The sequence below is a fragment of the Benzoatithermus flavus genome, from assembly GCF_037908215.1.
Lineage (GTDB): Bacteria > Pseudomonadota > Alphaproteobacteria > Geminicoccales > Geminicoccaceae > Benzoatithermus > Benzoatithermus flavus.
This window is the reverse complement of sequence record NZ_JBBLZC010000011.1, coordinates 113,047-163,966: the sequence shown is the minus strand read 5'-3', so window position 1 is coordinate 163,966 and position 50,920 is coordinate 113,047. Positions and strand designations below refer to the sequence as shown.

Genomic DNA, 50,920 nt, shown 5'->3' with positions numbered 1-50,920 from the left:
CGGCCTGAAGCGCCGAGCCGTCATGCCAGGGGGACGGCGTGCGAAGCTGACCAGGCCCACGAGGCGCAGACCGCGGCCGGTGTGGGCGCTCACCGTGCGTTGGGCCTGAATGGTGCTGCCGAGGGTGCCAGGGTGCAGACATAGAAATCCATGTTGTCACAGTATCTGCCGAAGCATCTTGCCCTCACGGGATAATAGCCGGGCGGGAAGGCGAGCGTTCCACCGTTCTCTTCCGACACCTGGCCGGTCTGATAGCAGTTCCCGGATGGAACATATCCATTCAAGGACGAGCACTCCAAAGAAATATTGTCACAATAGCTGCCCTTGCAGGCCATGCCGGTCACGAAGCCGGCACCACAATTCCCCGTATGCGCGCCTTCTTCCGAGAAATAGTCCAGCCATGTCCGCTGCCTCACCGAGAAAGCACCGGAAGTACAATCCAGCCACATGTTGTCGCAGTAGCCGCCGCTGCAGAAAATCCGGCTCGGCAGCACCCCGAGCGGACAGGTCAGCGGCTTGTATTCCTCGGATACCGGGCCGTTCCAGGCAGTGTATCCAGCAGACGGCGACAATACGGCACCAACAATCGCCAGCGTCACCATAGCTTCTGAACGCATCGTGGACCTCCTCGACGATGAACACCGCGTGAGGGCCGTCCATGCTCTGCAGCCTCGTGCCGCTGCCGAGCGAGTCGACAGCACATCGGATCGACCCGATCATGAAATGCCGGGTGTCGAGCTGCCGTAGCAACAACATGGTACGCTATCATACACCGGCATCACTTCCAAATAATAATCCGCCGGTCAGAGCCGATTGCCCGTTGCCGCCGGATACAGCCGGAAAGGTGCTGCCAGGATGCGCCGGGTGGAGCTGCACGGGTCGATCCGTGCCCGACCGGCGCGCGCCGCCGCTGCCGCGGACGGATCGTCCGGTCGTGGATCGGCATGCCGCCTGCGACGATCGGGCTTGACAAACGGGCCGCTTGCGGAGACCGGAACGCACCCGACCCGATCGCCACCGCCGAACCAGGGAGACCAGGAAGCGTGCACGCCATCCGCCGGCTGCTCGTCGCCAACCGCTCCGAGATCGCGATCCGCGTGTTCCGTGCCGCCACCGAGCTCGGTATCCGCACCATCGCGATCTACGCCGAGGAGGACAAGCTCTCGCTGCACCGCTTCAAGGCCGACGAGGCCTACCAGGTCGGCAAAGGTCTGGGCCCGATCGAGGCCTATCTCTCGATCCCCGAGGTCTTGCGGGTCGCGAAGGAGGCAGGGGCGGATGCGATCCATCCGGGCTACGGCTTCCTCTCCGAGAGCCCCGAGTTCGCCGAGGCCTGTGCCGAAGCCGGCATCGTCTTCATCGGCCCGAAGCCGTCCACCATGAGGACGCTCGGCAACAAGGTGGCGGCGCGCAACCTCGCGATTGCGGTCGGCGTGCCGGTGATGCCGGCGACCGACCCGCTTCCCGACGATCCGGAAGCGATCCGGCGGCTCGCGGCCGGGATCGGCTATCCCGTCATGCTGAAGGCGTCCTGGGGCGGCGGCGGGCGCGGCATGCGGCCGATCGAGAGCGAGGCGGGGCTCTTGGATGCCGTCACGACCGCGAAGCGCGAGGCGCGCGCCGCCTTCGGCAAGGACGAGGTCTATCTCGAGAAGCTGGTCCGCCGTGCGCGCCACGTCGAGGTGCAGCTTCTGGGCGACACCCACGGCAACCTCGTCCACCTGTTCGAGCGCGACTGCACCATCCAGCGCCGGCACCAGAAGGTGATCGAGCGCGCCCCCGCCCCCTATCTCGACGATGCCACGCGCCGGGCCTTGTGCGAGGCGGCGCTGAAGATCGGCCGCGCCACCGACTATGTCGGGGCCGGCACGGTCGAGTTCCTGATGGATGCCGACACGGGCGCCTTCTACTTCATCGAGGTCAATCCCCGCATCCAGGTCGAGCACACGGTCACCGAGGTCGTGACCGGCCTCGACATCGTGAAGGCGCAGATCCGGATCGCCGAGGGCAGGCGGATCGGCGAGGTCGCGGCGACCGGCATCCCGGAGCAGGCACAGATCCGTCTCTCCGGCCACGCGCTCCAGTGCCGGATCACCACCGAGAACCCCGAGAACCGCTTCATCCCCGACTACGGCCGGATCACCGCCTATCGCGGGGCGATGGGCTTCGGCATCCGCATCGACGGCGGCACCGCCTATTCCGGCGCCGTGGTGACGCGCTACTACGACCCCTTGCTCGAGAAGGTCACGGCCTGGGCGCCGACGGCCGAGGAGGCGATCGCCCGGATGGAGCGGGCCTTGCGCGAGTACCGCATCCGCGGTGTCGCCACCAACCTCGCCTTCCTCGAGGCGGTGCTGGGACACCCGAAGTTCCGCTCGCTCGACTACACCACCCGCTTCATCGACGAGACGCCCGAGCTGTTCCAGCTTACCCGCCGCCGCGACCGCGCCACGCGGCTCCTCACCTGGATCGCCGACGTCACCGTCAACGGCCATCCCGAGACCAGGAACCGCCCGCGCCCGCCGGCCCATGCGCGCGAGCCCGAGCCGCCGGTCTTTCCGGGCGCGCCCGCCCCCGGCACGCGCCAGCTCCTCGCGGCGCTGGGCCCCGAGCGCTTCGCCGCCTGGATGAAGGCCGAACGCCGGGTGCTCGTCACCGACACCACCATGCGCGACGCGCACCAGTCGCTCCTTGCGACCCGGATGCGCACCTTCGACCTCGCCGCCATCGGCCCGGCCTATGCCACCGGCCTGCCGCAGCTCCTCTCGCTCGAATGCTGGGGCGGGGCCACGTTCGACGTCGCCATGCGCTTTCTCGCCGAGGACCCGTGGGAGCGCCTGGCCCGCATCCGCGAGGCGGTGCCGAACCTTTTGCTCCAGATGCTGCTGCGCGGGGCGAACGGCGTCGGCTACACCAACTACCCCGACAACGTGGTCCGCTTCTTCGTCCGCGAGGCCAAGGCGGCCGGGATGGATCTGTTCCGCATCTTCGACTGCCTGAACTGGGTCGAGAACATGCGGGTCGCGATCGATGCCGTGGGCGAGGCCGGCGGGCTGATCGAGGGCGCCTTCTGCTACACGGGCGACATCCTCGATCCTGCCCGCGCCAAGTACCCGCTCGCCTACTATGTCGACGTGGCGAAGCAGCTCGAGCGCGCGGGCTGCCACATCCTGGGCATCAAGGACATGGCGGGGCTCCTGAAGCCCGCGGCCGCGCGTGTCCTCGTCAAGGCCCTCAAGGAGGCGGTGGGCCTTCCCATCCACTTCCACACCCACGACACCTCGGGCATCGCCGGTGCTTCCGTGCTGGCCGCGGTCGAGGCCGGGGTGGACGCGATCGACGCCGCGATGGACGCCATGTCGGGCACCACCTCCCAGCCCTGCCTGGGCTCGATCGTGGAAGCCCTCGCCCAGACCGAGCGCGCCACCGGCCTCGACCCGGATGCGATCCGGAGGATCTCGTTCTACTGGGAGGCCGTGCGCGCCCGCTACGCCGCGTTCGAGAGCGACCTTCGCAGCGGTGCGTCGGAGGTCTATCTCCACGAGATGCCGGGCGGGCAGTTCACGAACCTGAAGGAGCAGGCGCGCGCACTCGGGCTCGAGACCCGCTGGCACGAGGTGGCGCGCGCCTACCGCACCGCCAACGACCTCTTCGGCGACATCGTCAAGGTTACCCCCTCCTCCAAGGTCGTGGGCGACATGGCGCTCATGATGGTGAGCCAGGGCCTCACCCCGGAGGACGTGCTCGATCCCGCGAAGGAGATCGCGTTCCCGGCCTCGGTGGTCGAGATGCTGCGGGGCGATCTCGGCCAGCCGCCGGGCGGCTGGCCCGAGGCCCTGCAGAGGAAGGTCCTGAAGGGCGAGCGGCCGATCACGGTGCGCCCCGGTGCCCTTCTGCCCGAGGCCGACCTCGAGGCCGAGCGCGCCGCGGGCGAGAAGGCCACCGGCCGCAAGCTCGACGACCGCGACCTCGCCTCCTGGCTCATGTACCCCAAGGTGTTCGCGGAATACGCTCACGTCCGGCGCAAATACGGCCCCGTCTCGGTGCTGCCGACCTCGGTGTTCTTCTACGGCATGCGGCCCGGCGAGGCGATCACGGTCGACCTCGAGCGCGGCAAGACGCTCGTGATCCAGCTCACGGCGGTGGGCGAGACGCGCGAGGACGGCTCGGTCGAGGTGTTCTTCGAGCTCAACGGCCAGCCGCGCGTGATCGCCGTGCCGAACCGGGCCGTGGCCGCGACCGTGCAGCAGCGCCGGAAGGCCGAGGAGGGCAACGACGCGCATCTCGCGGCGCCCATGCCGGGCTCGATCGCGACCGTGGCGGTGAAGCCCGGCCAGAAGGTGAAGGCCGGCGACCTCGTCATGACGCTCGAGGCCATGAAGATGGAGACCGCCCTGCACGCGCCCCGCGACGGCGTCGTCCTGGAGGTCCTGGTCCAGCCCGGCAGCCAGATCGACGCCAAGGACCTGCTGCTCGTGCTGGGGTGAGCGCTCGGGCGGCAGCAGCACGAGGCTCGCGCCTCCCCGGCCGGCGCCGCTCTCGACGGGTGCTCGGTCCTTCGGCCTTCGGGCGCGTGACGGTCTCGGGCGGGGCCGTCACGCGCCTGCCGTCTCCGTCAGCCGAGAAAGCCGAGGGAGATCCAGGGCACGGCAGCGACGACGACGAGGCCGACGATCAGGGCGAGGATGTAGCCCATGATGGGCCGCATGCCCTCGTCGGGATGGATCCGGCTGATGGCGCAGGCGGCGTAGTAGCCGACCCCGAACGGCGGCGCGAACAGCCCGACCCCCATGGCCAGGACCACCACCATCGCATAGTGCACCTCGTGGATGCCGACCTGCCGGGCGATCGGGAACAGCAGCGGCCCGAACAGCACGATCGCCGGAATGCCTTCGAGCACGCTGCCGAGGATGATGAAGGCGACGATCGAGATCGCCATGAACGCCGGCGCGCCGCCGGGCAGGTCCGCCATCGCCGATGCCAGGTCGGCCGAGAAGCCCGACTGGGTCAGCGCCCAAGCCATGCCGGTCGCGGCGCCGATGATCAGCAGGATGGCGCCCGAGAGAGCCGCGGTGTCGATCAGCATCGGCCCGAGACGGCGCCAGTCGAACCGGCGGTAGATCAGTAGCCCGGCCAGCACCGCGTAGACGATGCCGATGGTGGACACCTCGGTGGCGGTGGCCACGCCCTCGACAACGGCCGCCCGGATCAGGAAGGGAAGTGCGATCGCCGGAACGGAGATGACGAAGGCGCGGCCGATCTCGCCCCAGCTCGCGCGCCGCACATGGGACAGGTCCTCGCCCCGGTAGCGGTACCAGACGACGGCGCAGAGCGTGGCGCCGAGCACGACGCCCGGCAGCATCCCGCCGGTGAACAGCGCCGCGATGGACACACCGGTGACCGCGCCGATGGTGATGAGCACGAGGCTCGGCGGGATGGTCTCGGTCTGGGCGCCGGTGGCCGACAGCAGGGCGACGAGGTCGCCGGGCTTGGCGCCGCGGCTGCGCATCTCGGGGAAAAGCACCGGGGCCACCGCGGCCATGTCCGCGGCCTTCGACCCCGAGATGCCGGACACCAGGTACATGGCGCCGACGAGAACGTAGGAGAGCCCGCCCCGAACATGGCCCAAGAGGCTGGCAAGAAAGGCGACCATGGCCTTCGCCATCCCGGTCATCTCGATCAGCTGGCCCAAGAAGACGAACAGCGGCACCGACAGCAGGATGAGGTGCGACATGCCCTCGTCCATGCGGCCGACCACGACGAGCATCGGCGTGTCGGTGGTGAGCGCGATGTAGCCCACGGTAGCCAGCCCGAAGGCAAAGGCGATGGGCACGCCGGCGAACACGGCCGCTGCGACCACGCCCACGAAGAAGACCAGCAGATTCAGGTTGCCGAGATCCTGCAGCACGGGCTGGAGCAGGACCATGACCGCGACCAGGGCGGCAACCAGGCCCAGCGCACCCAGCACCAGGCGCCGGCTGCCGACCTCCGCCAGCCGCAGCAGCGCCGTCAGGATCATCAGGCCCATCCCGACCGGCAGCGCCGCGGCACGCCAGACGTTCGGGATCTCCAGCGCCGGCGTGGTGATGAAGCTCTCCTCCGAGGCGAACTCGAAGGCCGGCTCGACCACGACGAGCAGGAAGGCGAGGGCGGCGGCGATCGCGACGACGTCGAGAAAGGCGCGCGCAGGTGGCGGGACCATGCCGATGACGGCGGTCATGCGCATGTGCTCGCCACGCTGGAACGCCACCACGGCCCCCAGCATGGCGAGCCACAGGAACAGGATCGAGGCCAGCTCGTCGGACCAGACGAGAGGCTGGTGGAAGACGTAGCGTGCGACCACGCCGGCGAGCAGCACGCCGACCTCGACCAGGACGAGGAGTGCGGCCGGGATCTCGACCAGAGACCGGAGGGTGGCGTCCAGGGACGCCGCCCCGTTGCGCTTCTCGAAGACGAGGCTCTCGCTCGCCGTCACGGGGATGTTCTCGGGGTGGGTCACAGCGGTCACACCAGCTTGCCGACGACTTGCTCGAGCTTGCTCCAGGCCTCGTCGCCGTACTTCGACTTCCAATCCTGATAGAAGGACGTCTTGCGCAGCGCTGCGCGGAAAGGTTCCCGGTCCACGTCGTTGAACTGGAGCCCCTTCGCGGTCAGGTCCTGGCGCAGCGAGACGCTCAGCCGCGCGATGTCGGCCCGCTGGTCCGCCGCGGAGCGGTCGAATTCCCGCTCGGCGATCGCGCGGACGTCGTCGGGCAGCCGTCCCCAGGCGCGCCGGTTGGCCAGGATCCAGTAGCCGTCCCAGACGTGGCTGGTCATGCTGCAGTATTTCTGGACCTCGTAGAGCTTGGTCGTCGCGATGATCGGCAGCGGGTTCTCCTGCGCTTCCACCACCTTGGTCTGGAGCGCGGAGTAGAGTTCGTTGAAGTTGATGGGTGCCGGGCCGGCCTTGAGCGCCTTGAAGAGCGAGGTCAAGGTCGGCGCCTGCGGCACCCGGATCTTGAGGCCCTCGAGGTCCTCGGGCGTGTTGATCGGGCGGGTCGAGGTGGTGATCTGGCGGAAGCCGTTGTCCCAGATGCGGGACGCGGTCATCAGGCCGGCCTTCGCGATCTGCGCGCGGACGTAGGTGCCGAGATCGCCGTCCATGGCCTGCCACACCGCGTCGTAGCCGGGGAAGGCGAAGCCGGTGTTCACGATGCCGGCTGCGGGCACGAGCGTCGCGAGGACGGAGGACGAGAGGTTGAAGAGCTCGACTCCGCCGCTGCGCACCTGCGAGAGCAGGTCCGTGTCCGACCCCAGCTGGTTGGCCGGGAAGAGCCGGATCTCGAGCCTGCCGCCGGTCGCCTCGCGGATCCGGTCGATCGCCTCCTGTGCCCGCAGGTTCACCGGGTGGGTCGGGTCCTGCCCCGTCGCCAGCTTGAAGTTGAACTCGGCCGCCGAGGCCCGGCGGGCGATGCCGGCGCCCAGCGGCAGCGCGGCGCCGGCCGCCAGCACGGCCCGACGGGTGATGCGGCCATTCTCATGGGTCATGACGTTCAACGCTCCCTTCCTTGTTCCGCCGGTCGCGCATCACGCGCCGGAGGATGTTGACGGCTGTGACGACGAGGCCCCGCTCGGCTCGAGCGGCCCCGAGGCGGGCGTCACGGCTGCAGCGATGGCGCGAGCCGAAGCGCGGCCCGGCCGCCGTGGGCGCTCCCGCTCGTGCCGGGGGCGAGAATGCAGAAGATCCGGCGGGGATCTGGCCCGCCGCTGCTGTCGGCGCCCTTCCCCTCGACCGTGGCCGCAGCACCTGCCGGGGCGGCGGGGCGCCGGGCCGGAAGGCGGTGCCTAGAGCCAGCCCTTGATGCTGGCGGCCATGGCGTTGGCCGAGATGCCGTAGCGGTCGTGCAGCGTCGGCAGCGCCCCGGCATCGAGAAACGCGTCCGGCAGCGCTACCTGCCGGAACTTCGGTGCCACCCCGGCGCGGAGCAGCGTCGCGGCCACCGCCTCGCCCAGGCCGCCGATGACGGTGTGGTTCTCCGCCACGATCACCAGCCGCCCGTCGCGCCGGGCCTCGTGGAGAATCGTCGCCTCGTCCAGCGGCTTGACGGTCGGCACGTGCAGCACGGCGAGGCTCACACGGTCCGCCTCGAGCAGCTCGGCCGTCTCCAGCGCCCGCATGGTCATGAAGCCGGACGAGACGACGAGCGCATCGGTGCCGTCGCGGACCAGCTTCGCCTTGCCCAGCTCGAACCGGTAATCGTACTCGTCGAGCACCAGCGGCACGTTCCCGCGCAGGAGGCGCATGTAGACCGGTCCGTCATGCGCGGCGATGGCCCGGGTGGCCTGCTCGATGTCCAGCGCGTCGCAGGGATCCACGATCGTGAGATCCGGCATGCCGCGGAAGATCGCGATGTCCTCCGTCGCCTGGTGGCTCGGGCCATAGCCCGTGGTCAGGCCGGGGAGCGCGCAGCAGATCTTGACGTTCAGCCCCTCCTCGGCGATGCCCTGGCTGATGAAATCGTAGGTCCGGCGCGAGGCGAACACCGCATAGGTGGTGACGAAGGGCAGAAAGCCCTCGTGCGCCATGCCGGCGGCGGCGAGCATCAAGAGCTGCTCGGCCATGCCCATCTGGTAGAAGCGGTCCGGGTACGCCTTGGCGAAGACGTGCAGGTCCGTGTACTTGCCGAGATCGGCCGTCATGCCGACGATCTCGGGCCGGTCCTTCGCCAGCTCCACCAGCGCGTGGCCGAACGGGGCCGGCTTGGTCCGCTGCCCCTCGGCCGCGAGCGAAGCGATCATGGCCGAGGTGGTCAGCCGCTGCTTCGGGGTCTGCTCGGGGGGCTGCCCGCCCTCCGCCTGCCCGGCCGTCACCTGGATCCCTGCACCGCCCCGCCACGGCCCGCGTTTCGTCCGGCTCATGCCTGCCTCCCGGCGTCGAGCGCCGCCAGTGCCTTTGCCCATTCGTGCTGCTCCACCCGCAGGAAGTGCGACTTCTCGCGGGCCTCCAGGAAGGGGACGCCCTTCGCCATCTTGGTGTCGCAGATGATCACGCGCGGCTTGGGCTCATCCAGCGCGCGCGCCGTGTCGAACGCCCGCACCAGCGCGTCGATGTCGTTGCCGTCCACCCGCTGCGCGTGCCAGCCGAAGGCCTCCCACTTGGCCGGCAGCGGCTCGGCGTTCAGCACCTCGGGCGACGGCCCGTCGGCCTGCATCCGGTTCACGTCCACGAGGCAGATCAGGTTGCCGAGCTTCCAGTGGCCGGCCGACATGGCCGCCTCCCAGGTCGGGCCTTCGCCCAGCTCGCCGTCGGACATCAGGTTGTAGACGAAGCGGTCGGACCCCTTCCGCCTCAGCCCGAGACACATGCCGACGGCGATGCCGAGGCCGATGCCGAGCGAGCCGCCGCTGATCTCCATCCCCGGCGTGTAGCTCGCCATGCCCGACATCGGCAGGCGGCTGTCGTCGCCGCCGTAGGTCTCGAGCTCCTCCTCGGGGAGGATCCCCGCCTCGATCAGCGCCGCGTAAAGGGCGATGGCGTAATGCCCGATCGAGAGCAGGAAGCGGTCGCGCCCCTCCCAGTAGGGCTCCTCGGGGCGGTAGCGCAGGGCGTGGAAGTAGGCCACGGCCAGCACGTCGGCGACGCCGAGCGCCTGGGCGATGTAGCCCTGGCCCTGGACCTCGCCCATGCGCAAGGCGTTGCGGCGGATACGATGGGCCCGCTGGGCAAGGGATACGTTGGACAGGGGCCGTGCAGCCCCGCCGCTCGTCTCCATGATGCTCTCCCTCCATGTCCGACAAGGGTTCGGGCCGGCCCGCGCCGGGGCCGCGCCCGGGCTGTCCGCTCAGCCGTGGATCAGCATGCCGCCGTTGGCATCGATCACCGCACCGGTGACGTAGGCGGAGAGGTCGGAGGCGAGGAACAGGTAGATGCCGGCGATGTCGTCGGCCGTGCCGAGCCGGTTCAGGGGAATCCCCTTGAGGATCTCCTGCCGCATCGCGTCGGTGAGCTTGCCGCCGGTGATGTCGGTCTGGATCAGGCCGGGCGTCACGCAGTTCACCCGGATGCCATCCGGCCCGAGCTCGCGCGCCATCGCCTTCGCCAGCCCCAGCACGCCGGCCTTGGCGGCCGAATAGTGCGGCCCGCCGAAGATGCCGCCGCCGCGCTGGGCGGAAACCGAGGACATGCACGCGATCGAGCCCTGCCTGCGCTCGCGCATGTGCGGGATGAAGGCCTGGCTCAGGTAAAGGACGCCGCTCAGGTTCACCTCGAGGATGCGGTGCAAGTCGTCGGGCGTGATATCCATGAGCTTGACCGGCTGGGTGATGCCGGCGTTGTTGATCAGGACGTCGACCTGGCCGAACGCCGCGAGTGCGCGCCGGGCCGCCTCCTTGCAGGCGGCCGGATCGGTCACGTCGCAGGCGAAACCACGGTGCTCGGCGCCGAGCCCTGCCGCCGCGTCCCGTGCCGCCGTCTCGTCAAGATCCAGGATGGCGACCCTGGCGCCGTGCGTCGCGAACAGCCGCGCGGTTGCGAGCCCGATCCCGCGCGGATTGGCGGCACCGGAGATGACGGCCACCTTGCCGGCCAGAAGCATCCGTGTCTCCCGATCACGTGACCTCGGTTCGGCGGTGACTCTCCTTCATCTGCTTCGTCGGCACAAACGCGATCTTTACACCTTTCGATGAATATGATTCATCTGACCCATGCTGCATCAGGTGCCGCTGTCGATCCTGCGCGCGTTCGAGGCGGCCGGGCGCACCGGCTCGTTCCGCTTCGCCGCGGCGGAGCTCGGCCTGACACCGAGCGCCGTGAGCCACGCCGTCCGCAAGCTGGAGCAGACGCTGGGGGCGAGCCTGTTCACGCGCGACGGCCGAGCGGTTCGCCTGACCCCCGAGGGCGAGGCGCTGATGCGGCACGTCGGCGTCGCGTTCGAGGAGCTGCGTCGCGGCCTGGAGATGGTATCGACCCGCGGCCCCCAGCTCCTGCGCCTGCACAGCGCGCCCAGCTTCGCCACGCAATGGCTGATGCCGCGTCTGCCGAGATTCCTGCGCGATCACCCCGGCATCGAGGTCCGGCTGGCGGCGGGCACCGACTACACGCGGTTCCTCAACGACGAGTTCGACGCGGACATCGTTTATGGCCTGCCGCATCAGGAGGGGCTCGTCGTCATACCTTTGGGCGAGGAGACGGTTACCCCGCTCTGCACGCCGGAACTCGGGCGGACGATCAAGACGCCGATGGATCTGTTCGACCACATCCTGATCGAGAGCGAGACCAAGCAGGTCCGCTGGTCGGACTGGTTCGCACGCAACGGTCTCCCGGCTCCCCGGCCGCAAGGGGTTCGCTTCGACCGGAGCTTTCTTGCGATCGCCGCTGCTGCCGACGGGCTCGGGGTGACCCTGGAGTCGACCCGGCTCACCGAGCGCGAGCTCGCCAGCGGACGGCTGGTACGCCCTCTGGCTGGATGTGCCGAGGACATCCGCTATGTGGGCCACCATCTGGTCTTTCCGCGCAGCGCGCGCCAGCGCCACACCCTGCGCCTGTTCACGAAATGGCTGGGCGCGGAGCTGGGCCTGAAGGTCGAGCCGACATTCTGACCCGGCTGGCTCGGGACGGGCGCGGCACGGGCATCCTTCCGCCAGCGACGAGCCGTCCCGATCGAGGCAACGGAGCCCGGCCTTTCGGTCCGGCAGACGGGCCGGGACCGGAGAGGCTGGCATCGGACGAGGCGCGGCCGCAGGCGCAGAAGTCGCCGGAAGCGGCGGAGATCCGGCCGCCGCCCGAGGGTCACGGACGGCCCCTCGCGCTGGAAGCACGGCGCCGCGACGGCGATCTCGGGACCGTGACGGCCGACGCCGCGGCGCCGGAAGAATCCGTCTCGCCCCTGGCCAGCCACGGCCTCGTCCCCTAGTCTTTCCTCTTCGGTGCCGGCCCGGCGCGGGCCGCGCGTCGTCACCCCAGGGAACGGAGGTCAGGGATGCCCGTCGACGTCAAGTACACCACGTCCGCCACCGCCACCGGCGGCCGCGACGGCCGTGCCGCCACCAAGGACGGCTCGTTCCAGGTCAACCTCTCCACGCCCAGGGAGCTGGGCGGCGCCGGCGGCCCCGGCAACAATCCCGAGCAGTTGTTCGCGGCCGGCTACGCGGCCTGCTTCATCGGGGCGATGAAGTTCGTGGCCGCGCAGGAGCGCATCAAGGTGCCGGACGACACCAGCGTCACCGCCACGGTCGGCATCGGCCCGCGCTCGGAGGGCGGCTTCGGCCTCGACATCCAGCTCGACGTCTCGCTGCCCGGCATGGACCGCGCCCAGGCGCAGCAGCTCGTCGAGAAGGCGCATCAGGTCTGCCCCTACTCGAACGCGACTCGCAACAACGTGCCCGTCCGGCTCAACGTCGTCTGACGTCGACGTCCGGCCGTCGGCATCGGCGCGGCAAGCCGGCACGGAGCCGGGACGGGCTCCGTGCCGGCCACAGGGATCAGCGGATCCTGGTCCACACGCTGCCGCCGAACCCTCCGGTCCGCTGCAGCGCCACCAGCCGCGTGGGCGACTGGATCTGCAGCACGAGGGCGCCGTTGCTGGACGTGCGTCCCTTCGGGACGTCGGCCCAGAGCAGGAACACCTGGCCCTGCGAGACCTCGCCCTTGGCCACGTTGGAGAAGCCGGGAGCGAACAGCGCGTTCTCCCCGTACCACCAGACCACCTGGTTGATCTGCCGCACGTAGTAGGTACCGCCGTCGTTGCCCACCCAGACCCCGGTGAGGTTCTGGGCGAAGGCGCTTGCGGACGCGCCGACGGCGAGCAGCAGCCCCAGCAGAGCGGCGGCGAGATGCCTTCCGGGCATGATGAATACCCTCCCGATGTGCCCGATCCGGCGGTGCCCATCGCGAGGTATTGGCCTACCCTTCTTCGGCGCCGACGGAATGCGGACAGAAACGCTGTGAGGTCGACGGGAAGCAGAGGGCATGAAGTCGTAAAATAATACAGCAAGCCGCGCTATCGGTCAACGCGCCTCTCCATGACGACAGCGTGAAGATCCCGACACTTCGTTGTTCGGTCATGATTTTCTTTCCGCCTTTCGCGTGAGAAGGCGCTCCGGACCCGATCGTCCTCGTCTCGGGACGTTCCCTGGCGGCGAGGAGCAATGCTTGCTCTTGCCGAGGCAGTAGGGGAGAATGCCCGGTCCGATCGGGACTGGAGAAAGGATGCGATGGGACGGCAGAGCGGCTACCGTCGGCCTCTGAAACTCGCTGCCCGCTCCAGCGAGGGCGGCGAGGCGGAGCCGGGTGGCCGGAAGCCGTCGGCCGGGGCGATCGGCGCACGGTGATGCGGGCAGCTTCCCGACCAGGTGCCATGTGGCTGGTCGCGACGGCCGGCGTACTGGCCGCCGTCGGCCCGGCCGCGGCGCAAGCGCCGGGCTTCGAACGCCGCACGGCGCCGGGCGGCGGCGCGCCCGAGCTCCGGCTCCCGCCGCCACCCCCGCCTTCGCCGGGCTTCGTCCTGCCGCCGGTACCCGAGCTGCCGCCGACCCGACCCGGTCCGTCCGAGGGTGTCAGCGTCCTCGTGCGCGAGATCCGGCTCGAAGGCAACACGGTCGTGAGCACGGCCGAGCTCGAGCCCATCGTGCGCCGCTACGAGGGACGGGCGCTCACGATCGAGGAACTGCTGCGGCTCCGGGACGAGCTCACCCTCGCCTATGTCGAGCGCGGCTACGTCAATTCCGGGGCGCTCTTGCCCGATCAGGACGTGAGCCAGGGCATCGTCACCTTCCGCATCGTCGAGGGCAGGCTCGACGAGATCCGCCTCGAGGGCCTGCGCTCGCTCGATCCCGCCTTCCTCGAGGCCAGGATCCGGCGCGGCGCCGGCCCTCCCCTCAACGTCCGCGACCTGCAGGAGCAGCTCCAGCTCCTTCTGCTCGATCCCACGATCGAGCGGCTCGGCGCCCGGCTGGGGCCGGGTGCCCGGCCGGGCGCGAGCGTGCTCGAGGCCGACATCGTCGAGGGCCGGCGCCTACGGGTCGACGCGCGGCTCGCCAACGACTGGTCGCCCAGCGTGGGCGCCGAGCACGGCGAGATCGGCGCCACCTTCTTCAACCTGCTCGGCCGCGGCGACCCGCTGCGGCTCGAAGCGAGTGCCAGCGAGGGCTCGCGCCAGGGCTACCTCGCCTATTCCGTGCCGGTCACGGCGAGCGATCTGCGCCTTTACGGCTCGGGCGAGATCACGCGCTCCGACGTGGTCGAGCACCCCTTCAACCAGCTCGACATCCAGAGCCGCACCTGGAGCCTCGAGTTCGGCGCGTCGTACCCGGTCCTGCAGCGGGTCGCGGACGAGGTGCGGCTGGGGCTCGCCCTCTCGCGGCGGCACAGCGAGACCTCGCTGCTGAACGAGCCGTTCTCGTTCTCGCCCGGCGCCAAGAACGGCAAGAGCGACATCACGGCCCTGCGCTTCCGGCAGGACTGGGACCATCGCGGCCGCGACCTGGCGGTGGCCTTCCGCTCGACCTTCAGCCTCGGGCTCGACGCGTTCGGCGCCACCATCAACAAGGACGCGCCGGACAGCCGCTATCTGGCCTGGCTCGGGCAGTTCGAGCTGGCGCGGCGGCTGTTCGAGGGCGACCACCAGCTCGTGCTGCGCGGCAGCCTGCAGCTCGCCTCGGACCCGCTCCTGCCGCTCGAGCAGTTCGCGATCGGCGGCCTCGACACGGTGCGCGGCTACCGCGAGGACCTGCTCGTGCTCGACAACGGCTACACCGCCTCGATCGAATACCGCCTGCCGCTGTTCCGGCTGCCGATTCCGGGCTGGAGCGAGAGCCCGGAGGACGGCATTCTCTACCTCGCGCCGTTCGCGGACATCGGCGGCGGCTTCAACACCGACTCCCCCACCCCCGATCCGGACCACATCTACAGCATCGGCAGCGGCCTGCGCTGGAGCCCGGCCCCGGGCTTCAACCTCGCCCTCTACGCCGGCGTGGCCCTCAAGGAGGTGCCCAACCCGCAGGACCGGAACCTGCAGGACCAGGGCATCCATTTCGAGGTGCAGTTGCGGCTCTACTGAAGGCCGGCGAGGGTTCGATCCCAGGCGGCCGGCTCCTCCAGCCCTTCCTGCTCCAGGAGTTCGGCCCGCAGCTCGCGCCACGCGACGTCCTCGGGATGCGCCTGGATCAGGCGGCTGCTGAGGTCGACGGCATCGTACCAAAGCCCGTGCGCGGCGAGAGCGGCGAGCTCGTCGGCACCGGCCACGGCCCGCGGCAGCGCTGCCTGGGGCACGCGGCGGATCGTGCCGCTCGCGAAGCTGTCGGTCGAGGGGCGGTTCGGATCGACGGTCAGGGTCACCGACCATTCGTAATCGACGCCGGGCTCGAGGACCACCTTGTAGGCGCGCAGCGGGATCGCATGCACGCCCGCCTCGACACCGTGCTCCAGCCGCATCTCCAGGACCGGCTCGATGGCCCGCTCCTTCAGCAGGGTCACTTGGACCGGGCCCGCGAAGCGCTCCGAGACGTACCAGTAGAGGGTGGGGCTCGCCTCGCTCGTGTAGCCGGTACGCTCGGGTACCAGGAGGGTCAGATAGGGTCCGGGGTCTTCCAGGCCGCGCGTCGCCGCCGCCACCCGCGTCTTCGGTGCCTTCCAGTCGGGCGGCCGGTACTGCACCGTCTTCGCGGGCTCGTGCTCCGCCGCCTTCTTCGCCGGAGCCGGCGGCGGCTTGGCTTCCTCGGCCGAGACCGGCCCTGCCGGCACGCCCAGGAGCCACCCGCAGGCGGCGAGGCCGGCCAACAGCCGACACATGCTCCTTCCCATCCTGCTGCTGCTCATCGTCCCGCTCCTTCCAGCGTCCGCGCCCGATCGGGCGCGACCATGATGCGGTACACGGCGATCGGCCCGACCCTTCCCTTGAGGTCGAGCTTGCCAATGGAAACCGCGGTGCAAGCGCCTCCGAGGCAAGCATAGGTTGCTCCGGAGACGAGAATTCGGCAGTGAGATCCGTCACGTCCGTCGACGGCGAAGCTGCCCTTGTCGTAGCCCTCGAGCCGGGCGGCGATGTTGACCGTGTCGCCGACCACGGCGTACTTGCGGCGCCCCGCGCTGCCGAGGCTGCCGGCGACCACGGGGCCGGTGTGGATGCCGATGCGGATCGCCGCCTCGGGCAGGCCGCGCGCCCGGAAGGCGGCGTTGAGCTCGGGCAGCGCCTCGCTCATGGCAAGGGCGCAGCGGACGGCGTTGCGCGCGTCCCGGGCGATCGCCATCGGATCGGACCGGGATATCGGGACGCCGAACACGGCCAGTACGCCGTCGCCCGTGAGCTCGAGCACCACGCCGTCGTGCTCGGCGACGATGTCCGCCATGGTGGCGATGTAGTCGTTCAGCCAGTCCATCAGGATCGAGGGCGTCATGGCCTCCGAGATGGTGGTGTAGCCGCGCACGTCGGAGAACAGCACGGTCGCCTCGAGGGCCTGCGGGCGCAGGCCGCCGCGCTCCAGCACGTCGCCGCGCACCTGCCACAGCGCCTCGGCGATGCGGGGCGAGAGGTGGGTGGCGAAGAGCTGCATGAGCATCGCCCGCTCGGCGCGCTCGCGGTGGAAGAGATGGCCCGCCTGCAGCAGCATCGTGGCCACGGCGCCGAAGAGCGGCGGCAGGAGCGCTATCCAGTAGCCGAACGCGAGCAGGCCGAAGGCGACCGTGAACAGCGTGCCCGGGCCCGCGACGACGACGAGCGGCAGGATGTGCCACCGGCGCATCCCGAGCGCCGCGAGCCCCCCCAGAAGGCACCAGAGCCCGGTCCACGCCGCATCGACCGGCCAGGGCACCGGCCGCAGCGGCCGGGCCTCGCCGAGAGCCTGGCGGACGAGCTGGCTCGTGATCTGGGCGTGCAGCTCTGCACCCGGCATTCCGGCCTCGCCCGTGAGCGGCGTGAGGAAGGTGTCCTTCACGCTCTCCGCCATGGTGCCGACGATGACGACGCGGCCCGCAAGAGCGGCCGGATCGGAATCACCGGCGAGGACCTGCCCGAGCGAGAGGATCGTGAACCCGGCCCGGCCGGCAGGATAGGCGAGCAGGAACTGGTAGCCGCCGTCGTCGATGCCGGCATAGCCGCCGTCGTGCGCCTGCAACGGCAGGTAGGTCGTGGCGCCGAGCCGCAGCAGGCGCGGGTCCTCCTCGCCGCCCGTGGGCACGATGCCCGCAGGGGCGAGATAGGCGATGGCGAGCCGCAAGGCCAGGGACCAGTGCGCCTCGTCGCCGCCCCCGAGCAGCAGGAGGCCGCGGCGGACGATGCCGTCCGGATCGGTCACCATGTCGGCGAAGCCGATCCGCCCCGGATCGTCGATGGCGGGCGGCGGCGCCACCCCGTCTCCCGTCGCGTCGGGATAGGCCATGACCGCGAACACCCGCGGATCGTCGTGCAGCAGCCGCGCCAGCCGCTCGTGCCCCGGCGGCACCGGGCGGTCGCGGAACAGGTCGAGCCCGATCGCGCGTGGCTCGTGCGCCAGAATCCGCTCGAGCGCCTCGGCGAGGACGTCGTCGCTGAGCGGCCAGTCGTAGCGCGTCAGATCGGCCTCGCGCGCGAGGACCAGCGTGATGCGCGGATCGGACGGGGCGCCAAGCCGGACGAGGCGCAAGAGCGCGTCGTAGGCGCGCAGCTCGAGCGGCTGGAGGACGCCCGTCGAGCGCAGGCCGAGGACGCCGACCAGCACGCCGAGGCTCGAGAGCATGATCACGAGCGCCAGCGGCAGGGTCTGAAGCCATGGTCCGCTCGTGATCGGCCGCCTCGGCATGGCACCTAGAGCCAGTTGCCGATGATGAGGAACGCCGCCCAGTAGGCCGGATGGCGGTAGCGGGGCTCCGCCCTCAGGAGGTGCAGCTGCGCCTCCTGCAGCGCCCGGGCCTTGGTGGCGCCGGGCTCGGCCAGGGCGTCGTAGAAGGCGGTGACCAGCTCCGCCGCGGCCTCGTCGTTGATGAACCAGAGCGAGGCGAGCGCGCTGCGGGCACCGGCCTTGACCGCGATGCCGGCGAGGCCCAGCGCCGCCCGGTCGTCGCCGGCCGCCGTCGTGCAGGCGCTCAGCGTCAGAAGCTCGACCGGGCGGTCGCGAAAGCGGCTCGGCTCGATCAGCCGCTCGAGGCCGTCGACGTCGAGCCGGCCGTCGAAGGTGAGAAGAAAGCTGTTCTTGGGATCGCTCGTGAACTGGGCGTGCGAGGCGATGTGGACGACCGAGAACGGAGCGGCCTCGAGCGAGCGCTGCACCTGCGACGTCACGAAGGCCTCGTCGAGCAGCAGCACACCCGGATGCTGGCGCGCGAGCGCCTTCAGCTCGTCCTCGACGTGGGGCAGCGGCGTGAACCCCTGGACACCCTTGGTGAGGCCGGCGAGCAGGAGGCGCAGGCGGGTCCGCTCGATGGGGCGCGGGTCGAGGAGGTTGAGGCCGGGCTCGGTCGCGACCGCGAAGCGCTCGACGACGAAGCGCTGTCCGTCGTGGAGCGCTGCAAGGGGAACGGTGCGCAGAGCGCCGTCCGGAATGAAGACGAGCGTGTCGATGCGCTGCCGTGCCAGCGCATCCTCGAAGGGACGGAGCAGCCAGCCGTAGAGCTGCTGTGCCAGCGGCAGATAGCGGCGGTTCGCGCGCGTCTCGAGCCCCCGGCGCAGACTCGTGGCCTCTTCCGCGATCCTGCCCGCCCCGACCGGCGTGGTGGCGCGGGCGATGGTGCCGTCGGGCAGGCTCAAGAGAAGTTCGGTCCGGTCCGGCAGGACGATGGGGTAGAGGGCCGCCGTCCGCTCGCCGATCCGGTCGACGGGACGGATGCGGGCCTGGAGCTGGGCGACGCAGTCGTCCTGGAAATAGTCCTCGAGCTCGATCGCTTTGGTGGTCTCGACGGTGAGCCGCGCCTCCTTGAGATAGGTCTGGGCGCTGGCCGGATCGACGCGCGCCGCCTGCTTGAGCAGGAGATCGGTCAGCTCGAGGAAGATCGGCCCCACCACCTCGCGGAACAGCGAGCGGCCGGTCCTGGGGTCGAAGGTCGGCAGGTCGAGCCGGATGTCGTCGAGCGTGCGCACGGCGTCCTGGTAGGCCGCGATCGCCTCGCCCGTCCGGCCCTTCGCGGCGAGGAGCCGGCCGATCTGCCGCTGCCAGGCATAGAGCGGGTCGGGGGAGCGGGCCTGCTCGGCGAGCCAGGCGGCGCGGCGGGAGAGGGCGAGCGCCTCGTCGGCGCGCGCCTCGGCCTCGTAGAGCTGGGCCATGTAGCCCATGGCATAGGACAGAAGCCGCTGGTCGCCCGTCTCGTCGGCGAGCGCCGCGGCACGGCGCAGCGTCGCGTAGGCCTGCGCCCGCCGCTCCGGGGTCGGCGGCAGGTCGAGCAGGAGGCGGGCCACGGCGAGAAGATCGAAGGCCAGATCCGGCCGCGGCCCGTCCGCGGCGAGGTTCTGCGCCGCTTCCTCGAGGCGCCGCTCCGCCCCGGCCGGATCGTCCCGACGCAGCGCCGCCCTCGCCCCGTCGATCAGGGCATGGGCGAGGAGATCGCGCCGGCCGAGGCTTCGCGCCAGCGCCGTGGCCGTGTCGTAGGTATCGAGCGCCTCCTCGAGGCGCCCCTCGCTCACGAGCAGGTTGCCGAGGTCGGTGAGCACGGCGACACGGGTGCGCACGAGCCCGTTCCGCTGCGCGAGCCCGAGGCTCCGCTCGAGCGCCGGCCGCGCCCGGTCCGGCTGCCCGGCCTGCAGGTAGGCGCTGCCGAGGCCGCCCAGGACCATGGCGAGCGGCTCGGGCTCGCCGCGGCGCTCGGCCTCGGCGAGCGCCGTCGTCAACAGGTCGATGGCGCGCCGGTGCAGGCCCTGGTCCTGCGCCGCGCGCGCCTGGCGCAGCACCGCGTCGACCGGCTCCGCCGCACCGGCAGGGAGCGCCGCTAGGAGGACGACGAGCAGGACGGCTCCCAGGCGGGCGCGGCTCGTCCTTCGAAGGTGGCCGCTCATCGCAGGCATCCGCTCAAGAGCCGCATCGCCTCGATGTCGTTCAGGACGAGACGGCCCTGCTCCATGCCGATCAGCCCCTCGGCCTCCCAGGCCTTGAGGTGCTTGTTGACGCTCTCCCGGGTGGCGGCGATGAGGTTGCCGAGCTCCTGCTGCGAGAGCCTGAGCGCGATGCGGCGGCCCTCTCCGGTCGGCTCGCCGTGATCCAGGGCGAGCTGGAGCAGCAGGCGCGCCAGCCGCACCGGCACGTCGAGCAGCGCCAGGCTCTCGCACACGCCCGTGGCCTTGCGCATGCGCGCGCACAAGATCTGCAAGAGCCGGACGGCGCAGCGCGGATTCCGCTCGAGGAACGACAGGAAATCGCGGTGCTCGAGCACCAGGAGGCGGCACCCGTCCATGGCGACGGCGTCGGCCGTCCGGCCCTGGCCGTCGAGCGCCCCGATCTCGCCGAACAGCTCGCCCGGACCGAGAATGCCGAACGTGACCTCCTTGCCGTCCTCCGAGGAGAGGCCGATCCGCACGCGGCCGGCGAGCACCCCCAGGAGGCTGGTGCCGGGGTCGCCGCGCTGGAAGACGAGCTGGCCGTGCGCATAGCAACGCTCGGTGGCGACGCGGACGATCTGCTCGAGCTCCTCGGCCCGCAGCTCGGCGAAGAGCGGATGTCCGCTCAGCAGAGCCTTTCGCGCCGACGTCTCGTCTTTGGACATTCTCTTGGCCGATTTCGCGAGGAACGAGAATTATCCTCGCAACGGCCGCGCCGCTCAAGGCCGATCTCCGAGGCCTCTTCGGCCATGCCCTCGCGTTCGCGGCAAGAGCGCTTCAACCGCCCGGCTCCGCCCTGCAGCCCTCGGCGAAGCGGGCGGCGAGCACCGGCCCGGCCCGGCCGGTTGCCGCGGCCCGGGCATGAGCGCCGGGGAGCGCTGCCGCCGGATCGCGCGGCAGCCCGCCGCGGCCCATCGCCGTGAAGCTGCTGGCCGCGGCCGTCCGCCGCGCGGCGCAGCTCGCCCGCAGCAGCTCGCCGGCATTCAGGAACACCCCCTGCGGCGCCGCCAGCCGCGAGCCGACCTCGCTCTCGAGCCCACTCACCGTCACCGCCGAGCTCGCCGCGACGAAGCTGTCGGACGAGATCACGGTCGCGCCGCCGAAGATGCCGACCTCGCCGCTGCCACTCGATGGCCGCCCTCCGGCAAGAGAGGTGACCCGACTGCCGTTGATCGTGACCAGCGGCGCGGTGAGTCGGATGATGCTCGATCCCGGCTCGGGCCGGTCGCCGTCCGAGACTATCTCCGACCCGTCGAGATCGATCAGCTCGGCCGCGTCGACGGCGATGCGGCCGCCATTCGCACCCCGGCCCTCCACCAGCAGGCGGGCATGATCGAGCTCGAGCGTGCCGGCGGTCACGAGCACGTTTCCGGCCGGTCCGGACGTTCCCGACGAACTGATCTCACCGTGATCCCCGAGATGCAGCCGTCCGGCGGAGACATGCACGTCTCCGGCTCTCCCGCCCGACAAGGTGCTCGTGGTGATCGCGCTGCCCCTGCCGCTGATCTCGGCCCGACCCGCGACGCGCACCGTGACCGTGCCGCCCTGACCGGTGCCGTACACGTCGTTGCGGCTGTTGATGCCGGTATAGACCCGCGGGTTGTCGCCCGCGATCAGGAGGCTCCCGGCCGTGACGGCGATGGTTCCGGCCTCGCCCGGCCCGAAGGTGCTGGTGGCGATGCGAGCGCTATCGAGGAGCGCCAGCGCATCCGTGACCTCGACCGTCACGGTCCCGGCGTTGCCGCTCGATCCCCTGATGGCCTCGCTGGAGATGAACGGCAGCAACCCTCTGGCCCCGGTGCCGACCATGCGCAGCTCGTCCGCCTCGACGCGCACGTCCCCTGCCGGACCGGTGCTGCGGGCGTTGCTGCTGATGCCGGTGCGGCCGCGCAGCTCCATCGACCTCGCCTGCACGACGATATCGCCCGCAGCGCCGCTGCCGAACGAGCCAGCAGCGATGCCGCCCCCTTCCATGAACAGCCGCTCCTCGGCCCTGACCGTCAGGTTTCCTGCATCACCGGCGCCGCGGCTGCGGCTGGCGATCTGGGTGCCGCGGTCCAAGATCGCGACCTCCCCGGCAGCGATGTCGATGCCGCCCCGTGGCGGCGTGACACCGAGATTGTCGGCGTTCACCAGCGCCTGCTCGGCCAGCTCCAGCCGGCCGCCACGAATGCGGATCGTGCCGCCGCCGTCGCCGCTCGCCACCACCGCTGCCGCACCGCCCAGCACGATCGCCCCCGAGACCGCGCCCACCGCTGCCCCGCTCGCCACCGCCACCGCCCCGGCACCCCCCAATGCCGCCAGCGTGATCCGTCCCGCCCGCGCCCGTACTGTCCCCGCGGTGTCGGCGAGGCCGTCGGGAAAGTCGTCGCTCGGGTCCAGGTCGCTCACCACCCCCTCGCCCCGGATCGTGACGTCGCCGCCCGTGAGCGAGAGCGCCTGGCCTTGCGGCACGGCGAGCACGCTCCGGTCGACCGTGACCGGCGCCGGCCTCGCACCCAGAAACCCGAACGCCTGTGGCGCCGCCACCGAGAGCACGCTCCCGCCCGGCGCACGCGCGCTGAACACCGCCCCGTCGGCAAAGCGCAGCTCGTCGGCGGTGCTGGCATGGAACGAGCCCTGCACCGCCAGCCGGGCATCGGGGCCGAACAGGATGCCCGCGGGATTGAGCAGCCACAGATCGGCGCCGGGCACCGCCGAGGCCAGCGTGCCGTCGATCACCGACGCCGCGCCGCCGGTGACCCGGCCGATGATGTTCCTGAGCCCCGAAGGCCCGGTGAAGGTGACCCGCTGCCCCTCTTCGACCCCGAAGCGGGCGAAGCTGTGGAACAGGTTTTTGCCGCGGATCCGGCCGAGCCGGGCGGGGATCGTCACCTCCGGGCCGGCAAGGCGCAGCCTGGGCCCGAGCGTGCCGTCGGTCGCCACCTCGGCCGCGCCCGCGACCGGCCACAGCAGCGTGCCCAGCGCGAGCCCGACGAGCCGGCGGTAGCCGCCCTGCCGTGCCATCGCATCCTCTTCGGCCCGTGATCGGGGCAAGCATTCTCTCCCGCCGCTCCCGCGAGAGCAAGCACCCCCATCCTTGCCGCAGCGACCGCCGCGCCCTCTTGACGGCATGGGATGAAGCCGAGAGGTCGGAGATTGCCGGTGCTTCGACCCTCGAAAGAGAATCGAGCGGAAGAATGCGGCATCCGACGCTCGGCCGGCAGATGGCAGTGGTGTCCTGTTCCCTTTCCGACAGACGGAGCAAGATTTCGATCGAGCTGTGAAGCGGTTCACAGCGGCGACATCTGTCTTCGAGTACAAGAAACGCGCAATTTGATCCGAACATCCTGTTCGGGTTTGCGCAAAAGGGAGTATGATTATGCCAGAGTTCCGGATCTCCGTTGGTCAGACGGCTTCCAGTGACATCAATCCTGCCGGAGACGTGGACACGTACGGCATACGCCTCACGGCCGGGCAGGCCTACAGCTTCGACGTCGATGGGGACGGCCTCGACCCGACCCTGACCATTCGCGACCCGTTCGGCACGGCGGTGGCGTTCGACGATGATGGCGGCGGCGGGTTCGATTCGCACCTCGACTTCCTGGCCACATCCAGCGGCACTTACACTCTCGTGGTCGCCGGCTTCGCCAACGATACCGGCCACTACGATCTCGTGACGGCGATCGCCTGATCGCCAGCGGGGAAGAGCGTCCTGCAGGGCGCTCTTCCCCATCACGCCAAATCCGCCCCCAGCGACCGGGCAGGGCTTTGCGCCGAAGGCAGACCGAGCCTGATCCATGTCGCCGCACCGACGGCGACCGGTTTCGATCGGGACCATTCGTCCGGCTCCGCCTGATGGCCGCGCTCGCCCCCTGCCCTCCACACCCTCTCTGCCCGAAAGACAGCCGCGATGACGGATGCCGTCGTGGACACGAGACCCATGCCGGACCGGCGCCCGCCGGCTGCGGTCGCCGACGAGGCGGATCGCGCCGTGCTGCGGCCCGCGAGCACCACCGACCTGCTGCAGAAGGCGGGCGCCGCCGTCCGCCGCGAGCTCTGGTCGGTCGGCGCCTTCAGCCTGTTCATCAACCTTTTGACCCTGGTGAGCTCGCTCTACTCGATGCAGCTCTTCGACCGGGTCCTCTCCAGCGGCTCGCACGAGACCCTCCTGCTCCTCACCCTCGTCGCCGTGGCAGCGCTCGCCGTCATGGGCCTCCTGAGCGGGATCCGCCGCAAGCTCCTCGTGCGGATCGGCGACTGGCTCGAGCGCGAGCTCGGCGCCCCGGCGATCGACGCCGCGGTCGGCCTCAAGCTCCAGGGCCAGACCCGCGAGCGCGGGGCGGCAGCGCGCGCGCTTTCGGACATCAAGCAGTTCTTCGCCAGCGAAGGCGTGGTGGCGTTCCTGGATCTACCCTGGACGCCGGTCTTCCTCCTCGCCATCGCCCTCATGCATCCCCTGCTCGGCCTGTTCTCGCTGGCCGCCGCCTGCCTGCTCCTCGCCTGCGCGCTCGCCAACGAGGCCCTGACCCGGGCCGGCAGCGAAGCCGCAGCGGCGGCGGCCCGGCATACCCAGCGTCTGGCCGAGGAGGCCGAGGGCCTGGCCGAGCCCACCGCCGCCATGGGCATGCGCACCGCCCTCCTGCGCCGCTGGCGCACGGCCCAGGACGCGGCCGGGGCTCTCGCCATCGGCGTGAGCGATCGCGGGGCGGCCATCATGAGCCTCGTCCAGGCGCTGCGCTCGGCGCTGCAGCTCGGCGTCATGGCGCTCGGCGCCTGGCTCGTCACCGACCGCGCGCTGACCTCGGGCGGGATGATCGCGGCCTCGATCCTGCTCGCCCGCGCTCTGGCGCCGATCGACCGGGCGCTGCCGGCCTGGAAGGCGTTCGTCGCCGCCCGCGCCGGCCACAAGATGCTCCAGGACCTGTTCCGTCGGGCACCGGCGCGGCCGCCGCGCCAGCGCCTGCCGCGGCCACAGGGGCGGCTGGTGGTCGAGGGGGTCGGCTACGTGCCGCCGGGTGCGGAGCTACCGCTGCTGCACGACATCTCCTTCACGCTCGCTCCCGGCGAGGTGCTAGGCGTCATCGGGCCGTCCGGTGCGGGCAAGTCGACCCTGGGTCATCTTCTGGTCGGCGCCTGGTCGCCGCGCCGTGGCACCATCCGCCTCGACCATGCCGCCTTCGAGCAGTGGAACGACGACGAGCTCGGCCGCCACATCGGCTACCTGCCGCAATATCCGAGCCTGTTCCGCGCCTCTTGCGCCGAGAACATCGCGCGGATGGCCGCCCCCGACCAGGAGGCGGTGCTCAAGGCCGCCGAGCTGGCCGGGGCGCACGAGCTGATCCTGCGCCTGCCCAAGGGCTACGAAACCGTGCTCGGGCCGCAAGGCCATCGCCTCTCCGGCGGCGAGCAGCAGCGGATCGCGCTCGGCCGCGCCGTCTACGGTGATCCGGCGCTGGTCGTCCTCGACGAGCCGGACTCGCACGCCGACGCCGCCGGGCTGCAGCGCCTCCAGCACACGATCCGCGCCTTGCAGGAGCGCGGTGCGGCCGTCGTCGTGATCACCCACCATCCGGCCATGCTGCGCGGCGTGGACCGGCTGCTGCTCCTGTGCCAGGGCCGCGTGGCGGCGTTCGGGCCGCGCGACGAGGTGCAGGCGAGGCTCATGGCAGCGCCGCGGCGCAACGTCGTGCCCATGCCGGAGGCGCGACCCGATCCCGAACCCCAGCCCAAGCGGGCGGCAGCCGCGATGCCGCCGGCAGGAGAGCAGCCATGACGTTCGCGACCCGGTCCCTCGCGCCTGCGGCTCCCGGCGGCCTCCTCGCCCGCAGCCCCGGCACGGGCGGCACCTGCCGGCTCGCCGCCGGCCTGCGCGCGGCGACCCGGCGGCAGCACCTCGCCGGCTGGCTCGTGGTGCTCCTGTTCTTCGGCGGAGGCGGCACCTGGGCCTGGCTGGCGCCGCTCGCCAGCGCCGCCGTCGCCCCCGGCGTGGTCGGCCCCGAGGGCAAGCGCAAGACGATCCAGCACCTCGAAGGCGGGATCGTCCGCGCGATCCACGTGCGCGAGGGCGGCGCGGTCCGCGCCGGCGATCCGCTCGTGACCCTCGAGGACATCCGCGCCCGTGCCGAGCACGGGGTCCTCAAGGGGCAGTACCTCGCTCTCCTCGCCACCGTCGCCCGGCTCGAGGCCGAGCAGGGCGACGCCGAGCGGCCGGTCTTTCCGGCGGCGCTCGAGGTGGAAGCGGCCGATCCCGAGGTCGCGCGCATCGTCGCCACGCAACGCGAGCTGTTCGCGGCGCACCATGCCGTCCGCGCGGGCCGGCGCTGGATCACGAACCAGCGCATCGCCCAGCTCGAGGCGGAGAACGCCAGCCTCGAGAAGCAGATCGCAGCGCAAGGCACCCAGCTCGAGCTCATCGCGACCGAGATCGAAAGCGTGCAGGCCCTCCTGGCGAAGGGCCTCGAGCGCAGGCCGCGGCTGCTGGCACTCCAGCGCAGCAAGGCGGGCATCGAAGGCGAGCAGGCCGGCCTGCGCGGCCGGATCGCCGCCAACCTCGAGACGATCGGCCAGGCCCGGCTCGAGAACCTCACCGCCGAGCAGGAGGACCGCCGGCAGGTCAACGCCGATCTCGACGATGCCAGAAAGCGCCTCGACGAGATCCGCAACCGGCTGCCCTCGAGCGAGGACGCGCTGGCACGGACGGTGGTGCGCGCCCCGGTCGACGGCCGGGTGGTCGATCTCAAGACCACGACCGTGGGCGGCGTGCTGAAGCCGGGCGAGCCGATCCTCGATCTCGTGCCGAGCCAAGCCGAGCTTCTGATCGCGGCGAAGCTCGATCCCAGGGACATCAAGGACGTCCGGCGCGGCCTGCCGGCCCGCGTGGTGCTGACCGCCTACCCGCAGCGCAACCTGCCGATCGTGCACGGCACGGTGCGCGAGGTCTCGGCCGACCGGCTGACCGACCAGCGCACCGGCAAGCCCTACTTCGAGGCGCAGGTACAGGTCGACCGCGCGGAGCTCGCCGCCCTCGACGGCGAGGTGGCGCTGCTCAGCGGCATGCCGGCGGAGGTGATGATCCTCACCGGCGAGCGCACCTTGCTCGATTACCTGCTGCGCCCGTTCTACGACGTGCTGCGGCGCGCGTTTCGCGAGCGCTGACGGCCCACCCTCGCAGCGGACGGCGGCATCCTGTCCGGGGTGCCGCCGTTGCCGTCCGCTCGCCTCAGCAGTTCGTCCGTCCCGGCTGGGGCTGCTTGCCGGGCGGGCAGCCGCCCTCGGTGCCAGGTGCCGCCGGCGTGCCGGGCGCTCCGGCCGCAGCACCCGTGCCCGTCTTGCCCGCCTGTGCCGCCGTGCCCTGGCCCGCGGTCGTCCCACCGCCCGGCTCGGTCTGGTCCGGGGCGGGGCCGCCCTGGGTGCCGGACCCGGCCGTGGCACCCGGCGCCCCGCCGGTCTCGCCGGTGCCGAGCTTGCCCGTCGGCGGCGTCGTGGCGCCCTGCTGCTGGGCCCAGGCCGGGGCAGAGGCCAAGAGCGCGAGCGTCATGGCGATGAGGAACGTCTTGCGCATGTCCGTTCATCCTCCTCCGGGACTGCGTTCCGCCGCAGCCCCGGTGCGGCAAACCGGCAGCCGCGGCGCCGGTTCCGGCCGCCGGGGAGGCGTCAGGCCAGGGCCTGCTCCAGGTCCGCGATCAGATCGGCCGGGTTCTCGATTCCGACCGAGATCCGGATCAGCGCGTCGGTGAGGCCGATCTCCTCGCGCAAGGACTTCGGCACCCCCGAATGCGTGGTCGAGGCCGGGTGCGAGATCAGGGTCTCGGTGCCGCCCAGGCTCACCGCGAGCTTCATGATCCTGAGCCGATCCAGGAACGCGAACGCCTCGGGCTCGCCGCCGTCGATGTCGAACGAGAAGGTCGAGCCCGCGGCCGTGCACTGCCGCTCGAACACGGCCTTCCTCGGGTCCGTGTCCTCGAGGAAGCCGAGATAGTGCACGGCTCTGATCCTGGGGTGGCGGCGCAGATACTCGGCCACCTGGCGCGCATTGTCGTTGGCGCGGTCGGCCCGGATCTTGAGCGTCTCGAGCGAGCGCAGGAGCATCCAGCAGGAATGCGGGTCGAGCTGCGTGCCGAGAGCGCCCCGCAGGAGGATGATCCTGTGGACGAGCTCCTCCGGGCCGCTGATCCCGCCGGCGACGAGGTCGCTGTGCCCGCCCGCGTACTTCGTGAGCGAGTAGACGGCGAGGTCCGCCCCGTGCTTCAGCGGCTGCTGGTACATGGGGCCGAGGAGCGTGTTGTCGACCGCGACCGGCGGCCGATGGCCCTGCGCTCTCCCGATCTCGTCCGCCACCTCGGCGACGGCGGCGAGATCGACCAGCCCGTTCGTGGGATTGGCCGGTGTCTCCAGCATCACGAGCCCGACCCGCCCCTTGGCCCGGGCCTCCGCCGCGGCCTCGCGGATCCGGGCCGGATCGGTGCCGTCGGTGAAGCCCACGGGCGTGATCCCGAACTGGGTGAGCTGGTTCCTGATCAGGGTCTCGGTGCCGCCGTAGAGCGGGCGGCTGTGCAGGATCGTGTCGCCGGGGCGCAGGAAGGCCAGCATCAGGGTCGCGATCGCCGCCATCCCGCTCGCGAACACGGCCGAATGCTCGGCCTCGTCCCAGACCGCGAGCCGGTCCTCCAGGATCTCGAAGTTCGGGTTGTTGAAGCGCGAATAGACGAGCCCGACCTTCTCGCCCGGCCGCGGCCGGCGGCGGCCCGCGGTCAGGTCGAAGAAGTCCTTGCCCTGCTGCGCGTTCTCGAACACGAAGGTCGAGGTCAGGAACACGGGCGGCTTCAGCGCCCCTTCCGAGAGGGCCGGCGCATAGCCGTAGCCCATCATCAACGTCTCGGGGTGGAGCCGGTGCCCGTCGAGGGTCCGGCTCTTGTAGCTTTCCGCCGCCATGATCCGCTCCTTGTCCTCGGCGGGCGGCAGCTTACGCCGCGTCCTCCTCGGGCGGGAGCCGGTACTTTCTTCCCGCCTCCACCACCCGCCCGGTCACGGCGAGCCGCATCAGGGTCCGCACCACGTCGGTCTTGGGATGGCGCTCGCTGACGGCCGCGACGATCGCGGCCTTGGAGCGGGGAACGCCATCGGCGAGCAGGGCCAGGATGGCAGGGGCCACCTGCGCCACGGCCGATTCGATGTCGAGCGAGGAGAAATAGCGCGGCGTGGTTCGGCTCACGTGGGTCGGGGCTTTCATCGTCTGGAGCATGCCGTTCCGAGGCGAGGCTGTTCCTGCCCTTCCAACCTAGGCCAAATCGGCGGCCGGGGGCTAGCCCGACGAGCCAAAGGCCACTCCGACGAAAGATCCGGCCGGTTATTCCACGCGACGCGCGATAAAAACCGGTTGCCTCGGCGACGGATCGGGTTATTCATGCTGCGGTGCAACAAAGAAGGAGGATCGACCATGGCCGAGACGACGGCACGCGGCACCGAACCCTGCAGGGTCGCAGCCGAGAAGTTCTGAGCCTCACCTGCGGAGGCACCGTCTCGAGGTGCCGGCCCGCGTGAGGCGTTCCCGTCACCGACACCATTCTCGACGGGCCCGAAGAGGAGGGATACGGCCTCGAGCGCCGTGCCCCGCCCGTCGCGCGTGTCCGATCACACCAGCAGCCGCCGCTTCGGTACCTCTCCCTCGAGAAAGGAGGAGCGATGCCGGGAGAGCGAACCGGAAGGCGGCCTGACGAGGAGATCCCGACCATGCGCCGATCCTTGCGCATTCTCTCGCTCACCGCTCTGCTCGCCGCCACCGCCGCGGGCATCGGCCACGCCGCCGCCCGCCCCGAGACCGGGCAGGCCGCCTTCGCCCAGGTCGGCGTGGCGTCCTGGTACGGCCCCGGCTTTCACGGCCGGCGCACCGCGAGCGGCGAGCCGTTCGACCAGGACGATCTCACCGCCGCACATCGCGACCTGCCGCTCGGCAGCGAGGTGACGGTGACCAATCTCGAGAACGGCCGCTCGATCGTCGTCCAGATCAACGACCGCGGGCCCTACGTGAAAGGCCGGGTCATCGACCTCTCCAAAGCCGCCGCCCGCCGCCTCGGCATCATCGAAGAGGGCGTGGCCAAGGTCCGGATCGAGGCCACGCCGCAGCAGCTCGCCCTCGCCGAGCGCTGACGCCGGGCGGGCACTGCCCGCCAGCGGGGTGCCGGAGCCGTTGCCGGTCGGGTCGTCGGAAGGGCCGGCGAGGGCTCGTGGCATCGGGCATCGTGAACGGCATTTCTGTGCGCTCTCTCACAGACCCTCGGCAAGAAAAGAGGCAAAGAATGGACTTGCATCCTTTGCCTCCCTGGACCCGACCTTGCCGGACGTGCGAGCGTCCGGCTTTTCTTTCGTCCGACCCGTACCGTCGGAGCTTGCTTCGGACGGATCGGGAGCGTGCTTTCATGCTCCATGACCGGGCTCGACCCGGCCATCTGGAGTCGTTCCAGGCGGGTTGGCCGTGCCCCGACCCCGCTCCCCCCCGGCTCGGCTGGGAGATCGGGAGCCGTGACGTTCGCCAGCGTGTGAATCGGCAAAGGATGAACGAGCTTCTATGCCTTGCCAGGTGCATCGGCTCGGCATCGGGAAAGGCTCCGTTAGCCCGGATCATTCACCAGAGCGGCGGCACACCACTGCGCCGGCTACCTGGGGTGCCAGCGCCACCTCGTCCAGCAGTGCTCTCGCTTCCTGCAAGTCCGGCATGTCGAACCCCTCGGTGAACCAGCCGTAGATCGGGGCGAGCAGGTCATGGCCCTTGCGCCGCTCGCCTTGCGTCGCCCAGAGCCGGGCCAGCGAGGTCGCAGCACGCAGCTCCCACCACCGCGTACCTTGCGCCTGGGCCACCGCGATCGCCTTGCGGAAGCAGGCTTCGGCAGCCGCGGCGTTGGGGATGGCAATCTGCAGGAGTGCCTCACCCATGAGGCGGTGCAGCTCTGCTTCGAACCAGCGCTCCTCCATCCTGTCCACGATCGCCAGCGCCTCGGCCAGCAGAACCAACGCCTCGGTCGAATTACCCGCCCGGGTGATCACACCGGCGAGCAGGCCGAGAGAGTGCGGCTGCACGAGCAGCGAGCCTACCGCTCGGTAGCGCGCCAAGCCTTGACGCATCTCGGCGATGCCGGCCGCGATCTCACCCCTGGCGGCAAGCGCCCAGCCGCGAAAGACCATCCCGCTCGCCAGCCATGTCGGGAAGCCGTGCTCCGTCGCCAGTTCGACCAACGCCGCGGCCCGTTCTCGGACGATCGCCACATCGCCGCGGATCCGGTGGAACCAGCAGTTCAGGAATAACGCCTGGCTCGTCGTGTAAGCGTGACCCAGCTCGTACGCCGTGGCCAGAGCCTCTCGGCTGCGAGCAAGCGCCCGCTCCGGATAGCCCTGCCATTGCAGGATCAGTGCCGTGAACGCGGGGCACAGGACACGGCTGTCGACTCGCGCCGGATACACCGCCGAGGTGAGGTCGGCCGGACGGTAGAGAGCCAGGGCCCGCTCGAAATGCCAGAGAGCCTCGGGCAGAAGCTCGCCATTGAATATCATGCTCAAGGCCAGGAAGCGGTGCCCTGCGGCCCGTGCCCATCGCTGCTGCCGTCTTTCGGCCAAGTGCAGCAATTCCTCGGCGAACTCGAGGGCGACCTTCGTACCGGAGCAGTGCAGGTGATGCGTGCACAGCCCCGCGAGGGCGGCCAAGAGCTGGGGAAGCCGGGCCTCCTCCGCGCACAATTCGCGGGCACGCCCGTAGGCCCTGCCGACCTGGGGCGCCGCCCAACCTTCGGTGGCGATGAGCGCCTCGCCTAGCGTGACCTGCAGATCGACCTCCTGGCGGTCGCGATCGGAGCCGGGAGATAGCCCCTCCAGCAGCTCCAGAGCCTGCGTGAGCTGGGCGGCCGCTTCCAGCATCGCCGACTGCATCATCGCCCGCCGTCCGGCCTTATACCAGTAGGCGATTGCCTTCTCGGTCTGCCCTGCCGCCCGATAGTGCCGGGCCAGCAGCTCGGGCTGGGTCTCGGCCACGTCCGAGAACCGCTCCTCCAGTACCTGCGCGATCCGGGCATGAAGCTGCTGACGGCAGCTCTTGAGCAGGCTCTGGTAGGCCGTGTCCTGCACGAGCGCGTGCTTGAAGCTGTAGGTCGCCTCGGGCGGCGTCCCGTGTGCGAGCACCAGCTCGGCCCTGGTGAGCCGGTCCAGGGCCTGGACCAGATCCGCCTCCGGCAGCGATGCCACCTGGGCGAGGAGGGAGTAGGCGAACTCCCGCCCGATCACCGCGGCGATCTGCGCCACTGCCTTGACCGGTGCCAGCCGGTCGAGCCGCGCCAGCAACGAATCCTGCAGGGTGGCTGGAATCGCCAGCAGCGGCAGCGGACCGGTCGACCCCTCGTTGCGCCCGCCTGCATCCCCGAACAGGCCCGATTCGAGCACGGTCTTGGTCAGCTCCTCGACAAACAGTGGCACGCCTTCCGTCTTGGTCAGGATCTGCTCGTGCACCGCGGCGGGAAGGACCCGATCGCCCGCGATCTGCTCCACCAGCGCCGCCGCCGCGCCCCGCTCCAGGCGGCCCAGCGTCAGCGCCGCGATGTGGGCACGGCTCGCCCAGGGCGGGACGAACTCGGGGCGGCAGGTAATCACCACCAACACCGGCAGGTGCGCCACCCGCTCGAGGGCGAGGTCGAACAGCTCCTGTGTGGTCGGGTCGCTCCAGTGGGCGTCCTCGAGCACTACCACCACCGGCCCTTTTGCCGCCAAGCCCACGAGCTGCTCGACCAGCGCGCGTAGTGTCCGCTCTTTCTGCTGCTGAGGCGTCAGATCGGGCAACGGGTGGTGCTTCCCGGTCGGAAGGCCGAGCAGCGCCGCGATCAGCGGCACCGTCGCGGCCAGAGCGGTGGTGCCATGGGCGAGCAGCACCTCGAGCTTGGCGAGCCGGGCCGCCGGCGGATCCTCGCGGGCCAGGTCTGCCGCCCGCGTGAGCTGCTCGATCACGGGATGCAGTGCCGTGCCGGTATGGTAGGGCGAGCACTGGTAGCGGAGCGCGGTGTGCTCGCCCCCGGCGACCGCATCGAGCATCGCCCGGACCAGGCGGGACTTGCCGATACCGGCCTCGCCAACCAGAAGCACCGCCTGGCCCTCACCGGCCGCGGCCCGCCGCCAGCGTTCGAGCAGGAACGCCAGCTCCTGGTCGCGCCCGATCATCGGCAGCAGCCGACCCGATCGCCGAGCCTCGAAGCGGCTGCCGGTGGGGCGCTCGCCCAGGACCCGAAATCCGCGCACGGGCCGGACAAAGCCCTTGAGCCGGGTCGGCCCGAGTCCGCGCAGCTCGAACACCTCGCCCAGAAGCTGGCGCGTGCCGTCCGCAATCACCACGGCACCGGGTGTGGCTACCCCCTGGAGTCGGGCGGCCAGGTTCGGCGTCTCGCCCACCACCGCCTCCTCCTGGGCGGCACCCTCGCCGACGAGGTCGCCCACGACCACGAGGCCGGTCGCAATGCCAACCCGCACCGCAAGCGGCTCACCCGCCGGGGTAGCGAGCCGGCCGACGGCCTCGACGATCGCCAAGCCGGCCCGCACGGCGCGCTCGGCCTCATCCTCGTGCGCCTTTGGCCAGCCGAAATAGGCCAGCACGCCGTCGCCCATGAACTTGGCGATGTGGCCCTCGAAACGGGCTATCTCGCCCGCCACCGTGTTCTGATAGGCGCGCAGGATCTCCCGCATCTCCTCGGGGTCGAGATGGGACGAAAGCGCGGTCGAGCCGGCGAGGTCGGCGAAGACCACCGTGAGCTGCCGGCGCTCGGCCTGCGAGCCCGTTGGTAGGTCGGGCGCCATGGGTGGCGCTGGCGAAGGCTGCGGGTCGACCGGCTCGGCCAGGGTAGCGATCGCGGCCAGGATCCGCTTGCGGTGGCCAAGCGAGGCGACCCCGAGCTCGCGCAGGTCGTCGGCGGTCAGCGTCGGCAGCAGGCCCGCGTCGATGTCGTGGTCGCGGAACGCCTGCTGGTACCGGCTCAAGCCGAGCCCGCGCAGCCAAGCCCCGACGTCCACCGCCGTCTCCCAGAGATAGGGCACGCTCGCTCCCCATGGAGCAGTCTATCACGAACCGTACCGGACCGACACAACCGACGGCCGGGACCGTCGTGGCGGAGGATGGCTTGGTCTTGTCCGGTTCGTCGTGGATTGCCGACAAGCCGGTGCACACCGCCTTTGACGACGGTCGGCCGACATCGGACGCCGGCATGCCGATACTGGCGGAGGTCGGGCGCCGGCTCGGGAGCGCCCTCAGTCGAGGCCGAGCAGGACCTTGCCGCCTTCGAGGCGCACGGGATAGGTCTTGAGGTCGACGCACGCGGGCGCTCCCTTGGCCCTGCCGCTGCAGATGTCGAAGCGGCCATTGTGCTTCGGGCACTCGATGATCCCGTCCATGACGAGGCCGTCGGCGAGGTGCACCTGCTCGTGCGTGCACAGGCCGTCGGTGGCGCGGTAGTCGTCGCCTTCCAGCCGGTAGACGGCGAAGGTCCGACCACGATGGTCGAAGCGGATCACGTCCTCCTCCTCGATCTCGTCCGCGTCGCAGACTTCGACCCATTCCTTCACGTTGCTCGTCATCGCTCCTCTGGCCTTTCTCGTCGGCGGTTTCAGGCGGCGGCACCCGCCATCAGGGCGGCCTCGCGGGCGGCCACGGCCGGCGGCAGCTCGCGCTTCACGTGGTAGCCGGGATCCTTGCGCTGCCTGAGCAGCGTCGGGACGATCTCGCGATAGGCCGCGAGCGTGCTCGGGTAGGCCGGCGGGCACCGATCCTTGATCGCGGCGTGCAGCTTCGGCAGGGCGTGGTAGGGCACCATCGGGAACATGTGGTGCTCGACGTGGTAGTTCATGTTCCAATAGAGGAACCGGAACACCGGGTTCATGTAGACGGTGCGGCTGTTGAGCCGGTGGTCGAGCACGTCCTCGGCGAGGCCCGCGTGCTGGGTCAGCCCGAAGAAGACGTAGAGCCAGGCGCCGTAGAAGGAGGGCAGGCCCACGAGGACGAGCGGCAGCCAGCTATGGAGCAGGAGCGAGAGCGTGCCGACGCCGGCCCAGATCGCGAGCCAGATGCGCGCCTCTCTGACCACCTTGGGCTGCTCCGATTCCGGCACGTAGGTCCGCACCTCCGGGTCGAGCGAGCCCATGGCGTGCCGCACGACGCCGGCCAGCTCCTTGGTGCCGCTCTTGAGTGCTGCGAGGTTCAGGAAGATGCCCAGAATGTCCGGCGGCCGCGGCACGGCGATCTCGGGATCGCGGCCGACGATGATCGTGTCGGTGTGGTGCCGGCTGTGGCTCCAGCGCCAGACCGTGGGCTGGCGCAGCACCATGAAGGAGGCGACCTGGTAGAGGGCGTCGTTCATCCAGCGCGTGCGAAAGGCGGTGCCATGACCGCTCTCGTGCCAGCGCGAGTCGGCGGCACCGCCGTAAAGCGCGCCATAGACGATCAGCGCCGGCACGGCCCACCACGTCCCCCAGGTCGCGACCACGAGAGCGCCCGCGGCCAGGATGAGCGCAAACCACAAGATCGTGTCGCGGATGGCGGGCTGGTCGCTGCGCGCCATCAGCTCCTTCATCTGCTTGCGCGGGATCGGGCACGCGTACCACTGCGCCCCGGCGAGGCCGTTCGCCACCGCCTTCTTCCCTTCTTCGCCGGTGAGGCTGTAGTCGCGTCTGTGCGTCGTTGCCGTCATGCCTGTGCTTCCTGATCTACCTTCGACGGGCGCGTGCCCCGTTACCCGAGATTAGCCGTCCTGCGCCCGCGGCTCACGCCGGCATCTGATGGAATCCGATCAGCGCAGGAGCGCCTTCAGTTTCTGCGCCGGGTCGGCGAGCTGCGCCGCGGCGGGCGAGAGCCCGCGCTCGAGCAGCATCCGCGCGAGCAGCACCTCCTTGGCGACCGAGGCCGGCCCGATCGAGCTCACGCCGACGAGCCGCGCCGCCGCGTCGAGATGGAACAGGAGCCTTCCCCCCGGCACGGAGCGCTCGACCAGTCTCGCCCCCCGCTCGGGCCAGCCCGCGACCTGCAGCGTCAGCTCGTACTGGTCCGACCAGAACCAGGGCAGCTCGCGATAGGCCTCGCCGGCACCCAGCATGTTGCGCGCCGCGAGCGCCCCTTGCGCGTCGGCGTTCTTCCAGGCCTCCAGCCGGGCGAGGCCGCCGTTCCCGCACGGGAAGGCGCAGACGTCGCCGGCGGCGAAGATCATGGGATCGCTGGTCGCGAGCATGGCGTCGACCACGATGCCCCCGTCGACCGGAAGGCCCGCCTCGGCCGCGAGCCGATCGCGCGGGACGGCGCCGATCCCGGCCAGCACGTGGTCGGCGGCGAGCACCCGGCCGTCCAGAAGCTCGACCCGCAGTCCGCCGCCCTCGGCGACACCGAGCGCGCGGACGGTGGCGTTCAGGATCAGCTCCACCCCCGCCGCGCGGTGCCGGGCGGCGACGATCTCGGCGAGCGGCACCGGCACGGCGCGGGCGAGAAGACGCGGGGCCAGCTCGACCACCGTTACCCGGCAGCCGAGCGCGACGGCGCTGGCCGCGACCTCGAGGCCGATGAAGCCGCCGCCGATGACGACGAGGTCGCCGCCGCGGGCGAGCCCCTGCTTCAGCCGGTCCGCGTCCGCGAGCGTGCGCAGGTAATGCACCCGGTCGGCGACCGCCGGCGCGAGCGGCAGGCGCCGGGCCGCACGGCCGGTCGCAAGCAGCAGCCGGTCGTAAGGGATGCGCTCGCCGCCGGCGAGCACGATCTCCTGCCGCCCGCGGTCGATCGCCGCCGCCCGGGCCGGGGCGCGCAGCTCGATCCCGGCCTTTCGGAGCGCGTCTTCGGCGGCGAAGGTGAACGCGGCGGCCTCGGCCTTGCCGGTGAGAAAGGCCTTGGAGAGCGGCGGGCGCTCGTAAGGCGGCGCCGGCTCGTCGCCGATCAGCACGATTCTGCCGTCATAGCCCTGTTCGCGCAAGGTCAACGCGGCGCGGCCACCCGTCTGCCCGGCCCCGACGATCACCATCCCGCGCTGCTGCATGACTCCTCCCTCCTGCTCGGGCCGCCCGGCTCGCGCGGAGAATAGGCGGGAGCGAGTTCCCGCTCATGCGAGCGATTGATGGATTCCGATCAGATGCCGTCCGCCACCCTCGTCACGCTCCCCTCCCTCGAGCGCTGCCGCCGGCACCGCCACCACCGTCCACGGCGCCGCCGCTTCCCTGGCACGCGGCGCGCGCCGGCGCCAGAGCTGCGCTTTCATCAGCCGGGCGAGCCGGGCCACGGCGACGAGGCTCGAGAGACCCAGCCCGTTCACGACGAGGACGGTCAGAGGCGCGCGACCGAGCCGGTCGAGGACCATGCCGAGCATTTGCGCGCAGACCATGCTCCATAAGAACACCGGCAGGGCCTGCTGGCCCACGGCTATGACCGGGGCGGCGGCACGGCCGGTGAGCGCTTCGGGCCGCAGCTCGACGAGGCGGAGTGCCAGATAGGCCAGGGCCAGGAAGTGGAGATAGCGCAGCATTCCGAAACGGGTCTTGTCGCCCCAGGAGGCGAGGACGTGGTGCGCTTGCCCGAGCCAGCCGACTGCCGACCAGAGCGGCTGCCAGCTCAGGGGCACCATGACGAGGACGAAGGCGAGCGTGAGCCGCAAGAGCCAGCGCCGCCGCGGTGGTGCCGGCAGCCAGCCCGCGCCGAAGGCGAAGCCCGTGAAGAACAGGAGCTGCCAGGCGAAGGGGTTGAAGAACCAGGGCCGGTCCGACCACCATTCCGCCGGCAGGTCGAGGAGGCCGTGCCACTGCGCGAGGTAGAGCCCGCCGCAGACCGGCGCCACCAGGACCGGATGGAGGCGCGCGCACGCCACGACCAGCGGTACTTGGGCGAGCACCACCAGGTACATGGGCAGGACGTCGAAATAGTTCGGCACGTAGGTGAGCGTCACGAGATGGAGCACCCCTCGCGCGGGCTCGGCGAAGAACGGGTGCAGCCAGAGCGCACGCACGTAGTCGGCGTCGCCGGCAAGCTGCGTCCCGGCGACGCCGATCGCCGCGACGGCGAGGAAGGCGCCGAGATGCGACCAGTAGATCTGCCAGCAGCGGTGCAGGACGCGCAGGACCCCGAGCCCGAAGCCGTGGCGCGCGAAGGTGCCGCCGAAGGCGAGGGCAGAAGCGAAGCCCGAGCAGAAGACGAACATCTCGGTGGCGTCGCTCGGGCCGAAGCGCGCCGGAATCCACCGGATCCAGGGATTCAGCGGGACGTGCGCCACGAGGATGACGAACATGGCGAGCCCGCGGAAGAAGTCGAGCCGCGGGTCGCGCGCCTCGCTCCCGTTCATGCGGCGCGCCCCCGGCGGGCAAGGGCCGCGGCGAGGTGCGCGCGGACGAGGGCCGCGAACCGGTCCTCCCGCTTGAGCCGCCCGCGCCAGGCCATGATCCGTGCGACCGCCGCCCGGTCGCCCGCCTCGGCGGCGAGAAGAGCGAGCGTGCGGACGAAGAGGTCGCGCTGGGCATGGCTGCCGCCGAGCTGCGGGGTCGCGGCGACGAGGCGGTGAAGCGCCGCCCGCGCGCCGCTGCGGTGCGCGGGGCCCGCGATCGCGTCCGCAAGGTCGAGGCCGATCCCGGCCGCGACACCCGCCTGATCGCCCATACCCGTGAGCGCGCGTGCACCGATGGCGGTGCCGAGCTCGCGCGCCGCCGCCTGATCGCCCGCGGCCACGAGCGCCATCAGGTAATGGAGCGAGGCGAAGACGAGCGTGGTCTCGTGCCGCCGCCGCTCGGCGATGGCGCGCAGCTCCTGCCAGCGGGCGCCCACCGCCACCCCCTCCTGCCCGAGCCGCCACAAGAGCGAGACGGCGTTGGCGACGTCACGGAAGTCGTCGCTCGGCTGCGGGCGCACCTCGCGATCGTAGAGCTCGAGCACGCGCGCATGGTCGCCCCGCTCGAGATGGAACAGGGCGAGATGCCAGGCCATGTGGAAGGCGAAGTTGTTGCAGCGCCGCCAGACCGGCCGCGACGCCTCGAGCCAGGCGATGCCGTCCCCGGTCCGGCCCGCCATCTCGTGGACGTGGGCGACGGCGTGAAGACCCCAGGCGTCGCCGGGCTCGTAATGAACGGCTTCGCGGCCCACCGCCTCCGCCGCCCGCAGCTCGCCGCACTCCTCGAGCGCAAAGGCGTGGCAGCCGAGGAGGAAGCCGTAGCCCGCTGCCGCCGGCGTCCAGGCGGGCAGCACGGCCGAGGTGGCGGCGAGCATGCCGGCGGCATCGCCCAGCATGAAGCGGAAGGCGTAGCCGAGCTTGAGGGCGAGGAGATCGTGCGGGTGGCGGTCGAGATGCCGGGCCAGCCGGTCGGCCGCGGCGCGGAGCCGCCCTGCGAGTGCATCGGCGAGCGCCGCCACCAGCGCCCGCTCGCCCGCGGTCCCACCGTCCCGCGCCGCGAGCGCCGTTCGTGCCGCCGCGAGCGCGGCTCCGGCCGGGTCCAGGAGTTCCGCTCGCGCCAGCACGACGGCGGCGAGGCCCTTGAGCGCGTGCCCGGCGACGAGGCCGGGGTCGAGCGCCAGGGCCCGGTCCAGCGCCGGGCCGACGCACGGGCGGTGGGCGAGGATGCCGAGCACCGCCTCCTCGTAAGCGGCCACGGCCGCCTGCCCGCTGCCCGAATGCTCGCCGCCGAACCGGTCCACGAGCATGGGGCGGCCGCCGCACGTAGCACCGAGGCCGGAAGGCGGCCCGGCCGTCACGATGGTCCCTTCGAGCGACCAGCACATGGGATTGCCTCACTTTCCTGTCGGGGTGGATACGTTCCGATGAGCGGCGGGCGCTGCCAGAACCACGACGTCGATCGCCCGGCCGGCGCCGCCGACCGCAACATCCTCGACGAGCCGCAAGGGGGTCGCCGGCCGGTAGCCTTGCCGCCCGGCCGCCACGAGCGTCTCGGCCGAGGCCAGCGCGGAGACGCCCAAGGTCTTGGTGTGAGCCTCCAGCTTGGCCGCGAGGTTCACGGGATCGCCGATCACCGTGTATTCGAGCCGCTCGCGGTTGCCGACCGCGCCGAACATCACCGTGCCGGCGGCGACGCCGATCCCGATCCGCAGGCTCGGCTGCCCCTTCGCCTCGCGCTCCAGCGCCCAGGCCTCGGCCGCGGCCAGCATCGCCTCGACCGCGCGCAAGGCGTCGGCAGCGTAAGTATCGCTGCTCCGCGTGGCGCCGAAGCTCGCGAGAATGCCGTCGCCCAGGAACTTGTCGATGCTGCCGCCACATGCGCGGATCAGCGGCACGAACCGCTCCTGGTACTCGCCGAGCAGCCGCATCACCGCCTGCGGCGGCAGCGTCGTCGCGAGCTGCGTGAAGCCGCGCAGATCCAGGAACAGGATCGCGGCCTCGCGCAGCTCGCCGTCGCCCGGCGCTATCGCCATCTCCGCTCGCTTGATCGTGGCCGCGACCTCGGGTGCGAAGAAGCGCGAGAGCTCCTCCCCGGCGAGCCGTTCGGTCGTGGCCGCGACCAGCATCGAGCGGGCGCGGGTGACGACGACGGCGAGCACCACCGCCACCATCCCGATCGAGACCAGCTTGTCGATCTCGGCGCCGATCAGGATGCGGTAGGAGGTCATGTACTCGACATAGTTGCGCGTCACCTGCAGCCCGCCCGGATGCACGAGGACGGCATAGGCCACGAGCACGAACCAGCCGAGGATCGCGGTCCCGCCGGCGAGCAGCACCCAGCGCGCCTCGAAGCGCAGCGCCCTGAGCGCGATCAGGATGAAGACGTACATGAGCGTGGGGGCCTTGACGTAGAGGCCGGGCGGAGCGCCGTACTGGAGATGAAAGCTCCAGATCGTCACCATGAGCACGGTCGTGTCGATGACGATCGAGGCGGCGAGGAAGCGCCGGCTCAGCCTGCGCCGATAGGCGAGGCCGAGCCGGAGCAGGGTGAACAGGGTGTAAGCCCCGAGCGCCCAGGGTACCGGCTCGAACGGGACGTCCGGCGGGAAGGCCTTGGGCGAGACGGCGTAGAGCAGGCCGAAGCCCAGAATGGCGCCGATCTGGGTCCAGCCCACCAGGACCTCGGCTTCCGCCTCGGCCGCCGCGATCGCGGCGCGGATGCGCGGCGGCGGCGTCATGGCGCCGGCGGGGCCGAGGACGAAACGCCGGAGCGCCATTGGAACCACATCGAAGCCCGAACGTCCGCCGTGATCACGTTCGGTGACGATCAGCGTCATGGCGGCCTCGTCCTCCTCGGGGGTTTTCCGGCTCAGTGCGCGGTCCAGCCGCCGTCCACGGGCAGCGCCGTCCCGGTGATCGAGGCGGCGGCCTCCGAGCATAGGAAAACGGTGAGCGCTCCCATCTCCTCGACGGTGGCGAAGCGCTTCGTCGGCTGGTTCACGAGCAGCACGTCACGGATCACCTGCTCGCGCGCGATCCCGTGCGCGCGCGCCTGGTCGTCGATCTGCTTCTCGACCAAGGGCGTCCAGACATAGCCGGGGCAGATGGCGTTGCAGGTAATCCCGGCCTCGGCGAGCTCGAGCGCCGCCGCCTTGGTGAGGCCGACGAGGCCGTGCTTGGCGGCGACGTAAGCGCTCTTGAACGGCGAGGCGACGAGCCCGTGCGCCGAGGCGACGTTGACGATCCGCCCCCAGCCGCGCGCCCGCATCAGCGGGATCGCGGCGCGCATGGCGTGGAACGCGGCCGAGAGGTTGATCGCGAGGATCGCGTCCCATTTTCCGGGCGGAAAGTCCTCGATCGCCGCCACGTGCTGGATGCCGGCATTGCTGACGAGGATGTCGGCCGAGCCCAGGCGGGCATGCGTCTCCTCGATCATGGCCGTCACCTGCCGGGGGTCGCTCATGTCGGCGCTGTGGTGGTGCACGGCGACGGCATGGCGCCGCCGGAATTCGTCCTGCAGCTGCGCGATCGCGCCGGCATCGCCGAAGCCGTTGAGCACGATGGCGCTGCCGGCGGAGGCGAGGGCACGGGCGATGCCGAGGCCGATGCCGCTCGTGGAGCCGGTGACGATCGCGACCCGGCCGGCGAGCGGGCGGTTGGTGGTGTCGGGCATGGGTCGGGTCCTCAAGTATTCGCGCGCAGGAAGGCGGCGAAGCGCGGGTCGGTCGCGAGCCGCTGCAGGAGCGGCAGGATCTCGTGGCGGCGGATGACGAGGATCGCAGCCGCGAAGACGAGGTTCGTGCAGGCCTCGCGGAACAGCACGCCGCCGTCGTGGTAGGGATCGACCCCCAGGGGGCTCGCGAGATGGAGGAAGATCGCCGTCCCCATGGTGGCGAAGGCGACGGCGGCACCCGCGACCTGGAGGCCGGGGACGAACAGAAGAAGGCAGGTGACGCCTTCCACGCAGCCCGTGAAGTAGCGGAAGTAGGGCTCGAACCAGGACAGGCCGACCCAGTCCTCGAGCACCTGGAACAGGTAGCTGTCGGGGTAGAACTTGAACGGCAGATACCAGAGCAGGATGTAGGCGATGTAGGCGGCGAGCGCCCAGGGTAAGAGCAGGCCGGCGAGCCCCCGCAAGGTCGTGGCGGGACTCTCGGCGGCGCGCAGCCGGATGGCGTCGATCGCGGATACCATCGGGTTCCTCCGGGTTCGGTTGCGGAACCGAGCCTGCGCCGGCGGGCCGCGAACCGGAAATGCCGCACCGCTAGCGTTACGATGCGCGCCCGCTATCGGAACCAGACCCGCCCGATATTTCCGCTTCAGCCGCCCACCGGCGATCCTCGGCCCCGATGCAGGCCGACAAAGGGAGAGGACCCGCATGATCGCCCGCCATCCCGCGCTCGCCCCCGCCACGACGGCGCACGGGCGCGCTCCCGGCGCCTTCCGCTCGGTCGTGATCGGGCTCATCGCCTTTCTCACCGTGGTCGACCTGTTCGCGACCCAGGCGATCCTGCCCTCGCTCGCCCGTGCCTATGCCGTGAGCCCCGCCGCCATGGGCTTCGCCGTGAACGCCACGACCTTCGGCATGGCGCTCGCGGGCCTCGGCGTCGCCTTCTTCAGCCGGCGCATCCGCCGCCGCCGCGGCATCGTCGCGAGCCTCGCCCTGCTCTCGATCCCGACGGCGTTCCTCGCCACGGCACCCGACCTTCCTACCTTCGCGAGCCTGCGGGTTGCGCAAGGCGTCTTCATGTCGGCGGCCTTCACGCTCACCCTCGCCCACTTCGCCGAGCAGTGCAGCGCCGCGGACAGTGCAGGAGCGCTCGCGGCCTACGTCACCGGCAACGTCGCGAGCAACCTGTTCGGCCGGCTGCTCTCGGCGGGGCTCGCCGACCATCTGGGTCTCGCTGCCAACTTCCAGATCTTCGCCGCCCTCAACCTCGCCGGTGCCATCCTGGTCCATGTCAGCCTGAAGCAGACCGCGCCCATGCCCCCGGCCGGGCCCGGCGTCGGCTCGCCTCTCGCCGTCTGGGCGCTGCATCTGCGGAACCGGCAGCTGTGCGCCGCCTTCGCCATCGGCTTTCTCGTCCTGTTCGCCTTCATCGGCACCTTCACCTTCGTCAACTTCGTGCTGGTGCGAGCCCCGCTCTCGGTCGGGCCGATGGCCTTGGGCTTCGTCTATCTCGTCTTTCTGCCCTCGATCCTGACGACACCTCTCGCCGGCAGCGCCGTGCAGCGCTGGGGTACCCGTCCCACGCTTCTCGGCGCCTTCGCGCTCGCCACCGCCGGCCTCCCGCTCCTTCTGACGGCGCACCTGCCGCCGGTGCTCACGGGCCTGGCACTCGTCGGGATCGGCACCTTCTTCGCGCAGGCGACCGCGACCGGCTTCGTCGGCCGTGCCGCCGCCACCGACCGCGGTGCCGCGGGCGGGCTCTATCTCGCCTGCTATTTCGGCGGCGGGCTGGTCGGCACGGCGCTCCTGGGCCAAGTCTACGACCGGCTCGGCTGGCCGGCCTGCGTCGCCGGCATCGCTGCGGCGCTGCTGCTCGCCGCCTGGCTCGCCGGGCGGCTCGAGCCTTCGTCCATCAAGGCTTCGTGAGCGCGACAGCGGGGTTGTGAGCGGCGCGTGCGGTCACAGTTCTTTAATCGAGCGATCGACGGCCGAAGGACGCGAGCCATGTTGATCAAAGCAGCCAGCGACATCCGCCCCTCGGAGATCACGCCGCGTTCGGTCTGGCTCCGCCGCCGGGAGTTCGTCGCCGCCGCCACCGCGGCGGGCCTTATCGGCAGCGCGCACCCGCTGCGTGCCGCACCGCTCGCGGCGAGAAAGAGCCCCTACTCGACCGACGAGAAGCTCACCCCGCTCGAGGACGTCACCAGCTACAACAACTATTACGAGTTCGGCACCGGCAAGGACGATCCCGCCGCCAACGCGCACACGCTCACGACCAGCCCCTGGAGCGTGACGCTCGACGGCCTCGTCGCGAAGCCCCGGACCTTGGCGCTCGAGGACATTCTGAAGCCCGAAACGCTCGAGGAGCGCATCTACCGCATGCGCTGTGTGGAAGGCTGGTCGATGGTGATCCCGTGGGTCGGCTTTCCCCTGGCCGATCTCCTCAAGCGCGTCGAGCCTTTGGGCAGTGCCAAGTACGTCGCCTTCCAGACCCTGCACCGGCCCGAGGAGATGCCGGCACAGCGCTCGTTCTTCCCGGTCCTGGCCTGGCCCTATGTCGAGGGCTTGCGTCTCGACGAGGCCATGCATCCGCTCACCATCCTCGCCGTCGGGCTCTACGGCGAGACGCTTCCGAACCAGAACGGGGCACCGATCCGGCTCGTCGTGCCCTGGAAGTACGGCTTCAAGGGGATCAAGTCGATCGTGCGCATCAGCCTGGTCGAGGAGCAGCCGCCGACCTCGTGGAATTTGCAGAACCCGCACGAGTACGGCTTCTATTCCAACGTCAACCCCGAGGTCGATCATCCGCGCTGGAGCCAGAAGACCGAGCGGCGGATCGGCGAGGGCGGCCTGTTCGCGAAGCGTCGGCCGACCTTGATGTTCAACGGCTACGGCGAGCAGGTGGCGCATCTCTACGCCGGCATGAATCTGCGGCAGTATTTCTGATGGCCGCGGCCTCGCCTCCTGCCGCCCGCCGCCGCTCCGGCAGCGCCCGGTCGCGGCTGATCCGGCCCGGCCTTCTCTACTGGATCGGGGCGATGCCCGCCGCCTGGACCTTCTGGCTCGGCCTTGCCGACCAGCTCGGCGCCGATCCCATGAAGGTGCTGGAGCGCGCGCTCGGCCTGTGGGCGCTGCGCTTCCTCGTGGCGGGGCTCGCGATCACGCCCCTACGCCGGCTCGCCGGCATCAATCTCCTCCGCTACCGGCGCGCGATCGGCCTGCTCGCCTTCTTCTATGCGGCGCTGCATCTTCTGGTCTACGTCGTCCTCGACCAGGGACTCGATCTCGCCGCGGTCTGGGCCGACATCGTCAAGCGGCCGTTCATCACCATCGGCATGGCCGCCTTTTTGATCCTGGTGCCGCTCGCCGCGACCTCGAGCAACCGGATGATCCGCCGGCTCGGCTCCGCCTGGGTCCGGCTGCATCGCTGGGTCTATCTCGCGGCGGCCGCGGCCGCGGTCCATTTCGTCCTCTCGGTCAAGTCCTGGCCGCCCGAGCCCCTGGTCTACGCCGCCATCGTGGCGCTGCTCCTCGGCTACCGCCTGGTCGCGAGCCTGCGCCGTCCGATCGCGGGAACGGCCCGCCCGGCGCTATCGTCCCGATAGTGCGCCGGCATTGGCGGCGGCTCCGCCGTCCGAGCATCCTTCCCCACGGGGGCGGCACGCGTGCCGCCCCCGCCACCGCAAGGAGCTTCCGCCATGCCGGCACGATGCCGCTCGCTCGCCTGCGCCGCCCTGATGCTCGCTGCCACCACCCCCGTCCCTGCCGCCCGGGCCGGCGCGAGCGAGGAGGTGCGGACCCTCTACGGCCGCTTCCTCGCGGCGCAGAACGCCCGCGATCTCGCGCGGGTGCGCAGCTTGCTGCTGGATTCACCGAAATTCCTCTGGGTCAGCGACGGCATGGCGGTGTGGGGGCCGGATGCGCTCGTCGAACGGATGAGCCTGTTCCAGCAGGCGCCGGTCTGGCGCGTCGATCCGGACCTCGCCAAGGCCGTCCCGGTCGAGCTCGACGACAGGACCGCATACCTGCATCTCCCGCTCGTGCTCACGATCGGCCCCGAGGCCGCACCCGACCGGCTGCATTTCCTCGTGAGCATGCTGGGCGTGGCGACACCAGAGGGCTGGCGGATCGCGGCCCTCTTCACCACGGCCGAGAAGCCGCGCTGAGCCCGATCCGGCGCTGCGGTTTCCCGGTGCGACCAACCGCCCCAACGCCGGTGCGGGCGGCCCGCCCGCCGCGCCGTCTGCCTTCTCTTCCGGCGCTGCTCATGTAACCGAGTGTTGAATCCCGGGGCGGCCATGCCCCCCGCGGCGCCGCCGGAGGGGGGAACGGCAGGCCCCGTGCGTACTGCTGCCGGGCTGCAACAGGATTCCCGGCGAACCATCTCGACGGCACCGCACCGCGACATGCAAACCATTGCATAAATGCAACAGTATTCGACGCGGTTTCCGCCTGCCTTTCGGGGACGGAACGACGCAGGCAAGGCATCTTCTACAAAGGATGATGGTTAACTCGCAGTTGATACCCGAACATGCCCGAAGGCAGATCATGAACGGGCTTTAAGATGCTCGATTCGGGTTATTCCACACTCATCACAATTTCTTTTTTATTGTTCTCCGGATCATCTCGGTTTACGTCGCCTCTGCCCCAGACGCGGGAGCAACGAAGCACGCTGCAGGAAGCGACATGAGCCGAAGTCCCGGACCACCGATCCCACGAAGCGGAAGAGCCGGAGCACCGTCTCGCCGCGGCGCCGGCCGTGACGGCTCGACGATGTCCCTGTCCGGAACCATCCGGGCCCTGCCGCACCCCGCCTAGGGTCCGGCCGTCGCTGCGGCTGAGGCCGCGGCCGGCCTACGCCACCCGGTAGAGCCGAAGCCGCACGCGAGCGAAAACGCGTGCCGGAGCGCTGCTCTGCCGATCCGGCGCTGCACGAGGCAGCTCGAGCGACAGCGGCGACAGCTCCGTCGCCGCGAGGAGCCCGTGCGTCCCGAAGGGACGCCGTCGCCCGCTCGTGCCGGTCCCCGAGGACGGGCGGGCGAGGGACTGCCCGCGAGCGCCGAGGAGAAGTCGGTCCGCCTCGCTGGTCGAGAGCGGAACGCCGCGTTCCGGCAGGCAGGCAGAAAGGCCGCCGGAGCCCGTTCGGCCGGGATGCGCGCCTCGGCATCCGGCCCGTCCGGCTCCTCCTGTTCCCCCTCGAGCAGGATTGCAAACAAGGATGACCAAGCCCTCGTTCGACGCGTTCACCTTCGGCCGGCTCCTCAAGGCGTCGCTCCTCGCCGGCCTTCTCTCCCTGATGCTGCTCTCGTTCGCCCCCATCCCGGCCGCCGCGGTCGAGAGCGAAGCCTGCGGCACCTCCGTGATGCAGATGGGCATGAGGGCCGTGGGTGCCGGTTTCCGGCTCGGCGCGCAGTACATGGACCCGCATTATCGCGGCTACCGGAAGCCGGTGCGGCAGGAAGGCTACGGCACCGTCTACATCCAACACACCGGCCGCGACTTCATCAAGTCGATCGGCACGCCGGTCCGCGCGGTCGCTCCGGGCCGGGTCGCCTACAACACCCGCGGCACGCCCGGCCAGCCGGCGAGCAAGTTCACGTTCATCCGCGGCAGCGGGGTCACCTGGGCATACGGGCACATCCTGCCCGCGGTGCGCGTCGGCCAGTCGATCCGTCCCGGCCAGCTCATCGGCTACATCGCGAACCCGCGCGGAATGTTCCCACCCCACGTCCATATCGGCGCCATCACCCTGCCCTATCCGACCCGCAACAGGGCCGTGAACGCCGCGATGAACGCCGGCCGCGCTTTCGGCCGGACGCCGGGGCAGGCAGCGGCGAATGCACGCCGGTACACCATGGATCCGCTGCGCGCCTTCGCCCGCGCGGAAGGCAGGCGCTGCTGAGCGAGGCGGCCCGCCGGGAACCGGTTGCCCGCCCCTGTCCCCCTCCGGCCCCTTGCGGCTCTTGGCGCCTCATCGTGAGCCCGGAGCCGCAGGACAAGAAACGATGATGCCCGAGAGGCTCGGAGGAGGAAGCGTTCGGTCGTCCCGTTCGCAACGGCGATGCCAAGCTTCCTCCTCTCGTCTCGTCCTCGCTGCCGCGACCGGAACCGCGTGCTCTCGCCTTTTCCGAAGCGCCTCCCCGCCGCGCGGCCGGATGGGGAATTTCTGCCGGAAGGTGGCGGCGGCCTGCGAGACCGGCCGCATCGAGAGCATGCCGCCGACAGCCGTTCCGACGATGACGCAGCGGCTCATGGTGCTCCTGCCTCCTCCGGCCGGCAGGAGATCCGTGTCCTGTCGCTGCTCGCGGGCCCGCGGCGGCTAAATTCCTGTTCCCGAATGCTTTCCAGCCTGCACCGTGCTGTCGCATCTAGACGAAATGGCGCAGAAGACAGCTTTATCGTTCACTTCCCGCGTTTGGAGCACTAGGGTGTTCCCACCGGAAGCGCGGGAGTAACCCGCCGCCTCGTCCGGCCGGAACGGTCGCGACGACGGGACGCGAGCGCGACGCGACTTCAAGGCGCGCGCCCGGCACGCGCCACTGGCCTCGACGCCTGCTCGATCGTCCCGACGCCGAGCGGGAAAACTCGAAAGAACCCGCATCGAGCCGCTCGAAACGAGCCACGGGCGTGCTCGTACCCTCGACGACAGGAAGATCATCCGCATCGGGCAAAGCCCGGTTGCGCCCCGAACCAGCCCGATCGGGCCGTCGCTCCAGAAAGGAACCAGCCGGCCGAGCCACAGAACGAACAGTGCTGCGGAAACACCATGGACGAGCTCCAGCTCAACGGCCCTCTCTCCCGGAGACGTTTCCAGACCTCGCTGCTCACCGGCATTCTCGGTCTCGGCACGCTCGGCGCCCTCGGCAGCCTGCCGACAGAAGCCGAAGCCGCCTGCTCGGTGACGGCGAATCGGATGATGCAGGCCGTCATCGGTCCGGGCGGCAAGCTGCTCCGACAGTATTGCGACCCGCTCTACCGGGGCTACAGCAAGCCGGTCGACGATCCGGTCTACGGGCACGTCTATGTCCGCCACACCGGCCGCGACTTCAGCAAGGCGCCCGGCAGCCCCGTGCGGGCCGTGGCCGCGGGCCGGGTTACCGGCATCATGAACCCGCACTCGCCCCCGCGCTGGCAGGCAGCGGTCGTCTACGACGGCGGCAGCACCTGGTGGATCTACGGCCATCTCAATCTCGCCGTCCGGGTGGGCCAGGTGATCAACCGCGGCCAGATCGTCGGCACCATCGCCGATCCCGGCGGCCTGTGGTCGCCGCATGTGCATGTCGGCGCCTACAAGATCCCCATGCCGACCAGGACCGAAAGCGTCCAGCGCACCCTGAGTTGGGGCCGGGCCTACGGCAGGACCGGCGCCGAAGCCCAGGCGAGCGCACTGCGCTACACCGTCGATCCGCTCGTCGCCTTCGCCCGCACTCTCGGCGAGGCCTGCTGAGCGTGCTCGTCGCGTCCGGCGCGTGGCGGTCCCGGCCACATGCCGGCGCGAGCGCCATCCACGCGAAGGATGACCGCTCATTGCGACCGTCAAGTGACAAAGTGGCGATAAAAATAATTAATTTGCTCCCCTGCCGAGCCGGTGAATAAATGACGCGGTCATACGTCCATGACGTATGACCGCACATCGAGAACGATTGAAACGTCATTCGCCTCGAGTCGGCAGGGAGAGCGACATTGGCCGTTACTCAGCCAGTGCCGTCCATCACGCATTGAGCTGCGGCACGGTTCTTCCGATGCCGTCGGCTGATGTCACGCATCGGGCGGGTCCGACGCGGCGCGCGCGGTCGCGCTGGCCCGCCGCTTCGTTTCCATTCGGCAGGGATCGAGCATGGGTATCAGACTATTCGTCGGCGGCCGCGGCAACGACACGCTGACCGGCACCAATGTTGCCGACCATCTCTACGGCGATGGCGGCAACGACACGCTGCGCGGCAACGGGGGCGTCGACACGCTGCGCGGCAGCCTCGGCAACGACTATCTGGATGGCGGCTCCGGCAGCGATTTCCTCGACGGCGGCGTGGGCAACGACGTTCTTTACGGCGGCATCGGCAACTATCGCGACATCCTGGCCGGCCATGCCGGCAACGACACCCTCGACGGCGGCGGCGGCGACGACACGATCGACGGCGGCCTCGGCCGCGACCGGCTCACCGGCGGCGCCGGCCGGGACGTGTTCTACTTCAGCTCGACGCAGGACAGCCTGCCCTCGGCCCGCGACGTGATCACCGACTTCCGGCACGGCGACAGGATCGATCTGAGCTCGATCGACGCCAAGCTGCACACGCCGGGCGGCCAGGATTTCACCTTCATCGGCACGCACGCCTTCACCGCCGAAGGCCAGGTGCGCTACGCGCAGAGCGGCGGCCACACCTTGGTCGAGGTCAACACGAGCGGCCGCAGCGGCGCCGAGATGGTGATCGACCTCCAGGGCGACGTGTCCCTGCAGGCGTCGGACTTCGCCTTCCGCGGCGGCGACAAGACCGACCATGCCAGCGACGACGCCATCTTCTCGCACAACGCGAGCGTCAACCACTTCAGCGGCGGCGGTGGCGACGATTACGTCTACGGTGCCGCCGGCAACGACATCGTCCGCGGCGGCGGCGACAGCGACATGGTGCGCGGCGGCGAGGGCGACGACATCGTCGACGGTGGTCCGGGCGACGACATCCTCTATGGCGGCACCGGACGGGACGTGTTCGTGTTCGACGGCGACGACGGCCGCGACATCATCCAGGACTTCACCCGCGGCGAGGACCGGCTGCAGTTCAGGGGCAGCTCCGCCGAGCACGGCATGGCCGACTTCTCGATCCAGCAGTCGGGGGCCGACACGGTGATCCACACCCTTCACGGCGACGAGATCATCCTCGCCGGGGTGCACGCGAGGGAGCTCTCGGCCGCCGACTTTCTGTTCGGCTGACCGCCGG

Annotated in this window: 39 protein-coding genes; 15 read left to right on the top strand and 24 right to left on the bottom strand. The window is 70.7% G+C overall.

Annotated features, from left to right (window positions below; translation table 11 throughout):
• Positions 1-89 precede the first annotated feature (89 nt).
• Positions 90-617 carry a hypothetical protein gene (locus tag U1T56_RS12855; RefSeq protein WP_418159881.1) on the bottom strand — a complete coding sequence of 176 codons (528 nt, stop codon included), beginning with the start codon at positions 615-617 and terminating at the stop codon, positions 90-92.
• A 426-nt stretch (positions 618-1,043) separates the two neighbouring features.
• Here U1T56_RS12855 and pyc point away from each other — a divergent pair, with 426 nt between their 5' ends.
• Complete coding sequence (gene pyc / locus U1T56_RS12850) at positions 1,044-4,487, top strand: pyruvate carboxylase (protein ID WP_418159880.1); 3,444 nt, start codon at positions 1,044-1,046, stop codon at positions 4,485-4,487.
• Positions 4,488-4,615: 128 nt separating this feature from the next.
• Here the strand turns inward: pyc and U1T56_RS12845 are convergent, their stop codons facing one another.
• From U1T56_RS12845 to U1T56_RS12825, 5 genes are all read right to left on the bottom strand, one after another.
• The gene (locus U1T56_RS12845; RefSeq protein WP_418159884.1) at positions 4,616-6,475 is read right to left on the bottom strand and encodes a TRAP transporter large permease; all 1,860 of its coding nucleotides are present in this window, start codon (positions 6,473-6,475) and stop codon (positions 4,616-4,618) included.
• Positions 6,476-6,504: 29 nt separating this feature from the next.
• On the bottom strand, positions 6,505-7,527 hold the full coding sequence (locus tag U1T56_RS12840; RefSeq protein WP_418159879.1) for a TRAP transporter substrate-binding protein: 1,023 nt from the start codon (positions 7,525-7,527) through the stop codon (positions 6,505-6,507).
• A gap of 297 nt (positions 7,528-7,824) precedes the next feature.
• Entirely contained in the window at positions 7,825-8,778 is a 954-nt protein-coding gene (locus U1T56_RS12835) for a transketolase family protein (RefSeq protein ID WP_418159883.1), read from the bottom strand.
• Positions 8,779-8,894: 116 nt separating this feature from the next.
• Positions 8,895-9,752 carry a transketolase gene (locus tag U1T56_RS12830; protein ID WP_418159878.1) on the bottom strand — a complete coding sequence of 286 codons (858 nt, stop codon included), beginning with the start codon at positions 9,750-9,752 and terminating at the stop codon, positions 8,895-8,897.
• A gap of 69 nt (positions 9,753-9,821) precedes the next feature.
• Positions 9,822-10,574 carry an SDR family NAD(P)-dependent oxidoreductase gene (locus U1T56_RS12825; RefSeq protein WP_418159877.1) on the bottom strand — a complete coding sequence of 251 codons (753 nt, stop codon included), beginning with the start codon at positions 10,572-10,574 and terminating at the stop codon, positions 9,822-9,824.
• A 109-nt stretch (positions 10,575-10,683) separates the two neighbouring features.
• On the opposite strand from U1T56_RS12825, the gene U1T56_RS12820 reads away from it, so the two are divergent.
• The gene (locus tag U1T56_RS12820; protein WP_418159876.1) at positions 10,684-11,577 is read left to right on the top strand and encodes a LysR substrate-binding domain-containing protein; all 894 of its coding nucleotides are present in this window, start codon (positions 10,684-10,686) and stop codon (positions 11,575-11,577) included.
• Positions 11,578-11,957: 380 nt separating this feature from the next.
• The gene (locus U1T56_RS12815; RefSeq protein ID WP_418159875.1) at positions 11,958-12,383 is read left to right on the top strand and encodes an organic hydroperoxide resistance protein; all 426 of its coding nucleotides are present in this window, start codon (positions 11,958-11,960) and stop codon (positions 12,381-12,383) included.
• A gap of 76 nt (positions 12,384-12,459) precedes the next feature.
• Here the strand turns inward: U1T56_RS12815 and U1T56_RS12810 are convergent, their stop codons facing one another.
• Positions 12,460-12,825, bottom strand: coding sequence for a hypothetical protein (locus U1T56_RS12810; RefSeq protein WP_418159874.1), 366 nt, complete (start codon positions 12,823-12,825; stop codon positions 12,460-12,462).
• Positions 12,826-13,334: 509 nt separating this feature from the next.
• Between U1T56_RS12810 and U1T56_RS12805 the strand changes: the two genes are divergently transcribed.
• Positions 13,335-15,035 (top strand): ShlB/FhaC/HecB family hemolysin secretion/activation protein, encoded by a 1,701-nt coding sequence (locus tag U1T56_RS12805; RefSeq protein ID WP_418159873.1) that lies wholly within the window; start codon positions 13,335-13,337, stop codon positions 15,033-15,035.
• Here the strand turns inward: U1T56_RS12805 and U1T56_RS12800 are convergent.
• The 5 genes from U1T56_RS12800 to U1T56_RS12780 all read right to left on the bottom strand — a co-directional run bounded on the left by U1T56_RS12800 (position 15,029) and on the right by U1T56_RS12780 (position 23,009).
• Positions 15,029-15,766, bottom strand: a complete 738-nt coding sequence (locus tag U1T56_RS12800; RefSeq protein WP_418159872.1) for a DUF928 domain-containing protein — start codon at positions 15,764-15,766, stop codon at positions 15,029-15,031. The genes U1T56_RS12805 and U1T56_RS12800 overlap by 7 nt on opposite strands.
• Before the next feature lie 23 nt (positions 15,767-15,789).
• Entirely contained in the window at positions 15,790-17,751 is a 1,962-nt protein-coding gene (locus U1T56_RS12795) for a CHASE2 domain-containing protein (protein ID WP_418159871.1), read from the bottom strand.
• 5 nt (positions 17,752-17,756) lie between these two features.
• Positions 17,757-19,934: a CHAT domain-containing protein gene (locus U1T56_RS12790; protein ID WP_418159870.1), complete on the bottom strand. Its 2,178-nt coding sequence runs from the start codon at positions 19,932-19,934 to the stop codon at positions 17,757-17,759.
• On the bottom strand, positions 19,931-20,638 hold the full coding sequence (locus U1T56_RS12785; RefSeq protein WP_418159869.1) for a Crp/Fnr family transcriptional regulator: 708 nt from the start codon (positions 20,636-20,638) through the stop codon (positions 19,931-19,933). Before U1T56_RS12785 ends, U1T56_RS12790 begins: the two co-directional genes overlap by 4 nt.
• A 112-nt stretch (positions 20,639-20,750) precedes the next feature.
• Complete coding sequence (locus U1T56_RS12780) at positions 20,751-23,009, bottom strand: two-partner secretion domain-containing protein (protein WP_418159868.1); 2,259 nt, start codon at positions 23,007-23,009, stop codon at positions 20,751-20,753.
• Between the two features lie 325 nt (positions 23,010-23,334).
• Here U1T56_RS12780 and U1T56_RS12775 point away from each other — a divergent pair, with 325 nt between their 5' ends.
• The 3 genes from U1T56_RS12775 to U1T56_RS12765 all read left to right on the top strand — a co-directional run bounded on the left by U1T56_RS12775 (position 23,335) and on the right by U1T56_RS12765 (position 27,110).
• On the top strand, positions 23,335-23,646 hold the full coding sequence (locus U1T56_RS12775) for a PPC domain-containing protein (RefSeq protein WP_418159867.1): 312 nt from the start codon (positions 23,335-23,337) through the stop codon (positions 23,644-23,646).
• 234 nt (positions 23,647-23,880) lie between these two features.
• Positions 23,881-25,728 carry a type I secretion system permease/ATPase gene (locus U1T56_RS12770; RefSeq protein WP_418159866.1) on the top strand — a complete coding sequence of 616 codons (1,848 nt, stop codon included), beginning with the start codon at positions 23,881-23,883 and terminating at the stop codon, positions 25,726-25,728.
• Entirely contained in the window at positions 25,725-27,110 is a 1,386-nt protein-coding gene (locus U1T56_RS12765; protein ID WP_418159865.1) for an HlyD family type I secretion periplasmic adaptor subunit, read from the top strand. The genes U1T56_RS12770 and U1T56_RS12765 overlap by 4 nt, the downstream gene beginning before the upstream one ends.
• Before the next feature lie 64 nt (positions 27,111-27,174).
• Here U1T56_RS12765 and U1T56_RS12760 read toward each other — a convergent pair whose 3' ends face one another.
• From U1T56_RS12760 to U1T56_RS12750, 3 genes are all read right to left on the bottom strand, one after another.
• Positions 27,175-27,516: a hypothetical protein gene (locus U1T56_RS12760; protein ID WP_418159864.1), complete on the bottom strand. Its 342-nt coding sequence runs from the start codon at positions 27,514-27,516 to the stop codon at positions 27,175-27,177.
• A 92-nt stretch (positions 27,517-27,608) separates the two neighbouring features.
• Positions 27,609-28,886: a cystathionine gamma-synthase family protein gene (locus U1T56_RS12755; protein WP_418159863.1), complete on the bottom strand. Its 1,278-nt coding sequence runs from the start codon at positions 28,884-28,886 to the stop codon at positions 27,609-27,611.
• 31 nt (positions 28,887-28,917) lie between these two features.
• On the bottom strand, positions 28,918-29,166 hold the full coding sequence (locus tag U1T56_RS12750; protein WP_418159862.1) for a hypothetical protein: 249 nt from the start codon (positions 29,164-29,166) through the stop codon (positions 28,918-28,920).
• Between the two features lie 518 nt (positions 29,167-29,684).
• Between U1T56_RS12750 and U1T56_RS12745 the strand changes: the two genes are divergently transcribed.
• On the top strand, positions 29,685-30,101 hold the full coding sequence (locus U1T56_RS12745; protein WP_418159861.1) for a septal ring lytic transglycosylase RlpA family protein: 417 nt from the start codon (positions 29,685-29,687) through the stop codon (positions 30,099-30,101).
• 471 nt (positions 30,102-30,572) lie between these two features.
• Here the strand turns inward: U1T56_RS12745 and U1T56_RS12740 are convergent, their stop codons facing one another.
• The 9 genes from U1T56_RS12740 to U1T56_RS12700 all read right to left on the bottom strand — a co-directional run bounded on the left by U1T56_RS12740 (position 30,573) and on the right by U1T56_RS12700 (position 42,511).
• Complete coding sequence (locus tag U1T56_RS12740; RefSeq protein ID WP_418159860.1) at positions 30,573-34,013, bottom strand: AAA family ATPase; 3,441 nt, start codon at positions 34,011-34,013, stop codon at positions 30,573-30,575.
• Between the two features lie 210 nt (positions 34,014-34,223).
• A complete protein-coding gene (locus tag U1T56_RS12735) occupies positions 34,224-34,550 on the bottom strand; it encodes a MocE family 2Fe-2S type ferredoxin (protein WP_418159859.1) in 327 nt (108 codons plus the stop codon).
• 29 nt (positions 34,551-34,579) lie between these two features.
• Positions 34,580-35,659 (bottom strand): fatty acid desaturase family protein, encoded by a 1,080-nt coding sequence (locus U1T56_RS12730; protein WP_418159858.1) that lies wholly within the window; start codon positions 35,657-35,659, stop codon positions 34,580-34,582.
• Positions 35,660-35,758: 99 nt separating this feature from the next.
• Positions 35,759-36,985, bottom strand: a complete 1,227-nt coding sequence (locus tag U1T56_RS12725) for an NAD(P)/FAD-dependent oxidoreductase (protein ID WP_418159857.1) — start codon at positions 36,983-36,985, stop codon at positions 35,759-35,761.
• Between the two features lie 63 nt (positions 36,986-37,048).
• Positions 37,049-38,278 (bottom strand): OpgC family protein, encoded by a 1,230-nt coding sequence (locus U1T56_RS12720; protein ID WP_418159856.1) that lies wholly within the window; start codon positions 38,276-38,278, stop codon positions 37,049-37,051.
• Positions 38,275-39,702 carry a tetratricopeptide repeat protein gene (locus U1T56_RS12715; protein WP_418159855.1) on the bottom strand — a complete coding sequence of 476 codons (1,428 nt, stop codon included), beginning with the start codon at positions 39,700-39,702 and terminating at the stop codon, positions 38,275-38,277. The genes U1T56_RS12720 and U1T56_RS12715 overlap by 4 nt, the downstream gene beginning before the upstream one ends.
• 9 nt (positions 39,703-39,711) lie before the next feature.
• Positions 39,712-41,154, bottom strand: a complete 1,443-nt coding sequence (locus tag U1T56_RS12710) for an adenylate/guanylate cyclase domain-containing protein (RefSeq protein ID WP_418159854.1) — start codon at positions 41,152-41,154, stop codon at positions 39,712-39,714.
• Between the two features lie 32 nt (positions 41,155-41,186).
• Positions 41,187-41,990, bottom strand: coding sequence for a 3-hydroxybutyrate dehydrogenase (locus tag U1T56_RS12705; RefSeq protein WP_418159853.1), 804 nt, complete (start codon positions 41,988-41,990; stop codon positions 41,187-41,189).
• A gap of 11 nt (positions 41,991-42,001) precedes the next feature.
• Positions 42,002-42,511 carry a hypothetical protein gene (locus U1T56_RS12700; RefSeq protein ID WP_418159852.1) on the bottom strand — a complete coding sequence of 170 codons (510 nt, stop codon included), beginning with the start codon at positions 42,509-42,511 and terminating at the stop codon, positions 42,002-42,004.
• A 184-nt stretch (positions 42,512-42,695) separates the two neighbouring features.
• Here U1T56_RS12700 and U1T56_RS12695 point away from each other — a divergent pair, with 184 nt between their 5' ends.
• The 7 genes from U1T56_RS12695 to U1T56_RS12665 all read left to right on the top strand — a co-directional run bounded on the left by U1T56_RS12695 (position 42,696) and on the right by U1T56_RS12665 (position 50,913).
• Complete coding sequence (locus tag U1T56_RS12695; protein ID WP_418159851.1) at positions 42,696-43,913, top strand: MFS transporter; 1,218 nt, start codon at positions 42,696-42,698, stop codon at positions 43,911-43,913.
• Between the two features lie 78 nt (positions 43,914-43,991).
• Positions 43,992-44,933, top strand: a complete 942-nt coding sequence (msrP, locus tag U1T56_RS12690) for a protein-methionine-sulfoxide reductase catalytic subunit MsrP (RefSeq protein ID WP_418159850.1) — start codon at positions 43,992-43,994, stop codon at positions 44,931-44,933.
• A complete protein-coding gene (gene msrQ / locus U1T56_RS12685; protein WP_418159849.1) occupies positions 44,933-45,592 on the top strand; it encodes a protein-methionine-sulfoxide reductase heme-binding subunit MsrQ in 660 nt (219 codons plus the stop codon). Before msrP ends, msrQ begins: the two co-directional genes overlap by 1 nt.
• 93 nt (positions 45,593-45,685) lie before the next feature.
• Complete coding sequence (locus U1T56_RS12680; protein WP_418159848.1) at positions 45,686-46,153, top strand: nuclear transport factor 2 family protein; 468 nt, start codon at positions 45,686-45,688, stop codon at positions 46,151-46,153.
• 1,052 nt (positions 46,154-47,205) lie between these two features.
• Positions 47,206-47,889, top strand: a complete 684-nt coding sequence (locus U1T56_RS12675; RefSeq protein WP_418159847.1) for a M23 family metallopeptidase — start codon at positions 47,206-47,208, stop codon at positions 47,887-47,889.
• An 864-nt stretch (positions 47,890-48,753) separates the two neighbouring features.
• Entirely contained in the window at positions 48,754-49,434 is a 681-nt protein-coding gene (locus tag U1T56_RS12670) for a M23 family metallopeptidase (protein WP_418159846.1), read from the top strand.
• Positions 49,435-49,824: 390 nt separating this feature from the next.
• Positions 49,825-50,913, top strand: a complete 1,089-nt coding sequence (locus U1T56_RS12665; protein WP_418159845.1) for a M10 family metallopeptidase C-terminal domain-containing protein — start codon at positions 49,825-49,827, stop codon at positions 50,911-50,913.
• The last annotated feature ends 7 nt before the right edge of the window (positions 50,914-50,920 follow it).

Coding starts and splice junctions, on each gene's coding strand:
- U1T56_RS12855 (WP_418159881.1), bottom strand. CDS start 617: ATGCGTTCAGAAGCTATGGTGACGCTGGCGATTGTTGGTGCCGTATTG.
- U1T56_RS12840 (WP_418159879.1), bottom strand. CDS start 7,527: ATGACCCATGAGAATGGCCGCATCACCCGTCGGGCCGTGCTGGCGGCC.
- U1T56_RS12835 (WP_418159883.1), bottom strand. CDS start 8,778: ATGATCGCTTCGCTCGCGGCCGAGGGGCAGCGGACCAAGCCGGCCCCG.
- U1T56_RS12830 (WP_418159878.1), bottom strand. CDS start 9,752: ATGGAGACGAGCGGCGGGGCTGCACGGCCCCTGTCCAACGTATCCCTT.
- U1T56_RS12825 (WP_418159877.1), bottom strand. CDS start 10,574: ATGCTTCTGGCCGGCAAGGTGGCCGTCATCTCCGGTGCCGCCAATCCG.
- U1T56_RS12820 (WP_418159876.1), top strand. CDS start 10,684: ATGCTGCATCAGGTGCCGCTGTCGATCCTGCGCGCGTTCGAGGCGGCC.
- U1T56_RS12815 (WP_418159875.1), top strand. CDS start 11,958: ATGCCCGTCGACGTCAAGTACACCACGTCCGCCACCGCCACCGGCGGC.
- U1T56_RS12810 (WP_418159874.1), bottom strand. CDS start 12,825: ATGCCCGGAAGGCATCTCGCCGCCGCTCTGCTGGGGCTGCTGCTCGCC.
- U1T56_RS12805 (WP_418159873.1), top strand. CDS start 13,335: ATGTGGCTGGTCGCGACGGCCGGCGTACTGGCCGCCGTCGGCCCGGCC.
- U1T56_RS12800 (WP_418159872.1), bottom strand. CDS start 15,766: ATGTGTCGGCTGTTGGCCGGCCTCGCCGCCTGCGGGTGGCTCCTGGGC.
- U1T56_RS12795 (WP_418159871.1), bottom strand. CDS start 17,751: ATGCCGAGGCGGCCGATCACGAGCGGACCATGGCTTCAGACCCTGCCG.
- U1T56_RS12790 (WP_418159870.1), bottom strand. CDS start 19,934: ATGAGCGGCCACCTTCGAAGGACGAGCCGCGCCCGCCTGGGAGCCGTC.
- U1T56_RS12785 (WP_418159869.1), bottom strand. CDS start 20,638: ATGTCCAAAGACGAGACGTCGGCGCGAAAGGCTCTGCTGAGCGGACAT.
- U1T56_RS12775 (WP_418159867.1), top strand. CDS start 23,335: ATGCCAGAGTTCCGGATCTCCGTTGGTCAGACGGCTTCCAGTGACATC.
- U1T56_RS12765 (WP_418159865.1), top strand. CDS start 25,725: ATGACGTTCGCGACCCGGTCCCTCGCGCCTGCGGCTCCCGGCGGCCTC.
- U1T56_RS12760 (WP_418159864.1), bottom strand. CDS start 27,516: ATGCGCAAGACGTTCCTCATCGCCATGACGCTCGCGCTCTTGGCCTCT.
- U1T56_RS12755 (WP_418159863.1), bottom strand. CDS start 28,886: ATGGCGGCGGAAAGCTACAAGAGCCGGACCCTCGACGGGCACCGGCTC.
- U1T56_RS12745 (WP_418159861.1), top strand. CDS start 29,685: ATGCGCCGATCCTTGCGCATTCTCTCGCTCACCGCTCTGCTCGCCGCC.
- U1T56_RS12735 (WP_418159859.1), bottom strand. CDS start 34,550: ATGACGAGCAACGTGAAGGAATGGGTCGAAGTCTGCGACGCGGACGAG.
- U1T56_RS12730 (WP_418159858.1), bottom strand. CDS start 35,659: ATGACGGCAACGACGCACAGACGCGACTACAGCCTCACCGGCGAAGAA.
- U1T56_RS12725 (WP_418159857.1), bottom strand. CDS start 36,985: ATGCAGCAGCGCGGGATGGTGATCGTCGGGGCCGGGCAGACGGGTGGC.
- U1T56_RS12720 (WP_418159856.1), bottom strand. CDS start 38,278: ATGAACGGGAGCGAGGCGCGCGACCCGCGGCTCGACTTCTTCCGCGGG.
- U1T56_RS12715 (WP_418159855.1), bottom strand. CDS start 39,702: ATGTGCTGGTCGCTCGAAGGGACCATCGTGACGGCCGGGCCGCCTTCC.
- U1T56_RS12710 (WP_418159854.1), bottom strand. CDS start 41,154: ATGACGCTGATCGTCACCGAACGTGATCACGGCGGACGTTCGGGCTTC.
- U1T56_RS12705 (WP_418159853.1), bottom strand. CDS start 41,990: ATGCCCGACACCACCAACCGCCCGCTCGCCGGCCGGGTCGCGATCGTC.
- U1T56_RS12700 (WP_418159852.1), bottom strand. CDS start 42,511: ATGGTATCCGCGATCGACGCCATCCGGCTGCGCGCCGCCGAGAGTCCC.
- U1T56_RS12695 (WP_418159851.1), top strand. CDS start 42,696: ATGATCGCCCGCCATCCCGCGCTCGCCCCCGCCACGACGGCGCACGGG.
- msrP (WP_418159850.1), top strand. CDS start 43,992: ATGTTGATCAAAGCAGCCAGCGACATCCGCCCCTCGGAGATCACGCCG.
- msrQ (WP_418159849.1), top strand. CDS start 44,933: ATGGCCGCGGCCTCGCCTCCTGCCGCCCGCCGCCGCTCCGGCAGCGCC.
- U1T56_RS12680 (WP_418159848.1), top strand. CDS start 45,686: ATGCCGGCACGATGCCGCTCGCTCGCCTGCGCCGCCCTGATGCTCGCT.
- U1T56_RS12675 (WP_418159847.1), top strand. CDS start 47,206: ATGACCAAGCCCTCGTTCGACGCGTTCACCTTCGGCCGGCTCCTCAAG.
- U1T56_RS12670 (WP_418159846.1), top strand. CDS start 48,754: ATGGACGAGCTCCAGCTCAACGGCCCTCTCTCCCGGAGACGTTTCCAG.
- U1T56_RS12665 (WP_418159845.1), top strand. CDS start 49,825: ATGGGTATCAGACTATTCGTCGGCGGCCGCGGCAACGACACGCTGACC.